70 protein-coding genes and 3 pseudogenes (2 of these 73 only partly in view) are annotated in these 51660 nt (G+C 64.0%); 38 read left to right on the top strand and 35 right to left on the bottom strand.

The window, feature by feature from the left end; genetic code table 11:
* The 4 genes from rpsT to N6L26_RS09180 all read left to right on the top strand — a co-directional run.
* Positions 1-186 carry the 3' portion of a 30S ribosomal protein S20 gene (gene rpsT / locus N6L26_RS09165; protein WP_263605287.1) on the top strand. The gene continues 75 nt to the left of window position 1, outside the view, so the window shows 186 of its 261 coding nt (coding positions 76-261); the start codon falls outside the window, past its left edge; it ends in the stop codon at positions 184-186.
* 445 nt (positions 187-631) lie between these two features.
* Complete coding sequence (dnaA, locus tag N6L26_RS09170; protein WP_253522099.1) at positions 632-2092, top strand: chromosomal replication initiator protein DnaA; 1461 nt, start codon at positions 632-634, stop codon at positions 2090-2092.
* A 111-nt stretch (positions 2093-2203) separates the two neighbouring features.
* Positions 2204-2638: a DUF983 domain-containing protein gene (locus N6L26_RS09175; protein ID WP_263605288.1), complete on the top strand. Its 435-nt coding sequence runs from the start codon at positions 2204-2206 to the stop codon at positions 2636-2638.
* Entirely contained in the window at positions 2635-3408 is a 774-nt protein-coding gene (locus tag N6L26_RS09180) for a HesA/MoeB/ThiF family protein (protein ID WP_263605289.1), read from the top strand. Before N6L26_RS09175 ends, N6L26_RS09180 begins: the two co-directional genes overlap by 4 nt.
* Here N6L26_RS09180 and N6L26_RS09185 read toward each other — a convergent pair.
* Complete coding sequence (locus N6L26_RS09185) at positions 3397-4098, bottom strand: NAD-dependent deacylase (RefSeq protein WP_263605290.1); 702 nt, start codon at positions 4096-4098, stop codon at positions 3397-3399. The genes N6L26_RS09180 and N6L26_RS09185 overlap by 12 nt on opposite strands.
* Before the next feature lie 70 nt (positions 4099-4168).
* Here N6L26_RS09185 and dapB point away from each other — a divergent pair, with 70 nt between their 5' ends.
* From dapB to N6L26_RS09210, 5 genes and pseudogenes are all read left to right on the top strand, one after another.
* Entirely contained in the window at positions 4169-4897 is a 729-nt protein-coding gene (gene dapB / locus N6L26_RS09190) for a 4-hydroxy-tetrahydrodipicolinate reductase (RefSeq protein WP_263605291.1), read from the top strand.
* Positions 4898-4901: 4 nt separating this feature from the next.
* A complete protein-coding gene (locus N6L26_RS09195) occupies positions 4902-5699 on the top strand; it encodes an ion transporter (RefSeq protein ID WP_318173596.1) in 798 nt (265 codons plus the stop codon).
* Between the two features lie 10 nt (positions 5700-5709).
* Positions 5710-6360, top strand: coding sequence for an endonuclease III (gene nth, locus N6L26_RS09200; RefSeq protein WP_263605292.1), 651 nt, complete (start codon positions 5710-5712; stop codon positions 6358-6360).
* A 74-nt stretch (positions 6361-6434) separates the two neighbouring features.
* Positions 6435-7313, top strand: a complete 879-nt coding sequence (locus N6L26_RS09205) for an ATP-grasp fold amidoligase family protein (protein WP_263605293.1) — start codon at positions 6435-6437, stop codon at positions 7311-7313.
* A gap of 51 nt (positions 7314-7364) precedes the next feature.
* Positions 7365-7550 (top strand): annotated as a pseudogene (locus tag N6L26_RS09210) (endonuclease III domain-containing protein); the annotation flags it as partial.
* 312 nt (positions 7551-7862) lie between these two features.
* Here N6L26_RS09210 and N6L26_RS09215 read toward each other — a convergent pair.
* Together N6L26_RS09215 and dapE are read right to left on the bottom strand one after the other, a co-directional pair.
* Entirely contained in the window at positions 7863-9101 is a 1239-nt protein-coding gene (locus N6L26_RS09215; RefSeq protein WP_263605294.1) for a dicarboxylate/amino acid:cation symporter, read from the bottom strand.
* Between the two features lie 102 nt (positions 9102-9203).
* Positions 9204-10340 carry a succinyl-diaminopimelate desuccinylase gene (gene dapE, locus N6L26_RS09220; RefSeq protein ID WP_263605295.1) on the bottom strand — a complete coding sequence of 379 codons (1137 nt, stop codon included), beginning with the start codon at positions 10338-10340 and terminating at the stop codon, positions 9204-9206.
* A 29-nt stretch (positions 10341-10369) separates the two neighbouring features.
* Between dapE and N6L26_RS09225 the strand changes: the two genes are divergently transcribed.
* Positions 10370-10837, top strand: a complete 468-nt coding sequence (locus N6L26_RS09225) for a cupin domain-containing protein (protein ID WP_263605296.1) — start codon at positions 10370-10372, stop codon at positions 10835-10837.
* Here the strand turns inward: N6L26_RS09225 and N6L26_RS09230 are convergent.
* Together N6L26_RS09230 and N6L26_RS09235 are read right to left on the bottom strand one after the other, a co-directional pair.
* On the bottom strand, positions 10834-11724 hold the full coding sequence (locus N6L26_RS09230; RefSeq protein ID WP_263605297.1) for a S1/P1 nuclease: 891 nt from the start codon (positions 11722-11724) through the stop codon (positions 10834-10836). The genes N6L26_RS09225 and N6L26_RS09230 overlap by 4 nt on opposite strands.
* Complete coding sequence (locus N6L26_RS09235; RefSeq protein WP_263605298.1) at positions 11691-12353, bottom strand: glutathione S-transferase family protein; 663 nt, start codon at positions 12351-12353, stop codon at positions 11691-11693. The genes N6L26_RS09230 and N6L26_RS09235 overlap by 34 nt, the downstream gene beginning before the upstream one ends.
* Positions 12354-12567: 214 nt before the next feature.
* Here N6L26_RS09235 and N6L26_RS09240 point away from each other — a divergent pair, with 214 nt between their 5' ends.
* The 3 genes from N6L26_RS09240 to N6L26_RS09250 are packed head-to-tail and all read left to right on the top strand — an operon-like array spanning position 12568 to position 14128.
* Positions 12568-12987, top strand: coding sequence for a VOC family protein (locus N6L26_RS09240; RefSeq protein ID WP_263605299.1), 420 nt, complete (start codon positions 12568-12570; stop codon positions 12985-12987).
* Between the two features lie 11 nt (positions 12988-12998).
* Complete coding sequence (locus N6L26_RS09245) at positions 12999-13418, top strand: hypothetical protein (protein ID WP_263605300.1); 420 nt, start codon at positions 12999-13001, stop codon at positions 13416-13418.
* Complete coding sequence (locus N6L26_RS09250; protein ID WP_263605301.1) at positions 13415-14128, top strand: hypothetical protein; 714 nt, start codon at positions 13415-13417, stop codon at positions 14126-14128. Before N6L26_RS09245 ends, N6L26_RS09250 begins: the two co-directional genes overlap by 4 nt.
* A 1-nt stretch (position 14129) precedes the next feature.
* Here N6L26_RS09250 and yihA read toward each other — a convergent pair whose 3' ends face one another.
* The 6 genes from yihA to N6L26_RS09280 all read right to left on the bottom strand — a co-directional run bounded on the left by yihA (position 14130) and on the right by N6L26_RS09280 (position 18457).
* A complete protein-coding gene (yihA, locus tag N6L26_RS09255; RefSeq protein WP_263605302.1) occupies positions 14130-14783 on the bottom strand; it encodes a ribosome biogenesis GTP-binding protein YihA/YsxC in 654 nt (217 codons plus the stop codon).
* On the bottom strand, positions 14780-16570 hold the full coding sequence (yidC, locus tag N6L26_RS09260) for a membrane protein insertase YidC (RefSeq protein ID WP_263605303.1): 1791 nt from the start codon (positions 16568-16570) through the stop codon (positions 14780-14782). The genes yihA and yidC overlap by 4 nt, the downstream gene beginning before the upstream one ends.
* A 68-nt stretch (positions 16571-16638) precedes the next feature.
* Complete coding sequence (gene yidD / locus N6L26_RS09265) at positions 16639-16848, bottom strand: membrane protein insertion efficiency factor YidD (RefSeq protein ID WP_263605304.1); 210 nt, start codon at positions 16846-16848, stop codon at positions 16639-16641.
* Positions 16845-17228: a ribonuclease P protein component gene (gene rnpA, locus N6L26_RS09270; RefSeq protein WP_263605305.1), complete on the bottom strand. Its 384-nt coding sequence runs from the start codon at positions 17226-17228 to the stop codon at positions 16845-16847. The genes yidD and rnpA overlap by 4 nt, the downstream gene beginning before the upstream one ends.
* Before the next feature lie 86 nt (positions 17229-17314).
* Positions 17315-17449, bottom strand: a complete 135-nt coding sequence (gene rpmH / locus N6L26_RS09275) for a 50S ribosomal protein L34 (protein WP_006833929.1) — start codon at positions 17447-17449, stop codon at positions 17315-17317.
* A 123-nt stretch (positions 17450-17572) separates the two neighbouring features.
* Positions 17573-18457: a hypothetical protein gene (locus tag N6L26_RS09280; protein WP_263605306.1), complete on the bottom strand. Its 885-nt coding sequence runs from the start codon at positions 18455-18457 to the stop codon at positions 17573-17575.
* 160 nt (positions 18458-18617) lie between these two features.
* Here N6L26_RS09280 and N6L26_RS09285 point away from each other — a divergent pair.
* Together N6L26_RS09285 and N6L26_RS09290 are read left to right on the top strand one after the other, a co-directional pair.
* Positions 18618-19532, top strand: a pseudogene (locus tag N6L26_RS09285) (YifB family Mg chelatase-like AAA ATPase); the annotation flags it as partial.
* A 71-nt stretch (positions 19533-19603) separates the two neighbouring features.
* Complete coding sequence (locus N6L26_RS09290) at positions 19604-20041, top strand: hypothetical protein (protein WP_263605307.1); 438 nt, start codon at positions 19604-19606, stop codon at positions 20039-20041.
* A gap of 80 nt (positions 20042-20121) precedes the next feature.
* Here N6L26_RS09290 and N6L26_RS09295 read toward each other — a convergent pair whose 3' ends face one another.
* From N6L26_RS09295 to N6L26_RS09305, 3 genes are read right to left on the bottom strand one after another with little or no spacing between them, the layout of a single operon-like run.
* Positions 20122-20283, bottom strand: coding sequence for a hypothetical protein (locus tag N6L26_RS09295; RefSeq protein WP_263605308.1), 162 nt, complete (start codon positions 20281-20283; stop codon positions 20122-20124).
* Positions 20283-20759, bottom strand: a complete 477-nt coding sequence (locus N6L26_RS09300) for a hypothetical protein (protein WP_263605309.1) — start codon at positions 20757-20759, stop codon at positions 20283-20285. Before N6L26_RS09300 ends, N6L26_RS09295 begins: the two co-directional genes overlap by 1 nt.
* Entirely contained in the window at positions 20759-21712 is a 954-nt protein-coding gene (locus tag N6L26_RS09305) for an IS1595 family transposase (RefSeq protein WP_263605310.1), read from the bottom strand. Before N6L26_RS09305 ends, N6L26_RS09300 begins: the two co-directional genes overlap by 1 nt.
* Before the next feature lie 103 nt (positions 21713-21815).
* Between N6L26_RS09305 and N6L26_RS09310 the strand changes: the two genes are divergently transcribed.
* From N6L26_RS09310 to N6L26_RS09320, 3 genes and pseudogenes are all read left to right on the top strand, one after another.
* Positions 21816-22046: a DUF6471 domain-containing protein gene (locus N6L26_RS09310; protein ID WP_263605311.1), complete on the top strand. Its 231-nt coding sequence runs from the start codon at positions 21816-21818 to the stop codon at positions 22044-22046.
* Positions 22004-22975 carry a hypothetical protein gene (locus tag N6L26_RS09315; protein WP_263605312.1) on the top strand — a complete coding sequence of 324 codons (972 nt, stop codon included), beginning with the start codon at positions 22004-22006 and terminating at the stop codon, positions 22973-22975. The genes N6L26_RS09310 and N6L26_RS09315 overlap by 43 nt, the downstream gene beginning before the upstream one ends.
* Before the next feature lie 72 nt (positions 22976-23047).
* A pseudogene (locus N6L26_RS09320) lies at positions 23048-23653 on the top strand (ATP-binding protein); the annotation flags it as partial.
* Positions 23654-23656: 3 nt separating this feature from the next.
* Here N6L26_RS09320 and N6L26_RS09325 read toward each other — a convergent pair.
* Positions 23657-24007 carry a hypothetical protein gene (locus N6L26_RS09325; protein WP_263605313.1) on the bottom strand — a complete coding sequence of 117 codons (351 nt, stop codon included), beginning with the start codon at positions 24005-24007 and terminating at the stop codon, positions 23657-23659.
* A 256-nt stretch (positions 24008-24263) separates the two neighbouring features.
* On the opposite strand from N6L26_RS09325, the gene N6L26_RS09330 reads away from it, so the two are divergent.
* Positions 24264-25070 (top strand): hypothetical protein, encoded by an 807-nt coding sequence (locus N6L26_RS09330; RefSeq protein WP_263605314.1) that lies wholly within the window; start codon positions 24264-24266, stop codon positions 25068-25070.
* Here N6L26_RS09330 and N6L26_RS09335 read toward each other — a convergent pair.
* Together N6L26_RS09335 and N6L26_RS09340 are read right to left on the bottom strand one after the other, a co-directional pair.
* Complete coding sequence (locus N6L26_RS09335) at positions 25067-25306, bottom strand: hypothetical protein (protein ID WP_318173597.1); 240 nt, start codon at positions 25304-25306, stop codon at positions 25067-25069. The genes N6L26_RS09330 and N6L26_RS09335 overlap by 4 nt on opposite strands.
* Before the next feature lie 77 nt (positions 25307-25383).
* Positions 25384-25938 carry a winged helix-turn-helix transcriptional regulator gene (locus N6L26_RS09340; protein WP_253522057.1) on the bottom strand — a complete coding sequence of 185 codons (555 nt, stop codon included), beginning with the start codon at positions 25936-25938 and terminating at the stop codon, positions 25384-25386.
* A gap of 185 nt (positions 25939-26123) precedes the next feature.
* Between N6L26_RS09340 and N6L26_RS09345 the strand changes: the two genes are divergently transcribed.
* The gene (locus N6L26_RS09345; RefSeq protein ID WP_263605315.1) at positions 26124-26468 is read left to right on the top strand and encodes a CC_3452 family protein; all 345 of its coding nucleotides are present in this window, start codon (positions 26124-26126) and stop codon (positions 26466-26468) included.
* Between the two features lie 75 nt (positions 26469-26543).
* Here N6L26_RS09345 and N6L26_RS09350 read toward each other — a convergent pair whose 3' ends face one another.
* The 9 genes from N6L26_RS09350 to hisB all read right to left on the bottom strand — a co-directional run bounded on the left by N6L26_RS09350 (position 26544) and on the right by hisB (position 31236).
* Positions 26544-27149, bottom strand: a complete 606-nt coding sequence (locus N6L26_RS09350; protein ID WP_263605316.1) for an HAD family hydrolase — start codon at positions 27147-27149, stop codon at positions 26544-26546.
* Positions 27150-27234: 85 nt separating this feature from the next.
* A complete protein-coding gene (gene ykgO / locus N6L26_RS09355; RefSeq protein ID WP_118857849.1) occupies positions 27235-27360 on the bottom strand; it encodes a type B 50S ribosomal protein L36 in 126 nt (41 codons plus the stop codon).
* A 149-nt stretch (positions 27361-27509) separates the two neighbouring features.
* Entirely contained in the window at positions 27510-27890 is a 381-nt protein-coding gene (locus tag N6L26_RS09360; RefSeq protein WP_263605317.1) for a histidine triad nucleotide-binding protein, read from the bottom strand.
* Complete coding sequence (locus tag N6L26_RS09365; protein WP_253522052.1) at positions 27890-28204, bottom strand: phosphoribosyl-ATP diphosphatase; 315 nt, start codon at positions 28202-28204, stop codon at positions 27890-27892. The genes N6L26_RS09360 and N6L26_RS09365 overlap by 1 nt, the downstream gene beginning before the upstream one ends.
* A 39-nt stretch (positions 28205-28243) precedes the next feature.
* Positions 28244-28399: a hypothetical protein gene (locus N6L26_RS09370; RefSeq protein ID WP_263605318.1), complete on the bottom strand. Its 156-nt coding sequence runs from the start codon at positions 28397-28399 to the stop codon at positions 28244-28246.
* A 73-nt stretch (positions 28400-28472) separates the two neighbouring features.
* Entirely contained in the window at positions 28473-29243 is a 771-nt protein-coding gene (gene hisF / locus N6L26_RS09375) for an imidazole glycerol phosphate synthase subunit HisF (RefSeq protein WP_263605319.1), read from the bottom strand.
* Positions 29240-29968, bottom strand: a complete 729-nt coding sequence (gene hisA, locus N6L26_RS09380; RefSeq protein WP_263605320.1) for a 1-(5-phosphoribosyl)-5-[(5-phosphoribosylamino)methylideneamino]imidazole-4-carboxamide isomerase — start codon at positions 29966-29968, stop codon at positions 29240-29242. Before hisA ends, hisF begins: the two co-directional genes overlap by 4 nt.
* A 55-nt stretch (positions 29969-30023) precedes the next feature.
* Complete coding sequence (hisH, locus tag N6L26_RS09385) at positions 30024-30650, bottom strand: imidazole glycerol phosphate synthase subunit HisH (protein WP_263605321.1); 627 nt, start codon at positions 30648-30650, stop codon at positions 30024-30026.
* The gene (hisB, locus tag N6L26_RS09390; protein WP_263605322.1) at positions 30643-31236 is read right to left on the bottom strand and encodes an imidazoleglycerol-phosphate dehydratase HisB; all 594 of its coding nucleotides are present in this window, start codon (positions 31234-31236) and stop codon (positions 30643-30645) included. Before hisB ends, hisH begins: the two co-directional genes overlap by 8 nt.
* 112 nt (positions 31237-31348) lie before the next feature.
* Between hisB and N6L26_RS09395 the strand changes: the two genes are divergently transcribed.
* The 4 genes from N6L26_RS09395 (at position 31349) to N6L26_RS09410 (ending at position 34131) form a co-directional block, all read left to right on the top strand.
* Positions 31349-31852, top strand: a complete 504-nt coding sequence (locus N6L26_RS09395; RefSeq protein WP_263605323.1) for an SspB family protein — start codon at positions 31349-31351, stop codon at positions 31850-31852.
* A gap of 33 nt (positions 31853-31885) precedes the next feature.
* Positions 31886-32335, top strand: a complete 450-nt coding sequence (locus N6L26_RS09400; RefSeq protein ID WP_263605324.1) for a hypothetical protein — start codon at positions 31886-31888, stop codon at positions 32333-32335.
* Positions 32336-32390: 55 nt separating this feature from the next.
* The gene (gene gmk, locus N6L26_RS09405; protein ID WP_263605325.1) at positions 32391-33038 is read left to right on the top strand and encodes a guanylate kinase; all 648 of its coding nucleotides are present in this window, start codon (positions 32391-32393) and stop codon (positions 33036-33038) included.
* Positions 33039-33162: 124 nt separating this feature from the next.
* The gene (locus N6L26_RS09410) at positions 33163-34131 is read left to right on the top strand and encodes a GGDEF domain-containing protein (protein WP_263605326.1); all 969 of its coding nucleotides are present in this window, start codon (positions 33163-33165) and stop codon (positions 34129-34131) included.
* 24 nt (positions 34132-34155) lie between these two features.
* Here the strand turns inward: N6L26_RS09410 and N6L26_RS09415 are convergent, their stop codons facing one another.
* The 3 genes from N6L26_RS09415 to N6L26_RS09425 all read right to left on the bottom strand — a co-directional run bounded on the left by N6L26_RS09415 (position 34156) and on the right by N6L26_RS09425 (position 37400).
* Positions 34156-34953 (bottom strand): SDR family oxidoreductase, encoded by a 798-nt coding sequence (locus N6L26_RS09415; RefSeq protein ID WP_263605327.1) that lies wholly within the window; start codon positions 34951-34953, stop codon positions 34156-34158.
* A 119-nt stretch (positions 34954-35072) separates the two neighbouring features.
* The gene (locus tag N6L26_RS09420; protein ID WP_263605328.1) at positions 35073-36212 is read right to left on the bottom strand and encodes an acyl-CoA dehydrogenase family protein; all 1140 of its coding nucleotides are present in this window, start codon (positions 36210-36212) and stop codon (positions 35073-35075) included.
* A gap of 3 nt (positions 36213-36215) precedes the next feature.
* A complete protein-coding gene (locus tag N6L26_RS09425) occupies positions 36216-37400 on the bottom strand; it encodes an acyl-CoA dehydrogenase family protein (protein ID WP_263605329.1) in 1185 nt (394 codons plus the stop codon).
* A 178-nt stretch (positions 37401-37578) separates the two neighbouring features.
* On the opposite strand from N6L26_RS09425, the gene N6L26_RS09430 reads away from it, so the two are divergent.
* From N6L26_RS09430 to N6L26_RS09475, 10 genes are all read left to right on the top strand, one after another.
* Positions 37579-38442, top strand: coding sequence for an SDR family NAD(P)-dependent oxidoreductase (locus N6L26_RS09430; protein WP_263605330.1), 864 nt, complete (start codon positions 37579-37581; stop codon positions 38440-38442).
* The gene (locus N6L26_RS09435) at positions 38442-39917 is read left to right on the top strand and encodes an MFS transporter (RefSeq protein WP_263605331.1); all 1476 of its coding nucleotides are present in this window, start codon (positions 38442-38444) and stop codon (positions 39915-39917) included. The genes N6L26_RS09430 and N6L26_RS09435 overlap by 1 nt, the downstream gene beginning before the upstream one ends.
* Before the next feature lie 83 nt (positions 39918-40000).
* Positions 40001-41335: an acyl-CoA dehydrogenase family protein gene (locus tag N6L26_RS09440; protein ID WP_263605332.1), complete on the top strand. Its 1335-nt coding sequence runs from the start codon at positions 40001-40003 to the stop codon at positions 41333-41335.
* Positions 41335-42420, top strand: a complete 1086-nt coding sequence (locus tag N6L26_RS09445; RefSeq protein WP_263605333.1) for a Zn-dependent alcohol dehydrogenase — start codon at positions 41335-41337, stop codon at positions 42418-42420. Before N6L26_RS09440 ends, N6L26_RS09445 begins: the two co-directional genes overlap by 1 nt.
* Positions 42420-43499, top strand: a complete 1080-nt coding sequence (locus tag N6L26_RS09450; RefSeq protein WP_263605334.1) for a phosphotransferase family protein — start codon at positions 42420-42422, stop codon at positions 43497-43499. The genes N6L26_RS09445 and N6L26_RS09450 overlap by 1 nt, the downstream gene beginning before the upstream one ends.
* Before the next feature lie 49 nt (positions 43500-43548).
* The gene (dapD, locus tag N6L26_RS09455; RefSeq protein ID WP_263605335.1) at positions 43549-44373 is read left to right on the top strand and encodes a 2,3,4,5-tetrahydropyridine-2,6-dicarboxylate N-succinyltransferase; all 825 of its coding nucleotides are present in this window, start codon (positions 43549-43551) and stop codon (positions 44371-44373) included.
* An 80-nt stretch (positions 44374-44453) separates the two neighbouring features.
* Positions 44454-44765: a hypothetical protein gene (locus N6L26_RS09460; protein ID WP_263605336.1), complete on the top strand. Its 312-nt coding sequence runs from the start codon at positions 44454-44456 to the stop codon at positions 44763-44765.
* Between the two features lie 22 nt (positions 44766-44787).
* Positions 44788-45015, top strand: a complete 228-nt coding sequence (locus tag N6L26_RS09465; protein WP_263605337.1) for a DUF2945 domain-containing protein — start codon at positions 44788-44790, stop codon at positions 45013-45015.
* Positions 45015-45209, top strand: coding sequence for a DUF3008 family protein (locus N6L26_RS09470; RefSeq protein ID WP_263605338.1), 195 nt, complete (start codon positions 45015-45017; stop codon positions 45207-45209). Before N6L26_RS09465 ends, N6L26_RS09470 begins: the two co-directional genes overlap by 1 nt.
* Positions 45187-45633 (top strand): DUF1810 domain-containing protein, encoded by a 447-nt coding sequence (locus N6L26_RS09475; RefSeq protein ID WP_263605339.1) that lies wholly within the window; start codon positions 45187-45189, stop codon positions 45631-45633. Before N6L26_RS09470 ends, N6L26_RS09475 begins: the two co-directional genes overlap by 23 nt.
* Positions 45634-45652: 19 nt before the next feature.
* Here N6L26_RS09475 and N6L26_RS09480 read toward each other — a convergent pair whose 3' ends face one another.
* Positions 45653-46927, bottom strand: a complete 1275-nt coding sequence (locus N6L26_RS09480; protein ID WP_263605340.1) for a dipeptidase — start codon at positions 46925-46927, stop codon at positions 45653-45655.
* Between the two features lie 68 nt (positions 46928-46995).
* Here N6L26_RS09480 and N6L26_RS09485 point away from each other — a divergent pair, with 68 nt between their 5' ends.
* Both N6L26_RS09485 and N6L26_RS09490 read left to right on the top strand, forming a co-directional pair.
* Complete coding sequence (locus tag N6L26_RS09485) at positions 46996-47286, top strand: DUF427 domain-containing protein (RefSeq protein ID WP_263605341.1); 291 nt, start codon at positions 46996-46998, stop codon at positions 47284-47286.
* Positions 47287-47320: 34 nt separating this feature from the next.
* Entirely contained in the window at positions 47321-47719 is a 399-nt protein-coding gene (locus N6L26_RS09490) for a DoxX family protein (protein WP_263605342.1), read from the top strand.
* A gap of 4 nt (positions 47720-47723) precedes the next feature.
* Here the strand turns inward: N6L26_RS09490 and N6L26_RS09495 are convergent, their stop codons facing one another.
* Entirely contained in the window at positions 47724-47975 is a 252-nt protein-coding gene (locus tag N6L26_RS09495) for an SWIB/MDM2 domain-containing protein (protein ID WP_253521981.1), read from the bottom strand.
* 25 nt (positions 47976-48000) lie between these two features.
* A complete protein-coding gene (locus N6L26_RS09500) occupies positions 48001-48585 on the bottom strand; it encodes a YbhB/YbcL family Raf kinase inhibitor-like protein (RefSeq protein WP_263605343.1) in 585 nt (194 codons plus the stop codon).
* Between the two features lie 220 nt (positions 48586-48805).
* On the opposite strand from N6L26_RS09500, the gene N6L26_RS09505 reads away from it, so the two are divergent.
* Both N6L26_RS09505 and N6L26_RS09510 read left to right on the top strand, forming a co-directional pair.
* Complete coding sequence (locus N6L26_RS09505; protein ID WP_263605344.1) at positions 48806-50233, top strand: S41 family peptidase; 1428 nt, start codon at positions 48806-48808, stop codon at positions 50231-50233.
* Positions 50230-50568 carry a DUF962 domain-containing protein gene (locus N6L26_RS09510; protein ID WP_263605345.1) on the top strand — a complete coding sequence of 113 codons (339 nt, stop codon included), beginning with the start codon at positions 50230-50232 and terminating at the stop codon, positions 50566-50568. The genes N6L26_RS09505 and N6L26_RS09510 overlap by 4 nt, the downstream gene beginning before the upstream one ends.
* On the opposite strand, the gene N6L26_RS09515 is transcribed toward N6L26_RS09510, so the two are convergent.
* The 3 genes in view from N6L26_RS09515 to N6L26_RS09525 are tightly spaced (each overlapping or abutting the next) and all read right to left on the bottom strand, a layout consistent with a single transcriptional unit that may run on beyond the window.
* Positions 50565-51017, bottom strand: a complete 453-nt coding sequence (locus tag N6L26_RS09515; protein ID WP_263605346.1) for a DUF3429 domain-containing protein — start codon at positions 51015-51017, stop codon at positions 50565-50567. The two genes, N6L26_RS09510 and N6L26_RS09515, sit on opposite strands and share 4 nt — an antisense overlap.
* On the bottom strand, positions 51017-51451 hold the full coding sequence (locus N6L26_RS09520; RefSeq protein WP_263605347.1) for a COG3650 family protein: 435 nt from the start codon (positions 51449-51451) through the stop codon (positions 51017-51019). The genes N6L26_RS09515 and N6L26_RS09520 overlap by 1 nt, the downstream gene beginning before the upstream one ends.
* A protein-coding gene (locus N6L26_RS09525) for an alpha/beta hydrolase (protein WP_263605348.1) crosses the window boundary here: on the bottom strand, positions 51448-51660 show its 3' portion. 705 nt of this gene lie beyond the right edge of the window; 213 of the gene's 918 nt are visible here — the last part of the coding sequence; its start codon lies off the right edge, out of view — the gene reads right to left on this strand; the stop codon is at positions 51448-51450. The genes N6L26_RS09520 and N6L26_RS09525 overlap by 4 nt, the downstream gene beginning before the upstream one ends.

Genomic DNA, 51660 nt, shown 5'->3' on the forward strand with positions numbered 1-51660 from the left:
AGCCGCATCCGCAACTTCCTCAAGAAGGTGGAAGTCGCGATCGAAGGCGGCGACAAGGATACCGCACAGACGGCGCTCAAGAGCGCGCAGCCGGAACTGGCGCGCGGTGTTGCCCGCGGCGTGCTTCACAAGAACACTGCGGCGCGCAAGATGAGCCGCCTGACGAAGCGGGTCGCTTCGCTCTAAGAGATTCGCCGGTCCCGGGACCGGCTGCGACAGTATTCGTGGGGCCGTCGGGTTAACCGGCGGCCCTTTTGTCGTGTTTCAGTTGCGTTCCGATACTGGCCTGAAATGATCCCGTAACAAAACCCACGCGAAACTCACGATTCGCAGCGTATATTTGAGCGAACTCAAGTAATATCCGTCACTTGAACGGGGGCCTGCGGCTTACACGTGAGTCAACAAGTATATTTCAGATTTTTTGCAGTTATCCCCCTTGCGACTCATCCGGCGAGCGACCTACACAATGGCTCTCGGTTCGGGGCGGGACAGCCCGGACCTTTAGATTATCGACGAGCGAGGGCGACCTTCGGATACACCGATTCCGGAGTGAGGCGATGCTGTGCCCGGCCTTGCCAATGTTAGAAGCAAACGAGTGGCGCCGCGGCGTTCACCGGGGGATGATACAAGAATGCGTAAGGCATCAGACATTGGTTCGCGCAAGGCACAGGACGATTTCATGGAAGATCAAGAGGCGGTGAACCTGGCGGCGGACTGGGCCGATATCAGCCAGGGCCTGCGCAAGGATCTTGGTCACCAGCTGCACAGCCAGTGGATCAAGCCGATCCAGGTCGGCGGGATCGACAAGGACAGCGGTACACTCGACCTGTTCCTGCCCACCGAATTCAGCGCCAATTGGGTCAAGGACCGCTTTGCCGACCGGCTCAGCCTGGCGTGGAAGATCGCGCGCAGCGAAGTGCGCGACGTGCGTATCCAGGTCCATCCCGGCCGCCGCCAGGTCGCCGATTTGCGCCTCCATTCGGACGGGCGCCGCCCGGCCAATGACGGGGCGGATACCTCGATGATGGCGATCGGTGCCGACACGCTTGGCGATACCGGATTCACCAGCTCGGTCGGACTCGACCCCAGCCTCACCTTCGCCGCCTTCATCACCGGCGAAGCCAATGTGCTGGCGTTCAACGCCGCGCAGCGCATGGGCGCCACCGAGAAACCGCAGTTCAGCCCGCTCTATCTCAAGGCCGCTACCGGCCAGGGCAAGACGCACCTGCTGCACGCCACGGGTCACGCCTTCCTCCAGGCGCATCCGCGCAGCCGCATCTTCTACTGCAGCGCCGAGCGCTTCATGGTCGAGTTCGTCCAGGCGTTGAAAGCCAACCAGATGCTGGAATTCAAGGCCCGGCTGCGCAGCTTCGACCTGCTGCTGGTGGACGATATCCAGTTCATCATCGGCAAGGCCAGCGCGCAGGAAGAACTGCTCTACACGATCGATGCGCTGCTCGCCGAAGGCAAGCGGCTGGTGTTCGCCGCCGACCGCGCACCGCAAGCGCTCGACGGGGTCGAACCGCGCCTGCTCAGCCGGCTGTCGATGGGCCTCGTCGCCGATATCCAGGCGGCGGACATCGAACTGCGCAAGAAGATCCTCACCTCCAAGCTGACGCGTTTCGCACCGCTCGATGTGCCCGCGGACGTGCTCGACTTCCTCGCCCGCACCATCACGCGCAATATCCGCGAACTGGTCGGCGGGCTCAACAAGCTGATCGCCTATGCGCAGCTGACCGGGCAGGAAGTCTCGCTCCAGCTGGCCGAGGAACAGCTGACCGACATCCTGTCGGCCAACCGCCGCCGGATCACCATCGACGAGATCCAGCGCACCGTGTGCCAGTTCTACCGGATCGACCGCAGCGAGATGAGCTCCAAGCGCCGCGCGCGCGCCGTGGTTCGCCCGCGGCAGGTGGCGATGTATCTGTCGAAAGTGCTCACCCCGCGCAGCTATCCCGAAATCGGGCGCAAGTTCGGCGGGCGCGACCATTCGACCGTGATCCACGCAGTGCGGCTGATCGAGGATTTGCGCCAGCGCGATGCCGATATGGACGGCGATGTGCGCAGCCTGCTCCGGCAGCTCGAAAGCTGACGGGATAAGCGCGCCCCCGCGCGCATTTCCTCCCCACCCCATTCACACTGCTTCGACAGCTCTGTGAACAGAGCTGTCGACAGGCGCCATCCCGCGCGCCAAAGAGCCTGCATGCCGCAGACACCTCCCGCCGCCCCGCGCGCCGATATCGCCCTGCCCGCCTCCTTCGGTGCTGCGCTGTGGCGCGGCGCGCGATGCCGGTGCCCGCGGTGCGGCGAAGCGCGGATGTTCCGCCGGTGGCTCAAACCGCATGACCACTGTCCCGCCTGCGGCCTCGATATCTCGGGCCAGCGCGCGGACGATTTTCCGGCCTATGTCTCGATCTTCGTCACCGGCCATCTGCTCGCGCCGGTCCTGATCATTCTGGCGAGCGATTTCGCGCTGTCTAGCATGGCAATCCTCGCCATCATCCTGCCGCTGGCAGTGATTTTCATGCTGGCTACGCTGCAGCCCGCCAAGGGCGCGGTGATCGCGCTGCAATGGTGGCACGGCATGCACGGCTTTCGCCGCGAGCGGCTGCCCGAGCCCGAGGATCAAGTGGAATGAGCCTGCCGCCCGGCCGCCTCGACCGGTTCGCGCGGCATATCGTGCTGCCCGAAGTGGGCGGCGCGGGGCAGGTCGCACTGGCGGGCAAGCATCTGGTGCTGGTAGGCCTCGGCGGGATCGGTTCGCCCGCGCTGCAATATCTCGCCGGCGCGGGGATCGGGAAACTGACGCTGGTCGATGACGACCGGGTCGATGCCAGCAACCTCCAGCGCCAGACGCTGTATAACGAACGCGATGTCGGCCATGGCAAGGCAGTGATCGCCAAGCGCTGGGTGACCGGCTTCGATGCCGCGCTCGATGTCTCCATCAGCGACCGCCGGATCACGCGCGACAATGCGCACGAACTGGTGGTCGATGCCGATCTGATTCTCGACGGGACCGACAATTTCGCCACCCGGCTGGCGGTGGCCGATGCCTGCGTGGCCGAGCGCGTTCCACTGCTCTCGGCGGCGGTCGGTCGCTTTCAGGGGCAGGTCGGTGCCTTTGCCGGACACCTTCCCAACCAGCCCTGCTACCGCTGCTTCGTCGGCGATGCCTTCGATGCGGAGGATTGCGACACCTGCGCCGAAGACGGGATGCTTGGCGCGATGGCCGGCTGGGTGGCGACCTTCGCGGCGCTGCAGGCAGTGCGCATCCTGCTCGACGGGGTCAGCGCGCTGGGCGAGGCCGATTGGGGCCGGGTCCATCTGCTCGACGGGCTGAAGCCCGGCATGCGCAGCTTCACCATCACCAAGGACCCGGCGTGTAGCGCCTGCGGGTCAGCCGCCTAGGACTTCCGCGACCCATTCGGGGACCACCTGCGTCGCCGGGCCATGGCGCGACTGGTGAAACCAGCGCGATCCCATGCTTGCCTCGAGATTGAGCTCGAGCGTGCGCACGCGCATCTCGCGGGCGTCCTGGACGAAGCCCGCCGCGGGGTAGACTGCCCCTGAAGTGCCGATCGAGACGAACAGATCCGCCTGCCACAGCGCGGCATGGATACGCTCCATTTCGTAAGGCATCTCGCCGAACCACACGACATCGGGCCGCAGCGCGGGCTTGCCGCAAGCGGGACATGGCGGGCGGTCGATCATTGGGCCGGTCCAGCGCGAACGGGTGTCGCAGGCAGTGCACCAGGCGTTGAGATGCGTGCCATGCATATGGAGCACGCGCCGCGCGCCGGCGCGTTCGTGCAGATCGTCGACATTCTGCGTCACCACCAGCAGCTCGCCGTCCCATTCCGCATCGAGCCGCGCGATCGCCTCATGCGCGGCATTGGGCTGCTTGGCCTGGATCGCCTCGCGCCGCTGGTCGTAGAAGCGCAGCACGAGGTCGGGATCGCGCACAAACGCCTCGGGCGTGGCGACGTCCTCGACCCGGTGCTGTTCCCACAGGCCGCCGCCATCGCGGAAGGTATCGATCCCGCTTTCGGCGGAGATGCCGGCCCCGGTGAGGATCACGATGTTGCGCATATCGGTCATTTGCCCTCAAGTAGCGATGCGGTAGGGCAAGTCAAAGACCGGCCATGAACCGTGGCCGATAGGGGAAACAATGGCGCAGATCGGGATTATCGGGTGCGAAGGCGCCATGGGCCATGCGCTTGCCGCCGTGATCGGTGCAAGCGGGCATGAACTGGCGGGCGGGATCGACAAGGGCGGCGACGCGGCGGGGCTGGCCGATGCGAGCGAGGTGTTGGTCGATTTCTCGACCCCCGGCGCGCTGTGCATCAACCTCCATGCCGCGATCGGTGCGGGCGTGCCGCTGGTGATCGGCACGACCGGGCTGGAGGAGCGGCATCACGCCGCGATCGACGACGCTGCACGCGCAGTGCCGGTGCTGCAGACGGGCAATACCTCTCTCGGCGTGACGCTGCTTGCGCATCTGGTCCGCGAGGCCGCCGCACGGCTCGGGCCCGATTGGGATATAGAAATCCTCGAGATGCATCATCGGCGCAAGGTCGATGCCCCCAGCGGAACCGCGCTGCTGCTCGGTGAAGCTGCGGCCAGCGGGCGCGGGATCGACCTCGCCGGCCATTCCGAACGCGGACGTGACGGACACACCGGCGCGCGCGAGGAAGGCGCGATCGGTTTCGCCAGCCTGCGCGGCGGCACCGTGGCGGGCGAGCACAGCGCGATCCTGGCGGGCGAGGAAGAACGCATCACCCTGTCGCACAGCGCCGAGAACCGCTCGATCTTCGCCCGCGGCGCGGTGCGCGCGGCCGAATGGATGATCGGGCGCGATCCGGGCCGCTATTCGATGGACCAGGTGCTGGGGATTTGAGCCTGTGACCCTGCGCGCCCGCCTGCACCGGCAATTGCATATCGGCTCGTGGCCGAACGGCCGGCTGACGGGGCTCAACATCTTCGTGGTGTGGACGATCCTGCTGGCATTGCTGGTGGGGATCGTGGCGACCGAGCCGCAGATCCGCATCCCCTACCAGCGCGAAATCCTGATCGCCGAGTTTGTCTTCGGCACGATCTTCCTCGTCGAATATCTCGGGCGCATCTATGCCGCGCCCGAACGAGAGGGGCCGGGTTCCGCCTGGGCCAAGCGCTGGCGCTTCATCCTGTCGCCGATCGGGATCATCGACCTGATCGTGGTCGCAGTGAGCATGGCGCCCTTCTTCATTGCGAATGCTGCGGTGCTGCGCGTCATCCGGCTGCTGCGGATCGTCTCGATCCTCAAGTTCAGCCGCTTCTCCGCCGCGATGCGCGAAATCGGCGCCGCGCTGCGCGAACGCAGCTACGATCTGATCGTCTGCGCCACGCTGGCGCTGGTGCTGGTGCTGCTGGGCGCGGCGGGGCTCTATTGGATCGAGGGCAGCCTGCAGCCCAAGCAGTTCGGTTCGATCCCGCGTGCGCTGTGGTGGGCGGTGATCACGCTGACCACGGTCGGTTATGGCGATGTCTATCCGGTAACCACCGCAGGGCGGCTGATCGGTTCGATAGTGGCCATCGGCGGGGTGCTGCTGGTGGCGCTGCCGACGGGCATCGTCGCCGCCGCCTTCAGCGATGCGATGCAGCGCCGCCGCGAAGCGATGGCCCGCGCGCTGGAAGACATCGAAGGCTCGATCCCCGAATGACCGCCAGATTATGACCAAGGACCAGATATTCGAGTTTTTCCGCCGGCTCGCCGAGGACAACCCCGCGCCCGAGACCGAGCTGGAATATGGCAATGCCTATCAGCTGGTGGTGGCGGTCGCGCTCTCCGCGCAGGCAACCGACGTGGGGGTGAACAAGGCGACGCGGGCGCTGTTTCGCGAAGTCGAGACACCGCAGGGCATGCTCGAACTGGGCGAAGACGGGCTCAAGGAGCACATCAAGACCATCGGCCTCTTCAACTCCAAGGCCAAGAACGTCATCGCGCTCAGCCAGCTGCTGGTCGACGAATATGGCGGCGAAGTGCCCGATACGCGCGAGGACCTCGTCCGGCTGCCCGGCGTCGGACGCAAGACTGCCAATGTCGTGCTCAATTGCTGGTTCGGGCAGGAGACCTTCGCGGTCGACACGCATATCCTGCGCGTCGGCAACCGTACGGGTTTGGCCAAGGGCAAGACGCCCGAACAGGTCGAAGCGAAGCTGGAGAAGCGCGTGCCGCAGCCCTTCCGGCTGGGTGCGCATCACTGGCTGATCCTGCACGGCCGCTATATCTGCAAGGCGCGCACGCCCGAATGCTGGCGCTGCCCGGTGGTCGATCTGTGCAGCTATCGCAAGAAAGTGCTGGAGAAGCCCAGGGGGCGCTAGGTGCAACGGCTCCCGCCCCCTTTTCCGGTTCACGCCGTGCGGAACGCAAACCTGCGACCGGCGTATCACTGACGATGGACCTGCGGAAGCTGCCCTCCCTCCCGCATTGGCTCCTGCCCGTGCCCAAGGTCCGGATCGGGCTCACCTATCTGTGGCGTCACCGCCGCTGGCCCGACCTGCGCCAGCCGCGCCGCTTCACCGAGCTGGTGCAGCAGCGCAAGCTGGAGGACCGCAATCCCCTGCTGCCAGTGTGGGTCGACAAGATCTCTGCCAAGCACCAGGCGGCCAAAATGCTGGGCGAACGATGGATCATCCCCACGCGCTGGACCGGGAGCGTGCTGCCGCAGCACCCGCCCGCGCCCTTCCCCTTCATCCTCAAGGCCAGCCATGGCTGCAACCAGAACGTGGTCTGCCATCACGCTGCGGATTGGCGGGCGGCGCGGCGCCGGGCTGCACGCTGGACGCGCAGGCCCTATGGCCTGTGGCTCGACGAATGGGCCTATCGCGACCTCCCGCGCGGCTACATCGTCGAACCCTTCCTCGGGAGCGGCGACCGGCTGCCGGTCGATTACAAGATCTATGTCTTCGGCGGCCGGGCCAGCCTCGTGCAGGTGCATCTCGACCGTGGGCGCAATCACCGCTGGACGCTGTATGACCGGGCATGGGCGCAGGTCTCGATGCCGGACGAACTTCCCTCGCCTCCCCCGGCCAATCTCGACCGGATGCTGGCTGCGGCCGAAACGCTGGCGCGGTCCTTCGACTTTGCGCGGATCGATTTCTACGAGATCGATGGCGAGCCGAAATTCGGCGAGGTCACCTTCTATCCGGGCTCGGGGCTGGATCCGTTCGATCCGCCCGAGCTCGACCGGCACATCGGCGCGCTTTGGCTGGCTGCAATCGCGGGTGACCGAGCCGAACCGGAGCAAGAGGAGCTGCAACCGGTCGCGGCGTGAACCGCAATTGGTGGATTACTGACGGAGATCGCAACGCCAATCCCGACGAGACCCGAGCCGGTCGAAGCCGAGCTGGAAAAGCGTGTGCCGCAGCCCTTCCGGCTGGGCACGCATCACTGGCTGATCCTGCACGGCCGCTACATCTGCAAGGCGCGCACGCACGAATGCTGGCGCTGGCCGGTGGCCGATCTGTGCAGCTATCGCAAGAAGGCGCTGGAGAAGCCCAAGGGGCCTTAATCAACTGCCCTTGTCTGATCAGTTCCGCACTTCGAACAAACTTTCGCAGGCACAGGACCGGGCAATGTGACAACTCCCCAAAGGTAGTCGTTCACGAAGAGTGATCGTCCGCAGTTTCGGCATCGGATCAGCAGAGAAGCGAGGCTTGCCATTCCAAATATGATGAGAAACGCAAAGAGCACAGGCTCGCGATTCCGAGCTTCGACGCCCAAACTATCCAAAATTGTGGGAAGCCCAAACCATAGCGGAGCCAGCGCTATCAAACCTAGGGATAAGCGCAGCGCACGGGAATAGGGACTGAGTTCCGCCCAGCTAGACATCGTCCGCGGAGATCATCTCACGCTTGTCGATCTCGCCCGTCATCACCGCCACCGTGGTCGCTACCGCGGCATCGCCGCTGACATTGGTGGTGGTGCGCATCATGTCCATGATCCGGTCCACGCCGGCAACGAAGGCGATCGTTTCGAGCGGCACGCCGACCGCGCCGAACACCAGCGCCATCATGATCAGCCCCGCGCCGGGAATACCCGCCGCGCCGACCGCGCCCAGCGTGGCGAGGATCGAGATGAGGAAGTAATCGCCCATCGACAGGTCGACCCCGAAGATCTGCGCGCCGAACAGCGTGGCGAGACCGAGATACATCGCGGTCCCGTTCATGTTGATCGTCGCGCCGAGGCTGATGACGAAGCTCGCCACCGAGTTCGAGACGCCGAGATTGCGCTCCGCACACCGCAGCGTCACGGGCAGCGTCGCATTGGAACTGGCGGTCGAATAGCTGACCGCCATCGCGTCGAGGATACCGCGGAAGAAGTCGCGCACGGGCAGCTTGGCGAGGAACTTGATCATGCTGCCGTAGATCAGCGTGATGATCAGCAGGCAGCCGAGGTAGTTGAGCCCGACCAGCTTGGCGAGGCTGACCAGCGCATCGAGGCCCAGCGTGCCCGCCACCCACGCCATCAGCGCGAACACGCCGAAGGGGGTCAGCTCCATCACGATCATGGTGACCTTCTGCATGATCACCGCGCCGCTATCGAACACCTTCTGCACCGGCACGCCGTCTTCGCGCGCCATCAGGATGCCGATGCCGATCAGCATGCTGAACACGATCAGCGGCAGCACCGCGACATCGGCCATCACCTGAACCGGACTTTCGGGCACGATCGAGAGGATCATGTCCACCGCGGAGGTCTCGTTGGGTTCGGGCGTTGCGCCCTTCTGGATCGCATCGGTATCCAGCCCCGCGCCCGGCTGGACCAGCGTGCCGAGGCCCAGCCCCAGCCAGACCGCGATTTGCCCGGTCACCACGAACAGCAGCATCGCCCGTCCACCGACCGCGCCGAGCTTGCGCAAGTCCCCGATCGCGGCGACACCCGAAACGAGGCTGAAGAAGATCAGCGGGACGACCAGCATCTTGATCGACTTGATGAAGAAATCGCCGATCCACTTGATGCTTTCTGCCTCCGGACCCCAGGCCCAGCCGGTGAGCACGCCGAGAATGAGCGCAGTGATCACGCGCTGCCACAGCGGAATCTCGAACCAGGTCTTCAGCAAATCCCCAACCCCTTATCTTGTCGTCTTTGCGAGCGGCACTGCCGCGCGCGGATTCATGCCGCAGTTATTGCGGCTTGCAAAGCCTTGTGAGGGGCCGCCCGTTCACCCGGCGAGCACGTCGCGGGCGATCCGCGCGTAAATCCGGCTCAGCGCCGCGAGGTCGGCGACCGCCACCGCTTCGTCGGTCTTGTGCATGGTCGCGTTGACCAGTCCGAATTCGATCACCGGGCACACTGCGCGAAGGAACCGCGCATCCGAGGTGCCGCCCGTGGTCGAGGGTTCGGGATCGACCCCGGTTTCCGCCTTCACCGCTGCGGCGATGGTGTCGCTGAATGTGCCCGGCGGGGTCAGGAACGGTTCGCCGCTGATGATCGGCAGCGCGGTGCCGCCGTGCTTTTCCGCGATTCCGCCGACCTTCTCCGACAGCGACGCGCCCGAATGCGTATCGTTGAAACGGATCGAGACGCGTGCCTTGGCCAGTGCCGGGATGACATTGTGCGCATCGTTGGGCACGTCGATCTCGGTCACTTCGAGATTGCTCGGCTGGAACCAGTCGGTGCCTTCGTCGAGCACCAGCGCGTCCAGTTCGGCGAGCATCGCGACCAGCCTGGGGATCGGGTTGTCGGCCAGGTGCGGGTAGGCGACATGCCCCTGCGTGCCGCGCACTTCGAGCCAGATATTGACCGAACCGCGCCGCCCGATCTTCATCATGTCGCCCAGCCGGTTGACGCTGGTGGGTTCGCCGACAAGGCACAGGTCGGGCTGGTGGCCGTGCTCGCGCATGAAATCGATCAGCGCGCGCGTGCCATGCAGCGCGGGGCCCTCCTCGTCACCGGTGATGATGAAGCTGATCGTCCCCGCTTCGGCAGGCACATTGGCCGCCGCGTCGACCATGCAGGCGATCGAACCCTTCATGTCCACCGCGCCGCGCCCATAGAGCAGTTCGCCGCGCACTTCGGGATCGAAGGCCTCGCTGGTCCAGCCGCCACCGGCGGGGACGACGTCGAGATGCCCGGCAAAGGCGAAGTGCTTCGAGCCTGCGGGCCCGCGGCGGATCGCGAAGAGGTTCTCCACCGGCGCCTCGGGGCTGCCCACATCCCCGGCGCCGCGGGTGAACCGCGTCACTGCGAAGCCGAGCGGGGCGAGCATCGCCTCCATCGCATCGAACACCGCGCCGGTAGCCGGGGTGACGCTGGGGGCAGCCATTAGCCGCTTGGCGAGATCCAGAACATCAGTCATGCTGTGTCCGCTAGCAGGAGTGCGCAGCGATGCCCAAGCTCGATCTCGACGCGATCCCCCAGACCAAAGCGACCGGTTACCCCGCCCCCTACGATGCCGAAGTGCAGGGGCGCTGGTACCGCCGGCTGGGACCTGTGGCGGGGCTGACCCATCTGGGGGCCAGCCATGTCGTGCTGAAGCCCGATGCCTTCTCCTCGCAGCGACACTGGCACCGGCAGAAGGACGAGTTGCTGGTCATGCTCGCAGGCGAGGCCGTGCTGATCGAGGATACGGGCGAGGTCGTGATCCGCCCCGGCGATGTCGTTGCATGGGCCGCAGGGGTCGAGAATGGCCACCGGCTGCACAACCGCTCCGCTGCCGATTGCGTCTTCGTGGTCGTCAGCGGTGGCAGCAATGAAGTGGATTCGGGCGAATATCCCGATATCGACATGGTCTTCGATGCCGAGGGCTATGCCCACAAGGACGGCACCCGCTATCCGACCGAGCGCCTGCCCTAGTCGCGCGCCTCTTCGGGCAGCGGCCCCGGCTCGAAAGCGCGGTCGAGATATTCCGCCATGCGCAGCCCCGCCTGCAGCACGCGGCGCCGCGCGATCGGGGCCGAACGTTCGATCAGCTCCTGCGACAGTGCGGTCTCGCTGGGCAGTTCGCCCTCGCACGGGTCGCAGCCGAAGGTCTCGGGATAGATGAAATCGCGCGAGATCTGCCAGCTCTCGCGGCCCCAGTCGGCCGCATTGCCGCCCGTCAGTTCGGCGCGCTCGGCGGCCGAATAGCGGCGCGCGATCGGCGGATTGCCGCTGATCGCGCGTTCGGCCAGCGGGCCGTCCCACACCCGGTGCAAATTGAGCCCCGGGACGATGCCATAGGCAGCCTCGCGGTCGTTGCCGCCGCGGTCGTCATGATCACCCGAATGCAGCGGCATGTGAATGTCGCCGATGAAATGGACGAGGAAGGCGAGCGCTTCGACCCGGACATTGTCGGGCAGGCTCTCGTCGGCAAGGATACGCTGGTTACGCTCGACCTGCGCGCTGACGCAGCCCAAGCCCGAGCAGTTCTTGCGCGCGTTGTATTCCTCGGTCACCGGCTCGGTCTGGTAATGCCACGCGAAGGTGTAGCCCCAGCGCCAGTACTGGCCGCGCAGGCAATCGGGCCACACGCTCGCATCCTGCAGGCTCGCCAGATCGCACTGGGGCGTGCCCAGCAGCGGCGAGGCCTTGAGCAGCCGCGCGATTCGCTCGCGCGTTTCGGGGCGCACGTTCTCGATCGCGATATCGGCGGTGACCGTGTGCGCATAGAAGCCCCAGGCCTGCGCCTGCGCGGGCAGCACCAGCGCCGCCAGCGCGGCGCATGCGCTCAGCCAACCGTTTCGTATTGCTCGATGACCCATTCTTCGCTTTCCGATGCTTCGATCCATGCCTGCAACCACTCATGCTCCCACAAGGCCTGCATATAAGCGGCGGCGAAGCCGGGCACGGCGATCTGGTAGCTGATGAACCGTGACACGACGGGGGCAAAGAACACATCTGCCGCACCAAACGTGCCGAACAGGAAGGGTCCGCCACTGCCAAAGCGGCTCCGCGCCTCCGCCCACAGCCCGAGAATGCGCAGGATGTCCTGCCGGCAAGCCTCGCTCGGCGTGAAGCCTTCGAATTGCTTGCGCACATTCATCGGGCATTCGCCGCGCAGCGCATGGTAGGAGGAATGCATTTCCGCGACCATCGAGCGCGCCATGCCGCGCGCCACCGCGTCCTTGGGCCAGAAGCGGTCGCGCCCGACCTTGTCGGCGAGATATTCGAGGATCGCGAGGCTGTCCCACACCACCGCTTCCTCGTCCCACAGGATCGGTACCTTGCCGTGCGAGGGCTGCGTGCCGCCATCCTCGCTCTTGAGCGTATCCCACTGCTTGCCGAACATCGGGACGGTGATTTCCTCGAACGATAGACCCGACTGCTTGGCCGCGAGCCAGCCGCGCAGGCTCCAGCTCGAATAGTTCTTATTGCCGATGATCAGCTTCATGTGTGCACCCACCTTGCGTGGGGCGGCGGTAGAGGCCCGGCCCGGCACTGTCGAGACTGAACGGACAAGGCCGCCCGGCCCCGGTTCGTCATTCCCGCAGAGGCGGGAATCCAGATAAGCTGTCCGCCCCGCAGCGCGCTTTGCAATCCGCATCCGATGTGCCAGCAAGCGAGCTTGTCTAGGCCCCTGCCTCCGCAGGGGCGACGGAGTAGATATGTCGCTCAGACCCTTCCACCTCGCCTTCCCCGTCCACGATCTTGCCGAAGCGCGCCGCTTCTATGGCGCGATCATGGGCTGCACCGAGGGGCGGTCGAGCGAGGAATGGGTGGATTTCGATTTCTACGGCCACCAGATCGTCGCGCATCGCGCCCCCGGCCAGGCGGGCGACCGCGCGAGCAACCATGTCGACGGTCACGGCGTGCCGGTGCCGCACTTCGGGATCGTACTGGCGATGGGTGACTGGCAGGACCTGGCCGAGCGCCTGACCACGGCGGGCGTGGAGTTCGCCATCGAACCCACCATCCGCTTCAAGGGCCAGCCCGGCGAACAAGCGACGATGTTCTTCCGCGATCCCAGCGGCAACGCGCTGGAGATGAAAGCCTTCGCCGACGACGCGATGCTGTTTGCGAGTTAGGCGATTATTATGTGCGCAACCTGAAAGAAAAGTCGTTCCCAGCGCGGCAGTCAAAATCTCCCGAAATCACCCGCTCTTTCAATTTGCCCCATATTATGCATTATTGCCTTCTTTGGGGAGGCATTGTTGTGTCGAACAGCAACGACTTGGTAAACCGTACGTTGGACGCGCTCGAACGTCTGATGCGAATGTTCGCGATCGAGCGCTATCTCTATCTGGTCAGCGCCTTGATTTCATTCATCCTATTGGTCATCGCCATCGTTCGGCTCATCAACGACGACGGGGTCGGCGCGCTTGATCTTTCGCTGATTTTTGGAGCCACTGGCTTGATCGCCGCATCCGCCGCACGGGTTTCCTATTTCCTCAACAAGTCATTCGACCTGATTTCGTCGATCATCCAACGGCTCGCAGAAGTTGAGTCCGGGAAATGACCAGCCGCTTTTCCGAAGACGATCTGGAATCCTTACATAATCTAACCGAGAAACTCGGCCAATCGAGCAAGGCTGTGCTGCCGATGTTCGCGCTTGGCATCCTTGCCACACTGGTCGGCGCGGGCATTGCCATCTTCTACATATTCAGCCTTTCCGAGCGCCTCGAAAAGGCCAATGTCGAACTCAAGCGGACCGAGGCAGTACTCGGTGACACCAACCGCAGCCTGGAAACCGCGAACCGAGCTCTTACACAGGCCAGCGAGCAGTCTCAGGCGCCAACGCAAGTCCTTGAAACCGCGATACGGGAAGTGTCGAAGAGCCAAGAAGACTTGACGCAGGCCACTCGCACCGTGTCGCGCGCAGCGACCAGCCTACCAGTGCAAACTACGCAGCAGACTGCAAAACGCGTGTCCAACAGCGACCTTACGGGTGAATGGGTCGATGGCTATGGTACGATCCTGCGGATCACGCAAAACGGGAATGCCTTTAGTTTCGTGACCCAAGGCACCCCTATCCCGGGCTTCAAGGAACCCATCCACGGCCGAGCCGAGGGTCGGATCGAAGGAACCGTGGTTCGCTACAGCTACAGCGACAACATCGGTCGGCACGGCCGGTGTGTCGCGCGGATTGAGGCAGACTACCGTAAACTGCAAGAGACCTGCACGATGAATGACGGTAGCCGATCGACGACGACGATCGTCCGAACCTGATCTAAACCCCCGCGTCCCCCAGCACAGCCGCACGCAGTTCGCCGATGCCCATGCCTTTTTCCGCGCTGGTGACGAGCACTTCGGGATAGGCGGCGACGTGTTTGCGGGCTTCGACTTCGGTCGCCTCGATCACCTTGGCGAGTTCGCTGGCCTTCATTTTGTCGGCCTTGGTCAGCACGACGCGGTAGCCCACCGCGGCTTCGTCGAGCATGGTCATCATCTCGCGGTCGACATCCTTGGGGCCGTGGCGGCCGTCGACCAGCACCAGCGTGCGGGCCAGTACGGGCCGGCCGCGCAGATAGGTCTTCACGAGGCTCTTCCACTTCTCGACCACTTTGACCGGTGCCTTGGCGAAGCCGTAGCCGGGCATGTCGACGAGACGGAACAGCGTCGGTTCGCCCACTTCGAAGAAGTTGAGTTCCTGCGTGCGGCCCGGCGTGACCGAGGCGCGTGCGATCGACTTGCGCCCGGTCAGCGCATTGAGCAGCGAGCTCTTGCCGACGTTCGAGCGCCCGCAGAAGGCGATCTCCGGCACGGTCGGTTCGGGCAGGAACTTGAGCTGCGGCGCCGAGAGGAGGAAATCCACCCGGCCCGAGAACAGCTTGCCCGCGCGCCGTTCGAGCGCGGCCTGTTCGGCAGCTTCGGCTTCGGTCACGAGCCCGCCTTGGCCGCTTCGGCGGCCTTCTTCGCCTTGTCCTCTTCGATCGAGGCGCGCAGCTGCGGATGCTTCGAATAGAGGTATTTCTGCTGCGCCAGCGTAAGGATGTTCGAGGTCACCCAGTAGAGCAGCAAGCCCGCGGCGAACGGGGCCATCACGAACATCAGGATCCACGGCATGATGTCGAAGATCTTCTGCTGCATCGGATCGAGCGTGCTCGGGTTGAGCTTGAAGGTCAGCCACATGGTGAAGCCGAGCAGGACACCGAGCACCCCGAGCCCGAAGATGATCATCAGGAACTGCGGCACCTCGATCCCGACATAGGACAGCGCATTGGCCAGATTGGCCGGATCGGGCGCGGACAGATCCGTGATCCACAGGAAGTCGCGGTGACGCATCTCGATCGCGAGATAGAGCACCTTGTACAGCGCGAAGAATACCGGGATCTGGAGCAGCATTGGCAGACAGCCCGCGACCGGGTTGACCTTCTCCTTCTTGTAGAGCGCCATGATCTCCTGTTGCTGCTTGGGCTTGTCGTCCTTGTACTGCTCCTGGAGCGCCTTCATCTTTGGCTGGATCGCCTTCATCGAGGCCATGCTGGCGAAGCCCTTCTGGGCGATCGGGAACATGGCCCCGCGCACGATGATCGTCAGACAGATGATGGCGATGCCGAAATTGCCCACCGCGTCGTAGATAGTGCGCAGCAGCCACAGGAACGGCTTTTCGAACCAGCGGAACCAGCCCCAGTCGATCGCGAGACCGAATTTCTGCAGGCCGGCATCCTCATAGCTGTCGAGGATCACGCTTTCCTTGGCCCCGGCATAGAGCTGCGAGGTGACGGTGTATGCCTGTCCCGCAGCCAGATTGCTCGGTTCGTAGATCATGTCGGCGCGATAGGTTTCGTCGCCCAGCGCGCGGAAGGTGGTTTCGGGCGCGGTATCGTCCTGCGGGACGAGCGCGGCGAGCCAGTAGATATCGGTGAAACCGACCCAGCTGGTGCGGCCTTCGGGCGAGATCCGCTGGTCATCGTCGAGATCGTCGTAATCGACATCGTAATCGGCGCTGTCGCCGAACACGCCGATCGGGCCCGAATGCGCGATCCACAGATCCTCGCTCGCGGTGCGGCTGGTGCGATTGACGAGGCCGAATGGCTGGATGACGACGGGGGAGCCGCCGCTATTGGCAACCGACTGTTCGGCGGTGACCATGAACTTGTCGTCGATCGAATAGCGGATGGCGAAGGTCAGCCCTTCGCCATTGTCATGTGTCAGCGTGACGGGCGTGTCGGCGGTCAGGACATCGCCATCGGCTTCCCACAAGGTCTGCGGGCCGGGAACCGTGAGGTTCGAACCGACCCAGCCGAATTGCGCGAATTGCTGCGCGGGCGTGCCGCTCGGCGAGAAGATGCGAACCGGCTCGCTATCCTTGCTGGTGGTCTCGTTATAGCCCTTGAGCACGATGTCATCGATCACCCCGCCGCGCAGGTTGATCGACCCCGCCACGCGCGGTGCGTCGATAGGCAGCCGGTCGGGGCTGGCCAGCGCGGTCTTCAGATCGGCCACTTCCTGCGCGCGCATCGCCGGATCGACGAGGCCGCCGGTGCGCGAATGCCGCGTTGCCGCCCCGTCTGCCGCCTGGCTCGCCCGTTCGCTCGGCGTATCCGCCCGGTCCTCCACCAGCGCCTGTTCGGGCTGCGGGTAAAGGTAGTCCATCGCCGAGGTCCATCCCAGCAACAGCAGGAAGGAAAGCACTATGGCGAGGATCAGATTGCGATGGTTGTCCAAGGTCGGTCCCGTCTTTGTCCGGTCGAAAGTCAGAATGTGGGGTGGTGTCTTAGCCTGTCAAGACAGTACTAGGGCACCGGGTCGTGGCCGTGGCCGCCCCAGGGGTTGCAGCGCAATATACGCTTGAAGGCCATCCATCCACCCTTGATCGCGCCGTATTTTCCCAGCGCCTCGATCGCATACTGGCTGCATGAGGGATGGTAACGGCAGGTCGACGGCAGCAGCAGGCTCGGCCCCAATTGCCACGCCCGCGCGATCCAGATCAGCGGATATTTCATGCGCGGCGGCTGCGATTGTGGCGCGGCTTGCGCGGACGGTCGCCCTTGCCCTCAGCGGCGCGCGCGAGCGCGGCGGCAAGTTCCGCGCGCAGGGCGTCGAAATGGCGTTCAATCCCGCCCTCGCGGCCGATCAATATGTGATCGTGATCCACGAGGCCGGCTTCGGGCAGCGCGGCCCACAGCAATTCGCGAAAGCGGCGCTTCATTCGGTTGCGCACCACCGCATTGCCGATCTTCTTGGTGACGGTAATGCCATAGCGCTTGCCCTGCCCGTCATTGGGCCGCGCGAGCAGCACGAAGCCGGGGCGCGCGACCCGCAGCCCGCGATTCGCCGCGAGGAAGTCCGCGCGCTTGCGGATGACGGAGAGGCTCGGATGCATGGATGGCAGATACGCGAACGGGCCCCCGAATGGGAGCCCGCCAGTGTGCTGTGATTGTCGCCGCGCCTGAAGCGCGACGCGTCACATCACGCGCAGAGGTTCTTGCGGCCACGGGCGCGACGGGCGCGCAGGACCTTGCGGCCACCCGGGGTAGCCTTGCGGGCGAAGAAACCATGACGGCGTGCACGCACGAGGTTCGAGGGCTGGAATGTCCGCTTCATCGGATCGTCCTTACAAAAGATTTCGGTTGGCTGCCGGCTCGAGTGATTCGGACCAGCAAAAAGGGCCGCCCCTGCGAGCGACCACCTACAGGGCCGCGCGCCTAGGCGAACCGCCCCCTCGCGTCAAGAAAAAGTGACGTCGGCATAGGCCAGCGTCGGGGCGGGCCGAGCGGCCTTGCTCCGCGCGGGCGTCTTGGCCTGCTGCGGGCGACCCGACCAGCGACGCATGTCGCTCGCACCAAGCCACAGGGCACGCGCATGCGGAACCGAATTGGTGAAATCGTAAAACGCGCGGGCCTGGTCGGTGCTCATACCCATCTCGCGGTAATAGTCGAGATACTGGCGGTTCTCCGGAGCGTGGAGCGCGAAATCGTCGGCTTCGCGGCCATAAGCGTCCATCCAGCTGTGCACGGCAAATTCGGCGCCATGCGCGATGTCGCGGTCGACACCGGCGAGGAACAGTTCAACCGCGCCCGAACGGACCGAGCCGATGGCGGGAACGTGGGTGACGAGGCCCGCGGCACGGATCATCCGGCCGACCTTGAGGTTGGCGCGGTCGTCACGGGTGCCCGGGCATTCGACCATGTCGAGCTGCTCGATGCCGGGAAAGTCGCGCATCATCGCGCGGAAATAGCCGGGGGTGGTGGCATCGGTTTCGCCCACCAGCGCCACGCGGCGCGCGTCGATAACGCGGAACGGGCCGTACTGCGCAAGACCGCGGTTATAGTCGCGGAAGCGGCGGTCGATGAAAGCGGGGGCCTTCCACACCGGCAGCGCGGCGGGCGTGTAGGTCTGCGGACGGACCGCGGCAAGGCTCTGCCGCTCGGGCTGGGCCTTGGAGCTGACCACCGCGGTCGGCGCGACGGCGCGGCCCTGGTGCGTCTGCTGGACGACCGGGCTGGCGACATAGACGACCGGCAGGCTGACGAGTGTCAGCGATTGTGCGGCCACCGGAGCGGCGATCAGGGTACCAAGGGCGGAAAGAAGGATTGCTGCAATTCTGAACATGGCAATCTTTTGCCGCCCGGGCGCTTTCCAGTGACTCAAGAGGTATGGCTAACTCGCTGTTAACCATGCTGCTTCACCTCCACTGTGAACCCGTTAACCCTCGACAAACCGGGGCTTTCGCGCCATCAGATACGGGTGATTGCGGGGGTGGGGATTAATCCTGGTCGCTTTGGTCAAAACCGTGGCCTATCTCGGGCTCGAGGCGCGCAGCGTCGAAGTGCAGTGCTCGGTCGCGCCCGGTCTGCCCAAGTTCAATATCGTCGGATTGGCCGACAAAGCGGTCGGCGAAAGCAAGGAACGCGTGCGCGCCGCGCTGTCCAGCATGGGCCTGGCGCTGCCGCCCAAGCGGATTACCATCAACCTCTCGCCCGCCGACCTGCCCAAGGAAGGCTCACACTACGACCTGCCGATTGCGCTGGCGCTGCTGGCGGCGATGGGCGTGACCGATGCCGAGCAATTGGGCGACTGGGTCGCGGTGGGCGAACTGGCGCTCGACGCGCGGATCGTGCCCTCGCCCGGCGTGCTGCTGGCGGCGATCCACGCGAGCGAGGCCGAGGTCGGCCTGATCTGTCCACGCGCGCAAGGCTCCGAAGCGCGCTGGGCGAGCGAGGTGCCGGTCTGCGCCGCTCCAGATCTTGCAAGCCTGCTCAACCACCTCAAGGGCACACAGCAATTGCCCGATCCCGAACCGGGCGTGGTCGAAAACGAGGTCGGCGGCGGCGATCTCAAACAGGTCAAGGGACAGGAGACCGCCAAGCGCGCGCTCGAGATCGCGGCGGCCGGCGGGCACAATCTGTTGATGATCGGCCCGCCCGGCGCGGGCAAATCGCTGCTGGCGAGCTGCCTGCCGGGCATCCTGCCACCGCTCGCCCCGGCCGAGGCGCTCGAAGTGTCGATGGTGCAATCGGTCGCCGGGACGCTGGCCGAGGGCCGCATCAGCCGCGCGCGCCCGTTCCGCGCCCCGCACCATTCGGCGAGCATGGCGGCACTCACCGGCGGCGGCCTCCGGGTAAAGCCGGGCGAGGTCAGCCTCGCGCATTTGGGGGTGTTGTTCCTCGACGAACTGCCCGAGTTTCACGGCATTATGTAGCAGACGCACCAAATACCCGACTTACGCCATCACTGCAAGTGTCGTAGGTATCGCGCATGGTTACAACGCACGCAATCACCGCCCTCCGCGATAAGCGCGGGGAACTCGCCGGGCAGATCGACGCATTGCAGGATCAGCTACGCCAAGCGTTCATCAACATGGACCACATAGACGCGGCCCTGCGCATGTTCGTGCCAGACATAGAGCTAGACGAGATCAAGCCTAAGCCGCTCCCTCCCCGTCACAGGGCGTTCAAGGGGCAGGTAACGCGCTCAATCCTCGCCATGCTGCGCAAGGAAGGGCCTATGGATGCACGGGCCATCACGCTGCGCCTCATGGCCGAGCGCGAGCTAAACGTGAACGACAGCGGCCTACAGAAGGCCATGCACAAGCGGATAGGGGCGGCGCTGCGCAATTTGCGGGAGCGGGCGCTGGTGTCGTCTCGGAGCGGGCCTCGTGGGCTTCTGGTGTGGAGCCTAGCTAAAAAGCCATAGCGCCAAGCCTAGTAGCGACAGGGCCAAGAGGGCGGTAAATTCAAGGTGAAGGCGCGTTGTGATCACATTATCACAACGCGCTAAGCCGCTATCGGCGCCTTTTCGGGATGCATTACGACCACCGTGTATTCGCCCGTTTTCTGATCATAGATGGCCGAAACCTTCGAGCCGGTTTCAGCATACATGTTGCGAATGCCTTCGAGCGCCTTCTCAGAGACGTTCGTGAAAAACGTTTTAGCCATCATGCGCCTCCTTCAATCAGTTGTTGATATGCGTGCTGCCGCAAATCGGCATACTCGGTGAGAGTTATGAACTCTCTAAGATCTAACGCATCACGTCCTTGTTGGTTCAACCATGCTGCGACAATCGGAACGTTAGCGCTGTCGCTAATATATTCAAGTAGCCTTTCGGTGACGGATGCATCGCTTGATGCGTCGTCGCTATCCGCCTGCAGCGGCACCAGCGTCGAATTGCGCGTAACCTTCAATACGTTGCCAATGTCGATGTCGTCCCTTTTGAAGCGAATAATCAAAATTTCGATTATGCGCCGCAATGACTGGCGGAACCTCACAACCAACCACGCAATCATAATCGGCCACGCTACATCACCGATGATGGTCGCCCAGTGCTCAGTTGGTGCGGGTATGATGCGCAGAATGCCAGAGAGCCATTGAACTGCGCCTGAATACGCAGCGAATAGAAACGCTACGAACAGCACTATCGCTGCCAATATCCTGCCCACTGACGGCTAACCCCCACAGCCATAGTATTGCTTGCCAATGTCATGGCTTGCGAGCCATTGTCAACGCGGCGCATGTCCTCGCGCCATGCGCATTCGTTGGCATAGGCATTGAGATACGGCCCCGCGATGTGGTGGTGCGTTCCGGTTTCCATGCGGCGGAGGCGGCTAAAAAAGCTCTCGGCCTGATTGGTGCAAACGCCCTTGTCCTTAAACGCAATCGAGTGATTGACGCGGCGGGTGTCCCATCCAGCGTGCAGCGCATCCCAACCCGTGCCTTCGTCGGCGTGGATGGTGGCGAGGGTGCCGACATGATCGCGGACAAACGGAACGGCATCGCCTTCATTGGCGACCACGAAGGGAAGCGAACGGCCTTTGCGCTCGCGCATGATGACAACGCACTGGCGCTTACCCGAGCGGTTGAATGACAGGCGACGGTCCTTGCGGTCGGCCTTGTAGTTTTCCTGCTTCACATAGCCGCCGAAATAGCCACCATCGATCTCGACCACGCCGTTAAGCTTGGTATCGCCGAACTCGCGGGCCATCGCTTCACGCAGCTTATGGAACAGCACGAAGGCGGTCTTGTATTGAACGTCCAGATCGCGGCTCGCCTGTAGGGCGCTCATGCCCTTCGCCCCATTCACGAACAGGACGATCGCTGCGAGCAAATCCGTGAAAGACAGCTTGCGCGAGGCAAAGATGGTGCCACTGGTGACGCTGTATTGGTGATAGCAGGCCGTGCACTTGTATTTGCGGCGGCTCTTAAGGAAGTAGCTGTCAGCACAGCCGCAGCGCGGGCACACCGCCTCACCCTCGGTTTCGGGCCAACGCATCTCACAGAACAGGCCGTAAGCCGCGTCCTCGCCCATGCGATAAACCTTCGCCAGCGAGAGCGTGCGAGCTTTTGCAGAGAGGAGAAAATGCTGTGCCATGTAACCGTTTCCAATGCCTATGCATCGTTTATAGTTACATCATGCATCCTTGTCAATGGCAAACGTATCGCCTATAGTGATATTCGCAATCACAGGAGGCGGTATGTCCGCAGTGCAGGATAAAGAATGGGAGGATCGCGTGAAGGGCCTCCTGAAAGCTGAATTGAAGCGCAAGGGCATTACCTATGCGCAGCTGGTCGGATTGCTCGCAGATCAAGGCGTGATGGACTCTGAACCGAATATTCGTAACAAGATCAGCCGAGGCAAATTTACAGCGGTGTTTCTTGTTCAATGTCTGAGCGCGATTGGAGTCGATACACTGCGGTTGGATTAAGCGCGTTTGGACTAGTCGCAGCTCTGATTATTTTTGCAGCTTTTACCTTCAATCTCGGCTCTCTGTTAGGCTTTAAGGAGGCTGAAACACAGCGATATACTACCGAATATGCAGACCGCACCGACGAGCGTATAGCCGATTGTGATCGCTTCGTTAGTGCGGCGCGGATCAGAGAGTGCGCGGAAAAGGCTATAAAGGCCAATCACGAAAACCAACGGGATGAGCGCGACCTTCAGGCCCAAAGGCAGATGGCCGAATGGGCCTTTTGGCTCCTTGTAGTCACTACCTTCGGAACCCTCATCACCATCGGTGGCACGGTGCTTATCTGGAAGCAAGTTGCCCTCACCCGCGAGGCGGTCAAAGACACCGGAGACGCCACCAAGGCTATGGTTCGACAAAATGACATTGCTGAGAGTGCGCAAAGGCCCTGGATCAAGGCTTCGTGCACCAATGTGCAGTTCCAAAAACTCGATAAAGCGGCGAGCGCATTTTACGAGATCGTCCTTGAGAATGTAGGCCATATGGTTGCTCATCAGGTCGCCTACAGTTTGAGGTGTTTTATCACCCGCACGAGCGAACGCGACGATGTGCGGGATTGGTTTAGAGAAGCCGAGCCCTCCGATAGGGTTGAGACATTTTCCATGATACCCGGCGACACCGCAAGCTTCTCTGGGAAAAACCTTCAGGCCTTGATTCTGCCCAATCGCCCGCCCCCGGAGCCGCTCATATTCTTTATAAGGATTGGGGTGGTTGTGCGCTACAAGATCGATCCCGAAGGGGCTTGGCATTACAGCGAGTATAGCTTCGCCTTGAAGCGAAACGATGCCGACCCTTTTGTCGAGCAAATGTTTCCCGACAGCATGGAATCTCGCGTCTATGCGCCCGAAGAAATCTCCGTCCGAAGATTCATCACAGGACGCGTGACCTAACACCCCACAAACGATGACAACCACCACCACCAAGGCGGACAACCGCCTACGCATTGGTGCGCTTGCTACATAATGCCGCAGTTTCAGCGCGCGGTGCTCGATTCGCTGCGCCAACCGCTCGAAACGGGCAAGGTCGATGTCGCGCGTGCCAATGCGCACGTGACATTTCCCGCCAATGTCCAGTTGATCGCGGCGATGAACCCGTGCCGCTGCGGCCATCTGGGCGATCCCGCGCTGGCCTGCAGCCGCGCCCCGCGGTGCGCCGCCGATTACCAAGGCAAGGTTTCGGGCCCCATGCTCGACCGCATCGATTTGCATGTCGAGGTCGATCCGGTCAGCGCCGCCGATCTGGCGTTGCCCCCGCCTGCGGAGGGCAGCGAACAGGTCGCCGCGCGAGTCGCGGCAGCACGCCGGCTCCAGTCCAATCGTGCAGAGGCAACCGGCGTGCGGACCAATGCCGAGCTCGATGGCAGCGCGCTGGAGGAATTCGCCGAACCCGACGAGGCCGGGCGGAAGCTGTTGTTGCAGGCCGCCACCGCAATGCGGCTATCGGCGCGCAGCTATACGCGGATGCTGCGAGTTGCGCGGACGATCGCGGATCTGGCGGGGACCGAGCAGGTCGGGCGCATCCATGTCGCCGAAGCGCTCAGCTATCGGCGGCAACCGCCACGCGCCTGAACCTCAGACGTCCTCGCTCATGTCGAGGTTGAGCTTGACGGTTTCGTGCTCGTGGTCGCCTTCGAACTTCTTGAGAAAATCCTCGATCGGCACCTGCTGTCCCTTGTCGACCAAGGGGTTCACGCGCGCCATTTCGGCGGTTTTCATCTCGTCAGGCGTCATTCGCACGTGGATATAGGGCACCCAGACTTCGCCATATTCGGCCTGCTGGTACCACACGTCGAGAATATCGTAGGATGCCCACTGGCCGGTGGGCTCGCGCAGGCGAATGCCTTCGCCAATGCGCGGCACGGCCATCGCCTTGATGCGGTGCACATCCTGGTGCGTCTCGTTTTGAACTTCGATTTCGATCACAAGGCAGGTCCGGCTCTGCTGGGTGGATTCGTTACAATGGTGCTTTGTGACAGCGACTTGTTGAGATCGTTTTAACAATGACGTCACGGTGCCACTGCGGCGTTCGGCGGGGCCGGCGCGGCAAACGTTACCAGCCGCAGTCTTTGCTTGAAGGCGCGCGCGCAATCGCCCATGCGCGCAGATGTGGGGCGTAGATGTGCGACCGGCGCGTGCTGGTAACCGGCGAGACACCGCGATTTCGAGAAACCCTGTTCCCGTGACCGAACCCGCCTCTCCGATCGCCGGATTGCGGCAGCGATACGACGACCTGCCGCCCGAATGGCGCCAGCGGATCCCTGCGCTCGGTCTCGCGCTGGCAGTCGAGATCCTGCTGGTACTGGTGCTGCTATCGCTTGGCAGCGTGAAGCGCGAAGTGGTCGCCATGACCGATACGCTGGTCGCTTTCACCACCTCGTCGGAGGACGAGGCGGAAGCGGTCGCCGATGCACCCACCCCCGCCGAGATTCCCGAGGTGGCACAGCCGCAGGTCTCGCAGACGCAGCCCGAAGACGCCGCAGAGCAGCCTCGCCCGCAGGTCACCCCGCCGCTGCCCGTACCGCGCCCGGTCCTGCGCAATGATTTCTCGCTCGAAAGCATCCCGCAGCAAGCGCCGCCCGCCCCACCCGAAAAGCCGCAGGCCTATGGTCCGCCGGTCACATCCTCACCCGGCGATTCGCAGCGGATCGCTGGCAGCGGGCCGAACGGCGAACCGCTCTATGCCGCGCGGTGGTATCGGCGGCCTTATGACGATGAGCTGGCCGGATATCTGTCGACCGCGCAGGGGCCCGGCTGGGGGCTGATCGACTGCCGCACCGTGGACAATTTCCGCGTCGAGGATTGCGTGGTCGTGGGCGAATCGCCGCAAGGGTCGGGTATTGGCCAGGCGGTGCTGGCGGCATCGTGGCAATTCAAGGTTCGCCCGCCACAGCGCGGGGGACGCCCGATGGTCGGCGAATGGGTGCGAATCAGGATCTCCTACGAGATCGATCCGGGTGAAGCGGCGCGGCGACGGCTGCGCAATTAATCCGTTTCGGGCACTGCCTCCGCATAGGGCGTGTTCTTGAGCAGATGGCGGTTGTAATCGGGCGCGCCGTCGTCCCACCACACCGGCCCGCGCTCACCCAGCGCGATTTTTGCAGCGTCTACTTGGGCGCGGGCTGCGCTTTCGGCAGCGGCATCCTGCGCGCGTTTGGCCGCCGCCACCGCGCGGCGGGCATCCATCAGCCGATCGACCAGACGCTGGCGTTCGGCCTCGGGCAAGGCGGGATTGCTGGCGCGCCACAGGCGGCCGCGAACGATAATATAGCGTCCGTCGGCGGTACGCTCGACCGAGTCGTTCAGGCCGCGCTCTTGGCCTTGCGGGCGCTGGCGATGTCGACCACGCCGCCACGCTTCAGCGCCGCGCCGGCTTCGGCCTTGCTGCCATCGGCGCGGATGCCGAGATTGGCGCGCTCGACCAAATGGAGATCGGCCGGGCCGAGGATGCGGCCGTCATGGCTGAGAATCGCGGTCGGGCCGATCGGCAGGCGATCACGCTCGTCGACCAGCACCGGGTTCTCGACCACTTCGGCGCCGTATTTCTGGCCCCACTGGCGCAATGCGACCATGGCCGGGAGCAGGTCGAGTCCCTTGTCGGTCAGGCGATATTCGATCTTGCGCTTGTCATCGGCGCAGGGATCGCGTTTGAGGATGCCGTGCTCGACCAGCTTGGCCAGCCGATTGGACAGGATGTTGCGCGCAATCCCCAGTTCGCTGAGGAATTCCTCGAAATGGTGAAGGCCGTTGAAGCTGGCGCGCAGGATCATGAATGACCATCGCTCGCCCATGACTTCGAGTGCTTGCGGCAGGCCGCATTCGGTCAGTTCACGGAGCGGTTCGCGGATGTCACCCATAAATTCAGTCCTTTTCCAGCAACCTATCTAGCGAATAATCGGCTTTTGCCAAATTTTTAGATATGTGGGTTGCATTACGCAACCTATAGCACTAGACCGCCCTCCCGCAACAGGTTGCTAAATGAAACTCAATTGTGTCGATCGCAAGCCCTGTTGATATAATTGCAATCAGGAAGGACTTCCCCATGACCTCCCCCCTCCCCCGGTCAATCAATATCGGCGTTATCGCTGCCGCTTTTGCCTACACTTCGCTCACTTTTGGCGCGCTGCTCACGCCGACCGCTGCCGAAGCCCGTTCGAACGGCATCTTCTACACCGTCGAACTGGCGCAGCCGGTTGCCGAACGGACCACCACCGTGGCCGGCGGCGTCGCCTGGATCTGCCAGGGCACGACCTGCGTCGCCCAGAAGGGCCGCTCGCGCCCGCTGCGCATGTGCCGCGAACTCCAGCGCGAACATGGCGAAATCGCCGCGTTCACTGCGGACGACAAGGTCCTCGAGGCCGACAAGCTGGCGCAGTGCAACGGCTGATCCGTACCCGATTCCACCCCTCTCCTTCGGGTGGCTACCTTGCGGGCCCTGGCGATTCGATCGCCGGGGCCTTTTTCATATCAGCCCACGACTCGCGAGATCCGCCTCGAGCGCAGGAGCATGGGTGAAATGATGGACCTGCCAGCCGCAAGCCGCGGCGGCATCCACATTGGCGCGATTGTCGTCGATGAACAGCATGGCTTCGGCGGGCTTACCGAAGCGGTCCTGTGCCAGCGCGAAGATCGCCGGGTCGGGCTTGGCCAGCTTTTCCTCGCCCGAGACGACGATATGCCCGAAGCGGTCGAAGATCGGCGCGGTGGGGCGAAAGCCCGCCCAGAACTCGGCCCCGAAATTGGTGATGGCGAATAGCGGCATGCCGCGCGCGTCGAGTCGCTCGACCAGCGCATGGCTGCCCGGCACAGGACCTGGAATGGTCTCGTTGAAGCGCGCCGCATAGGCGCGGATCTCGGTTTCGAAGTCGGGGTAAAGCGCGATCCGTTCGGGGACCATGTCGGCCAGCGATCGCCCGGCATCGGCTTCGAAGTGCCATTCCTCGGTCACCACTTCGCCGAGAAGCTTGGCAAGGCGGTCGGGGTCAGCGACGATCTTTTCGAACAGATGCGCCAATTGCCATTGGTAAAGCACGCGGCCCACATCGAATACGACGGCTTCAACCTGCATCACATCACCTCAAACGCGAACGGCCCGTACTCCTCTCGGAGCCGGGCCGATCTGCTAGACTGCCGCCCAGCGGGCGACGCGCTAGTTAGCCCTGGCGGGCCTTGAAGCGGCGGTTGGTCTTGTTGATGACATAGGTGCGCCCGCGGCGACGGATGACGCGGCAATCGCGATGACGGGCCTTGAGCGACTTGAGGCTGTTGCGGATCTTCATGATGTCTCTCTGGAAATAAATGCGCGCCGGAAATGGTGTCCCGACGCGTCGAAATCAAGCGGCCCGATAACCGGCGACAGGGATTCGGTCAACCTTATTCGGGTGCGCAAACCGTATCGAACCGACCGCGCCTGTCGCCCCCGTGGGCCCTATCGCCGGGCGATCATCGGCCCCAGCGGCTCACCGCCAAAGATATGGACATGCAGGTGCGGCACTTCCTGTCCGCCATGCGCGCCGATATTGGCCATCATACGGTAGCCGGGTTCGACCAGCCCCTTGTCGCGTGCGACCTGGCCGACCGCGCGGACGAAGCCGGCGATCTCTTCCGCGCTCGCGGTGGCGCTGAAATCGTCCCAGCTGACATAGCGGCCCTTGGGAATCACCAGTGTGTGTACTTCGGCCTGCGGGTTGATATCCTCGAAGGCATAGGCCCAATCGTCTTCATAGACCTTGGACGAGGGGATTTCCCCGCGCAGGATCTTGGCGAAGATATTGTCGTCGTCGAAAGGCAGCGTCGGGTCGATCGGCATCATGCGCTCCTGTTGGCTTTCTCGTCGATTCCCGACACGCCCTCGCGCCGGTCGAGTTCGGCCAGGACCTCGGCAAAATCGATGTCGCGCGCATCCAGCGCGACGAGCAGGTGAAAGAGGATGTCCGCCGCCTCTCCGACCAGTTCTCCGTCATCGCCCGACAGCGTCGCAATGGCGGCCTCGACCCCTTCCTCACCCAGCTTGCGCGCGATTTGCGGCAGGCCCTTGGCATGGAGGCTGGCGACATAGCTGTGCGACGGATCGGCCGCGCGGCGTTGCGCGATGGTCTGGGCGAGACGGGAGAGCGTATCCATGCCGCGTGCTATGCACGGCGCGTGCGCGCAGCGTCAATCTCAGTCGCGGCCGATCATGAAGCGGCCGACCAGCAAGCCGGCAATCCCGACCGCGACCAGCGTCAGCGTGCTCGGTTCGACCAGCCGCGCGGCGAGACCGGCAGGGCCGCCCAGATCCGCGAATTGCGCGGCCAGCGAAATGAACTGGCTGGTCATGGGCGGTGTATATCACGTGCCACGCTATGAAGGACGAACCGCGCTTGCCCTGTCCCGTGGAGGGACGGGCGGGTCAGCCCCTCGCGGGCAACCCCGCAGCGCGCAGCGCGGCATGCGCTTCGGCCACGGTGTGTTCGCCGAAATGGAAGATCGAGGCGGCAAGGACCGCGCTGGCATGGCCGCGCGTCACGCCTTCGACGAGGTGGTCGAGCTGGCCGACACCCCCGCTGGCAATGACCGGCACCGACACCGCATCGGCAATCGCGCGGGTCAGGTCGACGTCATATCCGCTCTTCGTCCCGTCACCATCCATCGAGGTGACGAGCAACTCGCCCGCCCCCAGTTCGGCCAGCCGAATCGCGTGACCGACTGCATCGATCCCGGTCGGTTCGCGCCCGCCGTGGGTGTAGATCTCCCAGCCGCGGACATCGCCGCGGGTCGAGGCGCGCGCATCGACCGAGGCGACCACGCACTGGCTGCCGAACTTCTCCGCGATCTCGCGCACCAGCTCGGGCCGCGCGACGGCCGCGGAATTGACCGCCACCTTGTCCGCCCCGGCGAGCAGCAGCGCGCGCGCATCCTCGACACTGCGCACCCCGCCACCCACGGTCAGCGGCATGAAGCACACTTCCGCGGTCCGCCGGACCATGTCGAGCAGCGTGCCGCGCCCTTCGTGGCTGGCGGAAATGTCGAGGAAGCACAATTCGTCGGCGCCCGCCGCATCATAGGCCTGCGCCTGTTCGACCGGGTCGCCCGCATCGCGCAGATCGACGAAGTTCACGCCCTTGACCACGCGCCCGTCGCGCACGTCGAGACAGGGTATGACACGGATGCGGACGGTCATGCGCGCTTCGCCACGCGCAGCGCCGCGGCCAGATCCAGCCGCCCGTCATACAGCGCCCGGCCCGTGATAACGCCCTCGATCCCGTCCTTCGCAAATTGCCTCAGCGTATCGATATCGGTGAGGCCCTTGACCCCGCCGCTGGCAATGACCGGGATATCCACCTGTCGGGCCAGCCCCACGGTGGCATCGATATTGACGCCCTTGAGCATGCCGTCGCGCCCGATGTCGGTAAACAGCAGGCTAGCGACGCCCGCATCCTCGAACCGGCGCGCCATGTCGACGATCGGGACATCGGATACTTCGGCCCAGCCATCGGTCGCGACCATGCCGTCGCGCGCATCGACCGCGACCACGATCGCCTCGGGATAGTCGCGCGCCATGTCCTTGACGAATTGCGGGTGCTTGAGCGCTGCGGTGCCGATCACGATCCGCGCAATGCCTGCGGCAAACCAGCCTTCGACATCGGCGGGCGTGCGGATGCCGCCGCCCAGCTGGACGCGTCCGGGGAAGGCGGCGACCACCGCCTCGACCGCGCCGCGATTCTGCGCCGAGCCTGCGAACGAGCCGTCGAGGTCGACCACATGCAAATGGTCCGCACCCGCTTCGGCAAAGAGGGCGGCCTGCGCCGCTGGATCGTCGCCATAGACGGTCGCGCGGTCCATATCGCCTTCGGCGAGACGGACGACCTGGCCGTTCTTGAGGTCGATAGCGGGAAATACGATCATGGTCTGGTGTCCAGTGCGGCTTCGGCCCCGGGGCAGCGAGGCAAGGTCAGCGAAATCACGGCTTCCATTCGAGGAATTTGCTCAACAGGTCGAGCCCGTAGGCCTGGCTCTTCTCGGGATGGAATTGCACCCCCACGACATTGTCGCGCCCGACCGCAGCAACCAGCCCGCCGCCATGATCGGTCATCGCCAGCACATCTTCGTGGTGGCGCACCTTGAAATGGTAGGAGTGCAGGAAATAGGCCTCGCCGCCGGCCAACACATCGTGCTCGCGCGCATGCGGCATCGGGGCGACATCGTTCCAGCCCATATGCGGGACCTTCACGCTGATATCGCTCGGTTCGATCTTGCGCACCGCGCCGTCGATCCAGCCCAAACCCGGTGTCTCGCCATGTTCGAGGCCGCGCGTGGCGAGCAATTGCATGCCCACGCAAATACCGAGGAACGGCGCCCCGCCGACGAACACTCGCTCGCGCATGGCTTCGACCACGCCCTGCTCGGCGCGAAGGCCTTCGGCGCAGGCCTTGAACGAGCCGACGCCAGGAAGCACGATCCGGTCGGCCGCGCGCAGCACATCGGGATCGGCGGTCACCTTGACGGTCGCCCCGACCCGGCGGAGCGCGTTTTCGACCGAATGCAGATTGCCCGCGCCGTAATCGACAAGCGCGACGATTTCACCCACCGAGCTGCCCCTTGGTGCTCGGGATTGCGCCGCCCTTGCGCGGATCGACTTCGACTGCCGCGCGCATCGCGCGGGCAAAGCCCTTGTAGATCGCTTCGCAGATATGGTGGTTGTTGCTGCCGTAGAGCAGTTCGACATGCAGCGTCAGCCCGCAGGTCTGGGCGACCGAATGGAACCAGTGCTCGATCAGTTCGGTGTCCCATTCGCCCAGCTTTTCCTGGCTGAACCCGGCCTTCCACACGAGATAAGGACGACCCGAAATATCCAGCGCGACCCGCGCCAGTGTTTCGTCCATCGGCGAATAGGCGCTGCCGTAACGCGCGATCCCGCCCTTGTCGCCAAGCGCGGCGGCCAGCGCCTGGCCCAGCGCCAGCGCGCTGTCTTCGGTCGTGTGATGCTGGTCGATATGCAGGTCGCCATCGACCTTCATCGTGACATCGATCAACGAATGCTTGGCGAACTGTTCGACCATGTGATCGAGGAAGCCGATCCCGGTCTCGATCTGATATGATCCCGTCCCGTCGAGATCGATCTCGACGAGGATCCTGGTTTCCGCAGTGTTTCGCTCGATCCGGCCTGTACGCATGCCGCCGCGCTAGAGCCGCGCGCGGCGAGGCGCAAGATAATGCACCACTTACACGGTAAAGGCGTTCTTAAACCGCTTGACCCCGCCCGCATGCCACTCCACCTAGCGCGGCATGAGCGACGATACGCCCGACAGCCTGATCCCTTACGATTCCATCGTGCAGGAAGCCCTGCGCGCCGTGGTCGGTCGGGTGTTGGGAGAAATCGAGCAGGGCGGCAGCGAACTGCCCGGCGCGCATCACTTCTACATTACCTTCAAGACCCATGCCCCAGGCGTCTCGATCCCGGCCAATCTGCGCGAGCGGTTCCCCGACGAGATGACCATCGTGCTACAGAACAAGTTCTGGAATTTGAACGTGCGCGAAGATGGCTTTGCCGTCGGCCTGTCGTTCAACCAAGTCCCGTCCGAACTCGACATCCCCTATGCCGCGATCACGCAATTCGTCGATCCGGCGGTGGATTTCGGGCTGCAGTTCCAGGCGACCGTCGCCGACATGGCACCCGCGCCGACCGAACATCCCGATAATGACGGGACGGAACAGGCGGTTGGCGAAGCCGTTGATGGGGCAGATGACGGCTCGAATGTCGTCACGGTCGATTTCGGCCGCAAGAAGTAAGCGCCGGGTCTTCCCGGTAAAGCGGGGCATGACATGGCGAAACTCGGACTGACCGACGAAGACAAACCGAACCATCTGACCGATGTGGTTGGCGATGGGCTCGAACGCGTGACCGACCGGTCGCCGTCGCACGACGACCCGGTGCCGGGTCCGAGCAGCAATCCGGCAACCAATCTAATCATTCACGACATCCTGCTGCGCAGCGCCGGGCGGCTGTCGCGCATGGCGGTCGAAAAGGCAGTGCTTGGCCGGCAATATGGCAAGCAGTTCGCCAAGGATGCGGTCGAAAGCCGCAGCCTGGTGCATACGCTGGCGGCTTACGGCGTGACCAAGGTCGCGACCAAATCGGTGCCCGGCGCACTGGTGGTGACCACCGGATTGGCGCTTAAGGTGCTGTTCGATCGCAGCCAGTCGAAGCGTCAGGCGCGCCGCAAGGGTGACCGCAGCCTGCGCAAACAGGCATCTTCCGACAGCAAGATCTGACCCGATACTGCGCGCAGGGGTTGATTTGGCGGCGTCCCATGCGGCAACAGCGCGCATGGCCGAATCCACCCTGCAATCCGCTACGCTTGCCCGCCGCGGGCTGATGTTCATCCTGTCCTCGCCCAGCGGGGCCGGGAAAACCACCATTTCGCGCATGCTGCTCGGTAGCGATGACGAGATCAAGCTGTCGGTCAGCGTTACCACGCGTCCGCCGCGCGCCGGCGAAGTGGACGGGGTGCACTATTATTTCGTCGACGATGCCGAGTTCGATGCGATGGTCGAGGAAGATGATTTCTACGAATGGGCGCATGTCTTCGGCCATCGCTATGGCACGCCCAAGGGCCGTATCCGCAACGCGTTGAAGGAAGGACAGGATTTCCTGTTCGACATCGACTGGCAGGGCACGCAGCAGCTGTTCCAGAAGGACCAGCAGGACGTCGTCCGCGTGTTCATCCTGCCGCCGAGCATCGCCGAACTCGAACGCCGTTTGCGCAGCCGCAACACCGATCCCGAAGACGTGATCGCCGCGCGCATGGAACGCGCGCGCGCCGAGATCAGCCACTGGGACGCCTATGATTACGTAGTGATCAACGAGGATGTCGACAGCTGCTTCGACAAGGTCAGCGAAATCCTCGACGCCGAACGCATGAAACGCCAGCGCCAGACGGGGCTGATCCCCTTCGTGCGCGAATTGATGGCCTGACGCCGGACCGGGATACCCCGCAGCATATGCACACGTTCAATCCCTGGGCCCCTTTTGCCGCGCCAACCGTTGGCCGGGCAGGATTTTGGCAAGAGTTCGAGGCAGCCGGATAGATATGTCCCCGATGCAGTCCGACAGTGGGGCGAAAGTGATGGCGTTTCTCGAACGCCATCGGCTGCCGCCCTCCCCGCAGAATTACACGCTCGCCTACGTCGCGCTGAACGACGCAGGCTCGCCCATGGGCCGCGCGGTCGAGGCGATCATCGCCGAAGGGTACCGCATCAAGCAGGACGAGGCGGACGAGATTTTCGACCGCCACGGCGGGATCGCGATATTCGGTTCGCAGGAACGCAATGATGGCGAACTGGCCGCGCATCTGCGGCACCAGGCAATCAAGCTGGGTGAACTCGCGTCCTCGGCGGCCGATGCCACCGGCGCCTTCGCGCGCGAACTGAGCGAGGAGGCCGACACGTTTTCGGGCGACGGCAGCAATACGCTGTCGATCGTCGCGCGGATGATCGAGCAATCACTCGACACACAGACCCGGCTGACTGCAGCGATGGACGAGGTCAAGGCACTGCGCGAGGAGCTGGAGGCGGCACGTCATGATGCCCAGCGCGACGAGCTGACCGGCCTTGCCAATCGCCGGGCGATCGACGGCTATCTCGCCGAACTCGCCGAAAAAGGCGAACCGCGGATCATCGCGCTGTGCGATATCGACCGCTTCAAATCGGTCAACGATCGCTATGGCCACAATGTCGGCGACCGCGTGATCAAGCTGGTTGCAGATACGCTGGACGACGCCTGCGGCCCGCATTTCGTCGGCCGGTGGGGCGGCGAGGAATTCATCGTCGTCATCCCGTCCGGCGATGCGGCCGCGGCAGTCAAGCTGCTCGATTTCGCCCGTAGCGAATTGGCGGACAAGGACTTCAAGCTGCGCGAGACCGACGAGCCGATGGGGCTGATCTCGTTCTCGGGCGGTGTGGCATTGGCGACCGGCGGGGCGGAGGCCAATGCGGCATCGCTGCGGCAGGCCGACCAGGCGCTTTATCGCGCCAAGGCCTCGGGCCGCAATTGTATCCTCTGCGCCTGACCGGCCAACCCCGCCGATGCAGCCTTAGCTGGGCTCGGCGAAATGGCTCGGCAGCAGCGCGTTGACGATCCCGCCATCGACGGTGAGCGTCTCGCCGATCGTATAGTCGCCCGCCCGGCTGGCGAGATAGACCGCGGTGCCGCCCATATCGAACTTGTCGCCCACGCGCTTGGACGGGATACCTGCCGCACTGGCGTCCTCATGATCGCGCGCAGCGCGGTTCATGTTCGACGGGAAAGCCCCCGGCGCCAGGCTGGTGACATAAATGTGATCCTTGACCAGCCGCGCGGCCATCCGCCGAGTGAGGTGGATCAGCGCGGCCTTCGACGCCTGGTAGCTGTAGGTTTCCCACGGATTGACGCGCTGGCCGTCGATCGAGGTGATGTTGATGACCTTGCCCGGCTTGTCCGCGCTCGCCCCGGCAGCAAGCAGCTTGTGCAGCTTCTGCGTGAGGAAGAACGGCGTCTTGACGTTGAGGTCCATGACCTTGTCCCAGCCCGCTTCGGGGAAGTCGAGATAATCCACGCCCCAGGCAGCCCCGGCATTGTTGACGAGGATGTCGAGCTTGCTTTCGCGGCCCGACAGTTCCTCGACCAGTGCCTCGATTCCGTCGAGGGTCGACAGATCGCCCTGAATGCCGATCACCCGGTCGCCAAGCTCGGCGCAGGTTTCCTCGATCTCGTTGATCTTGCGCGCGCTGATATAAACGCGGTCGATGCCTGCGGCGAGGAAACCCTCGACGATCATCTTGCCGATGCCGCGGCTGCCGCCGGTGACGAGCGCAACGCGCCCCTTGAGGCTGAACAGGTCTTCGAGGTTCATTCAATTCTCTCCCACTTCAGTCATTGCGAGGAGCCGCAGGCGACGCGGCAATCCATCGTGCCGCTCCCTGGATTGCTTCGCTCCGCTCGCAATGACTGGGTTTGGTGCTGGTCCTGGTTCTAGTAGCCGCTGAGCTCCGCGACGCGGCCGGTATGGTAATACTGGTCGCCGAGGAATTCCTGCAGCGCGCGGTCGCGCTTCATATAGAGGCCGATGTCGTATTCGTCGGTCATGCCGATGCCGCCGTGCATCTGCACGCCTTCGCGCACCGCCAGACCGGCGACCTTGGCAACCTTGGCCTTGGCGACCGAAGCCATCAGATCGGCCTTCTCGCTGCCGCCATCGACCAGCTGCGCGGCTTTCACCGTGACGGCGCGCGCAATCTCGACTTCCGAATAGAGATGCGCGGCGCGGTGCTGCAGCGCTTGGAATTCACCAATCACCTTGCCGAACTGCTTGCGCTGCTTGAGGTAGTCGACAGTCATGTCCATTGCGCCGCGGGCCACGCCCACGCCTTCGGCTGCCGAGCCGACCCGGCCCGCCACCAGCATGGCATCGAGTACGGCGCGGCCGCCATCGACCTCGCCGATCACCGCATCGCCATCGAGTTCGACGCCGTCGAAGGTGACGTGGCTGGCCATCGAACTATCGACCAGCCGGACGCTGTCATGGCTCATCCCGGCAGCGTCCTGCGGCACCGCGAACAGCGTTACGCCGTCGGTATCGCGGTCGCTACCCGAAGTGCGCGCGGCGACAACGATCATCTCGCTGCTGGCGCCATAGACCACGAAGTCCTTCTTGCCCGACAGCTTGAAGCCATTGCCCGACTTTTCCGCCTTGCAGGCGATGCGTTCGGGACGGTGCTTGGCGCCTTCGTCGATTGCGACCGAATAGACTTTCTCGCCCGAGATGAGGTGCGGCAGCCAGCGGCCCTTCAGATCATTGCTGCCATGCTTCAGCGCAGTGGCCGCAAGCACGGAGGAGGCCATGAAGGGCGAAGGGGTCAGGTTGCGACCGATTTCCTCGAGCACGATATTGGCTTCGACCTGGCCCATGCCGAGCCCGCCATCATCTTCGTCCACCAGCATGCCGGTGAAACCCATTTCGGCGAATTGCTGCCACAGCGCGTGGCCGAAACCGTCCTTGCATTCGCGGTCGCGCCAATGGCGCAGCTGCTTCTTGGTCGATCCTTCCTCGGCCATGAACTGGCTTGCGGAATCGGCCAGCATCGCCTGGTCGTCGTCGTAATAAAGAGGCATCGATCAGGCTCCCGGCAGGTCGAGAATACGTTTGGAAATGACGTTGAGCATGACTTCGGACGTGCCGCCTTCGATGCTGTTCGCCTTGGTACGCAGCCAGTTGCGCGATGGCTTGCCGCCGCCGGTCTCCTCGCTGTCCCATTCGAGCGCGGTCGAGCCGCCCGCCGCCATAACCAGTTCGTGGCGGCGCTTGTTGAGCTCGGTCCCGGCGTATTTCATCATGTTCGGCTGCGCGGGATGCGCCTTGCCGACCTTGATCTCGTCGAGGAACTTCTCGCCCATCGCGCCATAGGCCAGCGCATCGACGTCGAACTGCGCCAGTTCCGCGCGCAGTACCGGATCGATGTCGCCATTGGCGCGCGCCAATGCGGCGCCGATCGTCCCGGTGTTGCCGCCATCGGCGCCCGAGATCATCTCGCGTTCGTGGCCGAGCAGATATTTCGCCACATCCCAGCCGCGATTGATTTCGCCGACATAGGCCGGGACGTCTTCGCCATAGCTCTTGGGCACGGTGACATCGTCGAAGAAGGTTTCGCAGAACGGGCTGTTGCCGCTGATCAGCAGGATCGGCTTGGTCGCCACGCCTTCGCTCGCCATGTCGTAGAGCATGAAGGTGATGCCCTGGTACTTGTTGTCCTTGTCGGTGCGGACGAGGCAGAAGATCCAGTCGGCCTTGTCGGCGTAGGAGGTCCACACCTTCTGGCCGTTGACCACCCAGTGATCGCCCTTGTCTTCGCCATAGGTCTGCAGCGACACGAGATCGGAGCCCGATCCCGGTTCCGAATAGCCCTGGCACCAACGGATTTCGCCGCGCGCGATTTCATTGAGGAAACGCTGTTTCTGGCCCTCGGTCCCGAAATGCAGCAGCGCGGGGCCGAGCATCCAGATGCCGAAGCTCGACAGCGGGGGACGCGCGCCGATGCGGGTCATTTCCTCGCGCAACACCTTGGCTTGCGCAGGCGACAGTCCGGCGCCGCCATAATCCTTCGGCCAGGCGGGGACAGTATAGCCCTTGTCGCGGCAGACCTCGAACCAGGCTTTTTGCGCATCGTTCTTGAAGGTCGCGTTGCGGCCGCCCCAATAGACATCGTCCTCGTCGCGGACGGGTTCGCGCATGGCGGGTGGGCAATTCGCTTCGAGCCATGCGCGCGTTTCCGTGCGGAAGGCTTCAAGGGCGCTGTCGGACATTGGCCGAATCCTCTCTTTTCAAAACAGCGGTATGTTGACGCTTACGTTAGGGTGATTCGCCCCGCCTATGCAAGGCCAGTCGCAGCCGCCTGCATTTCCGTAACGTCAGCCGGAATTCGTTGACGCGATGCGCCGCTGCCCTAAGCTGCACGCGGAGAAATTCGGGGAGAGAGTAGGGATGCGATTCTCAGGAAAGACCGTCGTTGTGACCGGCGCGGCATCGGGTATCGGCGCGGCAGCAACCGCGTTGTTTGCAGGCGAAGGCGCAGTGGTTTTCGCCAGCGACATCGATGTCGCGGGCGGCAAGCAGCTGGCCGCCGAGAGCGAGGGCGACGTGCGCTTCGTCGAATGCGATGTGTGCGATCCGGCGGCGATCAAGGCGCTGATGGACCGTGCGGCGGAAGAAACCGGCGGGATCGACACCCTGTTCAACAATGCCGGTGCGGGCGGTGCGCGCGAGGGGATCGACGAGGTCGAGCCCGACGCGTGGGACCGCACGATGGACCTGCTGCTGCGTTCGGTGGCAATGGGCATCCGCTATGCCGTGCCGCATATGAAACACCGCAAGGGCGCCAGCATCGTCAATGTTTCCAGCGTGGCCGCAGTCGGCCCCGGCTATTCGCCGACCACCTATGCGGTGGCCAAGGCGGGCGTGCTGCACCTGACCAAATGCGCCGCCACCGATCTGGCCCAGCACGGTATCCGCGTGAACGCGGTCCAACCGGGCTTCATCAACACCAATATCTTCACCTCGAGCCTCGAGATGACCGGCGAGATGAAGACCATGGCCAAGGCGGCGATCGCGCAGATGTCGTCGAATGCGCAGCCGGTGGCGCGCGGCGGCGAGGCGATCGATATCGCCAATGCGGTGGCCTTCCTCGCCAGCGAGGAAGCCGGTTTCATGACCGGGACCTCGCTGATCGTCGACGGCGGGATCACGATCGGCCCCCGGCACAGCTGGGATCCCGAGGAACCCCGGCTGTTCGCGGCGCTGGAAGCCATGGAAGAGCAGGCGAAGAAGGCGGCGCAGCCCGCCGTCTGATGCCTTTCGTTACCGGCCCCCTCCCCCAGCGCCTCAAGCTGGTCCACGGCTTCGGTGCGGTGGCCTTCGGCGTCAAGGACAGCGGTTTCAGCTTCTTCCTGCTGCCGTTCTACAATCTCGTGCTGGGAGTCGACGCGAGCACGGTCGGCGCAGCGCTGGCAGCCGCGCTGCTGATCGACGCGATCGTCGATCCGTTGATCGGGAATTTATCCGACCGCACCTATACCCGCTGGGGCAGGCGGCTGCCGTGGCTCTATCTGGCACCATGGCCGCTCGCGCTGTTGTGGACGGTGCTGTGGTCGCCGCCCTTTACCGGGACCCCGGGGTTCTGGGAGATCGTGGCGCTGGCGGTCGGGGTGCGGCTGCTCCTGTCGGCCTGCGAAGTCCCCTCGGTCAGCCTCGTCCCCGAGATAACCGACGATTACGACGATCGCACCACGCTGTTCCGCTATCGCTTCCTGTCGGGCTGGCTTGGCGGATTGCTGATGATGGTGCTGGCCTTCACGTTTTTCCTGCCGACGCCCGCCTCGCAGCTCCAACCCGAAGGCTATGCCAGCTACGGCATGTTCGGCGCGGCGCTGATGGCGCTGGCGGTGATCGGATCGGCAGCGGCGCAGCACCGTATCGTGGCACAGCTCCCGGCGCGCCGCCCGCCGCCCTTTTCGATCCGGGGTGCCTTTGCCGAGATTTTCGATGCCTTCCGCGAAAAGGCCTTCGTCATCTTCGCGTTGGGCGGGCTCGCGGCCTATGTGCTGCAGGGCATGACCTTCTCGATCACGCAATATGTGAACCTCTACGTGTGGCAGTTTTCCGAGCTTGCTTTCCAGCTTTACCCGGTCGCCCTGTTCCTTTCGGTGGTGCTGATGTTCGTCATCGTCGGGCCGCTGCATCGGAAGTGGGGCAAGCCCAAATCGGCAGCGATCGGCGCGCTGGTCGGGCTGGTATTCTATTGCGGCCCCTATGCGCTTTACCTCGCCGGGGCCTGGCCGACACCGGGCACCACCGCATCGACCGCGCTGCTTTATGGCTTCCTGGTCTGCGCCAACACGGCCAGCGTGGTGTCGATCATCTCGGCCACCTCGATGGTCGCGGAAATCGTCGAGGCGTTCGAGGAACGCACCGGACAGCGCGCCGAAGGCACGTTCTACGCCGGCAACTGGCTGGTGCAGAAATGCGCCACCGGCGGCGGGATCCTGCTGACCAGCCTGATCGTCCAATCGATCGATCTGGCGCCCGGCACGCCGCAGGCAGAGGTCGCGCCCGAAACCGTAACCCGGCTCGTATGGCTGTTCATGCTTGTGGCCACTGCGCTGGCGCTGATTGCGGCGTTCTGGCTGGCGCGATTCCCGATTTCGCGCGAACAACACGAAGCGCGTGTGGCAGCGCGCCGGTCCCGCGATCCCGATGCGGCAGAGCGTGACCCGCTGGACCAGGCAGTCCGCGCCGACCCCGATGGACATACGATAACCCCCTGACCGCCGAACCGGGACTTGGCTTGGCCGCAACCTTCTGCCAGTTTCATGGCGCAACCGACTTGAGAGAGAAGAGGACAGACACGATGGATTTCCAACCGACAGAACGGCAAGCATACTGGCGCGACCGGGTGAAGAACTTCATCGAGGAGCACGTCCGCCCCGCCGTGCCGACCTACAAGCAGCAGGACGCCGAAGGCGATCGCTGGAAGGTCATTCCCGTGGTCGAGGAACTCAAGGCCAAGGCCAAGAAGGAAGGCATCTGGAACCTCTTCATGCCGCCGCGTAATGACGGCCACCACCATGTCGAGGAAAGCTTCGAGTTCGAAGGCCCCGGCCTGACCAATCTCGAATATGCGCTGTGCGCCGAGGAAATGGGCCGTGTCGGGTTCGCGTCGGAAGTGTTCAACTGCTCCGCGCCCGACACCGGCAATATGGAAGTGTTCCACCGCTACGGCACGCGCGAGCAGAAGGACAAATGGCTCACCCCGATCATGAATGGCGAAATCCGTTCCGCCTTCCTCATGACCGAGCCCTTCACCGCTTCGTCGGATGCGACCAATATCGAGACCCGGATCGAGCGTGATGGTGACGAATACGTCATCAACGGCCGCAAGTGGTGGTCGTCGGGCCTCGGCGATCCGCGCTGCAAGGTCGCGATCGTGATGGGCAAGACCGATTTCTCGGCCGGCCGTCATGCCGCGCAGTCGATGCTGCTGATGCCGACCGATGCCGAGGGCGTCACCGTGCTGCGTCACCTGCCCGTGTTCGGGTATGACGATGCCCCGCACGGACATATGGAAGTCGAACTCAAGGACGTCCGCGTACCCGCCAGCAACATGCTGCTCGGCGAAGGCCGCGGCTTCGAGATCGCGCAGGGCCGCCTCGGCCCGGGCCGCATCCATCACTGCATGCGCACCATTGGCGTGGCCGAGGAAGCGCTGCACAAGATGTGCAAGCGGCTTCAGGAACGCGAAGCCTTCGGCAAGCCGATCTACAAGCACTCGGTCTGGGAAGAGCGCGTGGCGCAGGCGCGTATCGATATCGACATGACCCGCCTACTCTGCCTCAAGGCCGCGGACATGATGGATACTGTCGGCAACAAGGCCGCCAAGCAGGAAATCGCCATGATCAAGGTGCAGGCGCCGAACATGGCGCTGCGGATCATCGACAATGCGATCCAGGCGCATGGCGGCGGCGGCGTGAGCGACGATTACGGTCTCGCCAATGCCTATGCGCATCAGCGTACGCTGCGACTGGCCGATGGCCCCGACGAAGTCCACGCCCGCTCGATCGCACGGATGGAGTTCGCCAAGCACCTGCCCGAAGAAGGTCCCAGCGCCAATGCGCTGCGTGACGGCAAGATCCCCAATGCGGGCAATGCCAATCTCAGCTCGGGCGACATGGGGGCAACGCGCTGATGGCCAAGGCAGCAATCCTCGAACAGGTCGGCGGCCTCACCATCGGTGAGGTCGAGCTGGCCGATCCCGCCCCGCACGAAGTGCTGATCGACACCAAGGCCTGCGGCCTGTGTCATTCGGACCTGCACTTCATCGATGGCGCCTATCCGCACCCGCTGCCGGCCATTCCGGGCCATGAGGCAGCGGGCGTGGTCCGCGCGGTGGGCAGTGAAGTGAAGACGGTCAAGCCGGGGGACCACGTGGTCTCCTGCCTGTCCGCCTTCTGCGGTCACTGCGAATTCTGCGTAACCGGGCGGATGGCCCTGTGCCTCGGCGGCGATACCCGCCGGGCGCAGACCGCCACGCCGCGCATCACGCGCAATGGCGGCGAAGCGGTGGGGCAGATGCTCAACCTGTCCGCCTTTGCCGAGCAGATGCTGATCCACGAACATGCCTGTGTCGCCATCGACAAGGACATGCCGCTCGATCGCGCAGCCATCATCGGCTGTGCAGTGACCACCGGGGCTGGCGCGATCTTCAACGCCTGCTCGGTAGTGCCGGGCGAAACCGTAGCGGTAGTCGGCTGCGGCGGCGTGGGGCTGGCCACGATCAATGCCGCCAAGATCGCCGGTGCGGGCCAGGTCATCGCGATCGACCCGCTGGCCGAAAAGCGCCAGCTGGCCGAGGTGCTTGGCGCAACCCATACGGTCGACGCGATGGCCAGTGATGCGGTCGAGCAGGTGATGAAGATCACCGGCGGCGGCGTGCACCACGCGATCGAGGCGGTCGGGCGGCAGGCTTCGGCTGATCTCGCAGTCAAGATCCTGCGCCGCGGCGGCACTGCCACCATTCTCGGCATGATGCCGCTCGACTGCAAGGTCGGACTGGGCGCGATGGATTTGCTGTCGGGCAAGAAGCTGCAGGGCGCGATCATGGGGATGAACCACTTCCCCGTCGACCTGCCGCGGTTGGTCGATTTCTACATGCGCGGCCTGCTCGATCTCGACACGATCATTGCCGAGCGCATTCCGCTCGAACAGATCAACGAAGGCTTCGAGAAGATGAAACAGGGCACATCGGCGCGCAGCGTGGTGGTGTTCGACTGATGGCTGAAGACCAGCCCATCGATTTCGACAAGGAGATGGTCGGTACGGTCGCAGTGCCCGAAGCCGACCAGCTCGACCTCCCCACGCTGACCGCGTGGTTCGAGGCGCATGTCGAAGGGTTCGCCGGACCGATCAGCTACAGCAAGTTCAAGGGCGGCCAGTCGAACCCGACCTATCGCATCGACACGCCGGGGCGCAGCTACGTGCTGCGCCGCCAGCCGTTCGGCAAATTGCTGCCCAGCGCGCATGCGGTGGACCGCGAATACAAGGCGATGCACGCGCTGGGCCCCACCGGCTTTCCCGTGCCCAAGACCTATGGCCTGTGCGAAGACCCCGAGGTCATCGGCAGCAAGTTCTTCGTCATGGGTCTCGCGGACGGGCGGTCCTTGTGGAACGGCTCGCTGCCCAACAACACGCCCGAGGAACGCCGCGAAATCTACAATGCGATGATCGACACCTTTGCCGATCTGCACCTGAAGGATCCCGAGGCAATCGGACTGGGCGATTACGGCAAGCCGACCGATTACTGCGCACGGCAGATCAGCCGCTGGTCGAAACAGTACAAGCTGTCCGAGACCGAGCACATGCCGCAGATGGAGCGGCTGATCGAATGGCTTCCGCAGACGATTCCGCCGCAGCACGAATCTTCGGTGGTCCATGGCGACTACCGGCTCGACAACATGATCTTCCACAAGACCGAGAACCGCGTCCTCGCTGTGCTCGACTGGGAACTGTCGACGCTGGGCGATCCGATCGCCGATTTCAGCTACCTCATGCTCAACTGGCACAATCCGCATGACGGGCGTGCCGGGCTTGAGGGCCTCGACCTCGAGGCACTGGGCATCCCCACCAAGGACGAGGCGGTTGAGCGCTATGTGGCGCGCACCGGCTATCCCGTTCCGCCGATGGACTGGTATTTCGCCTACAATCTCTTCCGACTGGCGGGGATCATGCAGGGCATCAAGAAGCGCGTAATCGATGGCACCGCATCGAGCGCGCATGCAAAATCGATGTCCGAACGTGTCGCGCCGCTGGTCGAACGAGCCTATCACTTCGCCAAAGAAGCGGGGATGGACTAGCGCGCCGACGCTGCTAACGACCGCTCCGGAATTGCAAACGGAGACCAGCATGAGCGCCGACCTCGAAAGCCGCATCGAAGCTGCGTGGGAAGACCGCGCCAATGTCACGCCGCAATCGAGCGACGTGCGCGAGGCGGTGGAAGCGGCGCTGGGTATGCTCGACAGCGGCAGCGGCCGCGTGGCCGAGCCTGACGGCAAGGGTGGCTGGACGGTCAACCAGTGGCTCAAGAAGGCGGTGCTGCTCAGCTTCCGGCTCAATGAGAACCGGGTGATGGACGGCGGCAGCGCGGGCCAGCCCGCATTCGACAAGGTGCCCAGCAAGTTCACCGGCTGGGACGATGCCCGGTTTCGTGAAGCAGGCTTCCGCGTCGTGCCCGGCGCGGTGGCGCGCGAAGGCGCCTATATTGCACCCGGCTGTGTGCTGATGCCCAGCTTCGTCAATATCGGCGCCTATGTAGGCAAGGGCACCATGGTCGATACCTGGGCCAGCATCGGCAGCTGCGCGCAGATCGGCGAGAACTGCCACATTTCGGCCGGAGCGGGGATCGGCGGCGTGCTCGAACCGATGCAGGCCAACCCGACGATCATCGGCGACAATTGCTTCATCGGCGCGCGTAGCGAGATCGTCGAGGGGGTGATCGTCGGCGAAGGCAGCGTCGTGGCCATGGGGGTCTTCATCACCCAGTCGACCAAGATCGTCTACCGGGATACCGGCGAGGTTATCCGCGGGCATATCCCGCCCTATTCGGTGGTGGTCCCCGGCTCGATGCCCGGCAAAGACGGCGGCCCCGGCCTGGCCTGCGCGGTTATCGTCAAGACGGTGGATGCGCAGACCCGCGAAAAGACCGGGATCAACGAGCTGCTGCGCGACTGAGCAGACGGAACATTCGCCGCGCAGAAACGTAAATCTTCCTGATACACGCGGGATCGCGTCCATTGAGGGAGTACAGTTTCATGCACAAGCAAGGCGAAGAAATCCACGTCACCGACACCGAAGCAAGCGGTGGTTCGAAAGAAGGCGTTGTGCGCTGGGTGCTGGCTGGCGGATTGCTGCTGGCGATCCTGCTGCTCTCGATCACCTGGATCGTACCTGCGCTGAGCACCGGCGATGTCGAGGAAGAAGGCACGGTTAGCGGCCAGATCTCCTCGATGGAAGATGACGGCGACAGCACCGATAGCATCATCACCGATCTGGGCGACGACCAGATCGCCACACCCGATGACCAGGCCACCACCGAAGACGGCCTCGAAGTCGTCGAGAATTGAGCGCCGGCGAAAGAGTGGTCGCATGAGCAATCCGAACAGCTTTCAGACCGACCAGTATGTCCAATGGAACTGGGGTAACGGCAAGGGTAAGGGCCAGGTGAAGGAGCGTTTCGAACGCGAGGTCACCCGCACCTTGCAGGGGACCGAAGTCACCAAGGACGGCGACGGGGACAACCCCGCCTATCTCATCAAACAGGAAGACGGCGACGAAGTGCTGAAACGCGGTTCCGAACTGTCGGAGCAAGACTAATGCCTGCACAATCCAAAGCCCAGCAGCGTGCCGCCGGAGCGGCGCTTTCCGCCAAGCGCGGCGACACCAAGGTCGGCGACCTTCAGGGTGCCTCGAAGGACATGTACGATTCCATGACCGAAGAGGAACTGGAGGATTACGCCTCGACCGATCTCGACGGCCTACCCGAGCATGTCGACGACGACGACGATTGAGCCTGCAGGTTTCGCGCATTTCGTGACCGCACAGGACGGCGGGGTGTACGAGCGGGCGCTCGATGAAATCCGTGCCGGGGCTAAGACCAGCCACTGGATGTGGTTCGTCTTCCCGCAGATTGCCGGGCTCGGCCAAAGCGCTACGACGCGCAAGTTCGCGCTTGCCGATCGCCACGCAGTACGCGCCTATTGCCGCCACGAGGATCTGGGTCCGCGCCTGTTCGAAGCGACCGAAGCGATGCTCGACTGGGCCGGCACGATGGCTGCCGAAGATATTCTCGGCCCGATCGATGCAATGAAGTTTCGCAGCTCCATGACGCTATTCGAAGCCGCCTGTGGCGACGAAGACGCCCAGGTTTTTGCCGATGCGCTCGACCGGTTTTTCGGCGGCGAACGCGATCCACTGACGCTCGAGAAACTGTAACCCGCCCGCTGGCGGGGGCCTATTCGGCCCCGTCGCGCGGTTCGCCCGCCGGATATTCATACGGCGGCATGTCAGCCGCGCTCGCCGCATAGGCTTCCGCCGCGCGCATGACGCGCATCATATTGCGCGAGGCGATCTTCTCGAGCTCGTCCTGCGTATAGCCGCGCCGCGCGAGTTCGACGAACAGCGCCGGATAGCCAGTGACGTCCTCCATCCCGATCGGTCCGGTCGGCATTCCGTCGTAATCGCCGCCAATACCGATATGATCGATTCCTGCCACCGCGCGGATATGGTCGATATGGTCGGCCATGTCCGAGATAGTCGAAACCGGCGCGCGGTTCTGCGCGTCCCATTTGGCCAGCTGCGCTTCGACCGTGTCGGGCAGCCCCGGGTAAAGCGCCTTCAGCCGCGCTTCTTCACCAGCGCGATCGGCGGCATGGGTGCGCAGATCCTCGGTGACATACCACGGCAGCGCCACCACCATCACGATCCCGCCATTTTCAGGCAGGCGGGCAAGCACGCCATCGGGCACATTGCGCGCGTGCCCATTGATTGCGCGCGCGCCCGAATGGCTGAAGATCACCGGCGCCTGCGCAGCGTCGAGCGCGTCGGTCATCACCGCATCGCTCACATGGCTGAGATCGACCAGCATGCCGATGCGGTTCATCTCGCGCACCACATCCATGCCGAAAGCGTTGAGCCCGCCGTGCTGCGGCGCATCGGTTGCGCTGTCGGCCCAGCTCAGCGTCTTGCCATGCGTCAACGTCATGTAGCGCGCGCCCATGTCGTACATCTGGCGCAGCACGGCGAGGCTCGAGCCGATCGAATGGCCGCCTTCCATGCCAAGCAGCGAAGCGATCCGCCCTGCAGCCATCGCTTCCTCGACATCGTCGGCGGTCAGCGCCAGTTGCAGCGCATCGGGATAGCGCGCAATCAGCCGCTTGGTCACGTCGATCTGCTCGACCGTGGCCTGCACCGCTTCGGCTTCGGGCAGGTTGGCGCTGACATAGACCGACCACCACTGCGCCCCAACCTCCCCAAGACGCAGCCGCGCAAGGTCCGAATGCATCGCCTCGCGACCATCACGCGCGGTGTCGAGCGTATCGCGGAAATCGAAACTGTTGATCACATTGCCCAGCCGCGAACGCAGCTGGATCGGGACATCGTTATGCCCATCCCATACCGGCGCCGCTTCGAGCGCTGCGGCGGCGGTGCGTTCGGCTTCGTCCTGTGCCAACGCCGGGGTTCCGAAGGTGAGAGCGGCAGCGGCGGAAGCGAGCAGGAAATGGCGCATGAACAGGAACCCCTTGATATAGTATGCCCTGTCCTAGCAAACAGGCGCGGCAAGGAAAGGCCCCAATCATGACCATCACCGCCCGCTGGAACGGCGAAACGCTGGCCCGCAGCGACGACACGCTAATCGTCGAGGGGAATCACTATTTTCCCGCAGGCGATGTTGCCCCCGGCGTGCTCGTGCCGAACGAGACCACCAGCCATTGCGGGTGGAAGGGGACGGCCAACTATTATTCGGTCAATGCGGGCGGGGCGATCAATACCGACGCTGCCTTCTACTATCCCGAACCGCTGGGAGCCGCCGCCGCGATCACGGGCCGGATCGCCTTCTGGAAAGGTGTCGAGGTGGTCGAACTGTGACCGCTGTCCAGACAATTGCCGGGAGGTCGCGCGGATGATCCGGCACACTCTGCGCTGGGTGCTTGCGGCATTCTATGCCTTCGCCGGATATGTGCATCTCGCCAATCCGGCTCCATTTCTGTCGATCATGCCCGCGTGGGTGCCCGTGCCCGAGGCGGTGGTGTTATGGACCGGAATTGCCGAATTGCTGGGAGCGGCCGCGCTGGCGCAATGGGCCAGCCTGCCGCTGCGGCGCGCGGGCGGCATCGGACTGGCGCTTTACGCAGTGTGCGTGTTTCCTGCGAACATCCATCACTTCGCGCTCGATCTGGCGCGCCCGGATGGGGGGCTCGGGCTCGGCTATCATGTCCCGAGAATGATCGCGCAGCCGCTGGTCGTATGGCTGGCGTTGTGGACCGGCGGCGTAACGGACTGGCCGCTACGCCGCCGGTAACACCTTAGCTCATGTGCTTCGAGACGGCGCCCGTCATCTTGAACATGGAGATCTGTTCCTTGCCGATCACCGCGCCGAGCTTGTCGTCGGGGTTGATCATGCGGCGATCCTTGGAGTCCTGCAGGTCGTTCGCCTTGATGTGATCCCACACCTTGGAGGTGACCTGGGCGCGGGTCATCGGACCCTTGCCAACCACGGTTTCCAGTTCCGGCGAAAGATTCACCGGCTTCTGCAGTGCGTTGTTCTTGCCAGCCATGACAGTTCCTTTCCTTGGCTATGCTTCAATCGACGTCGCCAAGATCCTCAACATCCAGTTCCTCGACCTCATGGCCTTCGAACCGGGCTGTCAGGACCGCAGCGGCGGTTACATGTCCGTCAAGATTACGGACGAGTTCTTCGAGCGTCGCCCCCGGCATCAGCGTGAGCGGGAGGTCGACTGCAAAAAGCTGAAAGATATAGCGATGCTCTTCGCCCAGCGGCGGATCGGGCAACAGCCATTCCGAATTGCCGTGGGAGTTCTTGCCGGTGCGCGGCGGGGTCTCGCCTTCCATGAGCTTGCCCTTCTGCGGCGGCAGGCCCCAGACGGTCCAGTGGACGTGCCCCTTGTCGGCATCCTCGGCGACCAGCACCAGCTCGTGCGCGCCCGGCGGCGGCGCGGTCCATTCGAGCGGCGGCGCGACAGCGTCTTCCTCGACCGCAGTAAACGAGGGATCGAGTTCGCCCTCATGACCGAACGCTGCACTGGTCAGGGCGAAGCCGCCCCGTCCGAGCATGCGCTCGTCGGCGACCTTCTCCAAGGTGAGCGTATGCCCGATGGCACCTCCGCCGACCGCATTCTGAACCCAGGGCGCAACGCCGCTAGCCATGAAAACTCCTGTATTTGCGCCACTGCGGCGTATTCGGGTCAACCTTTAAGGCATAGCTAGGGGCGACAAACCATCCCGCGCCGCGAAATTTGCACCGTTTTTGAGGGAAACCGGGGCTTGTCAGGGACCATTCGCGCCCTTGCCCGCCCCCGATTTAGCCGTCATTGACCGTGAATGAGGCCTTCGGGGGACCGGGGGACGGGATCAGGAGAGGAAGCACATGGGGCTTGGTCGCACCATTTTCAGCGCCACACTGGCATTCTCGCTCGCCGCATGCGGCGGGGGCGGCGGCTCCAGCGGAGGCGGCGGGAATACCGGCGGCAGCCTGACCGGTGGGGGCGGTTCGCCGGACGATTGCACGCTTGCCAGCCGGCAGGACTGGACGCTGGGGCAGATGGAGGAATGGTATCTGTTCCCCAGCCTGCTCGACCGGACGGTGAACGCAGGGAATTTCAGCTCGGTCCAGGGCTATATCGATGCACTGGTCGCGCCTGCCCGGGCGCAGGACCGCGATCGCTACTTCACCTACATCACCTCGATCGCCGAAGAGAACGCGCTGATCAGCAGCGGGTCAAACGCCGGCTTCGGAGTGCGCCTGAGCTATGATGTCGCCGCACGGCGGGTGTTCGTGGTCGAGGCGTTCGAGAATGCCTCCGCGTTTGCGCAAGGCATCGACCGGGGCAGCGAGATCATGGCCATTGGCGGGCAGACCGTCGCGGCGCTGATGGCCAGCGGCGGTGCGCAGGCAGTGGTCAATGCGCTCGGCCCCAGCGATCCCGGCGTTACCCGCCAATTGCGCATCCGCCAGCCCAATGGCGGCGAAGTCACCGTGGGCGTGACCAAGACCGAATATGCGCTCGACCCGATCTCGGATCGCTATGGCGCGAAGATCCTCGACAATGGCGGGACCAAGGTTGGCTATATCAATCTGCGCACCTTCATCATCGACGATGCCAAGACCCAATTGCGCGATGCCTTCGCCGTCTTCCGCGCCGAGGGCGTGACGCAGGTCATCCTCGATTTCCGTTACAATGGCGGCGGGCTGGTATCGGTCGCGGAACTGCTTGGCGACCTGCTCGCGGCGGACCGGACCGGACAGGTTTTCAGCAAGACGACCTTTCGCGATTCCAAAAGCGACTTCAACGAAATCGCGCTCTTCGCCGCCGCGCCGCAGGCCATTGCGGCGACCAAGATCGCGGTGATCGGTACCGAAGGGACCGCGTCGGCCAGCGAGTTGGTGGCCAATGCCTTCATCCCCATCCTCGGCGACGACATCGCGCTGATCGGCACCGATACCTATGGCAAGCCGGTCGGGCAGATCGCCCGCGACCGGTCGGCCTGCGACGACCGGCTGCGTGTGGTCGCCTTCCGTTCGGTCAATGCCGATGACGGGGGCGATTACTATTCGGGCCTCGCCAGCGTGATGCCGCAAACCTGCCGCGCGAGCGACGATATCCTCACCCCGCTGGGCGACCCGGGCGAAGCCTCGATCGCCACCGCGCTCGATTTCCTTGCCGGGCGCAGCTGCACCGCGATCGGCGCGGCGGCGGAAGGTATCGCCGAAAGCCGGGCAGCACCCGCCAAGCGCGAACTGGTCATGCCGCAGGCGCCCTCGCCCGCGCAGATCGAAATCCCGGGGCTGCAATGACCAACCGGCGCTACACGACCTTCGCCGCATTCTGGCCGTTCTACCTGCGCGAACATGCGCGCCCCGGAACCCGCGCGCTGCATTACATCGGCACCTCGCTGGTCGTCGCGCTGGGCGTGGCGGCGCTGGCGACGGGCGAGTGGCTGCTGGTGTTCGGCATGCCGCTGGCCGGGTACTTCTTCGCCTGGATCGCGCATTTCGGGCATGAGAAGAACCGCCCGGCGACCTTCACTTATCCGCTGTGGAGCCTGCGCGCCGATTTCCGCATGTGGTGGATGTGGCTGACCGGCAGGCTCGGTCCCGAACTCGAGGATGCCGGCGTCACCAAACGCTAGGCGACCGCCGCGGCCATGGTCATCAGCCCGAGGCCCAAGGACAGCGGCACTCGCAGCGACATCCACCAGCGCGGGACCAATGGACCCAGCTTGGCATCGACACCCAGGCTGACCAGCAGTGCCCCGCTGAGCATGACCAGCGAAGGTTCGGGCCATTGCCAGCCCAGCGCCCATGGCACGAAACCGGCCAGCGCCACGAGGCTTGGCAGCACCGCCGCCACCCAGACCCAGCCGAGCGTGTTGCGCCGCTGCGCCGCAGGGGCGGCCGCCGCAATCCCCCACCACATCCCGCCGAGAAACGACAGGATCAGTGCAGCATAGGCGAAGGCCAGCGCCTGCGCGGGTTCGCGCCATTCCGTCGGGCCGGCATAAAGCACCCCGACGCAGGCCAGTTGTGGCAGCAGCCCGGCGCGGCCAAGCCAGCGCGGCATGGCCGGAACAGCGTCCATCAGGGCAGTTCCGGCCCGTCGAAGGGCTGGCTATCGGTCCAGGCACACCCCTGGCGCTGTTCGTCGCCCAGGAGCAAGGTCGCAGTGTAGGGATAGGTCCGGTCGCTCATCCCGTCCGAACATTCGCCCGGCGTGATCATCAGATCAAACGCCGCCCCGTCGAGCTGCCCGCTGATACCCAAGCCGTTATTGCCCGCGAACCGGTCGACCGCGAACTCGCTGCCGTCGGGGTTCTCGGGCGTGGCATAGAGCGCCAGGCCGCCCCCCGCCGCGCCGTCCCAGAACGGTTCGGTGCCGATATAATGGACCACTTCCCCCGCACCGATCCCCGCAAAGGTGCCGTTGTCCAGTCCCTCGGGTACGTCGCCCGAGCCGGTGTTGCAGGCGGTCAGGAGCAAGGCCGGCAAGGCGGCGAACAGGATGCGGGTGGTCATGCAGTCTTCCCATGCTGACGGATGAAATTCGCGGTTTCGGCGCGTGCGCGCTTTCCTTCGGGGACAGGCAGCAGCATCCAGACGTGAAACATATCCTCATACTCGCGATAGATGTGGTCGGGCATGCCCACCTGCGCCAGCTTCCCGGCAAGGCGGCGCCCATCGACCAGCAGGATATCGGCGCTACCCGAGAAGATTGCCATCGGGGG

This window comes from Qipengyuania sp. SS22, assembly GCF_025736935.1.
In the GTDB taxonomy this organism is placed as follows: Bacteria; Pseudomonadota; Alphaproteobacteria; order Sphingomonadales; family Sphingomonadaceae; genus Qipengyuania.

Coding starts and splice junctions, on each gene's coding strand:
- dnaA (WP_253522099.1), top strand. CDS start 632: ATGCGTAAGGCATCAGACATTGGTTCGCGCAAGGCACAGGACGATTTC.
- N6L26_RS09175 (WP_263605288.1), top strand. CDS start 2,204: ATGCCGCAGACACCTCCCGCCGCCCCGCGCGCCGATATCGCCCTGCCC.
- N6L26_RS09180 (WP_263605289.1), top strand. CDS start 2,635: ATGAGCCTGCCGCCCGGCCGCCTCGACCGGTTCGCGCGGCATATCGTG.
- N6L26_RS09185 (WP_263605290.1), bottom strand. CDS start 4,098: ATGACCGATATGCGCAACATCGTGATCCTCACCGGGGCCGGCATCTCC.
- dapB (WP_263605291.1), top strand. CDS start 4,169: ATGGCGCAGATCGGGATTATCGGGTGCGAAGGCGCCATGGGCCATGCG.
- nth (WP_263605292.1), top strand. CDS start 5,710: ATGACCAAGGACCAGATATTCGAGTTTTTCCGCCGGCTCGCCGAGGAC.
- N6L26_RS09205 (WP_263605293.1), top strand. CDS start 6,435: ATGGACCTGCGGAAGCTGCCCTCCCTCCCGCATTGGCTCCTGCCCGTG.
- dapE (WP_263605295.1), bottom strand. CDS start 10,340: ATGACTGATGTTCTGGATCTCGCCAAGCGGCTAATGGCTGCCCCCAGC.
- N6L26_RS09225 (WP_263605296.1), top strand. CDS start 10,370: ATGCCCAAGCTCGATCTCGACGCGATCCCCCAGACCAAAGCGACCGGT.
- N6L26_RS09230 (WP_263605297.1), bottom strand. CDS start 11,724: ATGGGTCATCGAGCAATACGAAACGGTTGGCTGAGCGCATGCGCCGCG.
- N6L26_RS09235 (WP_263605298.1), bottom strand. CDS start 12,353: ATGAAGCTGATCATCGGCAATAAGAACTATTCGAGCTGGAGCCTGCGC.
- N6L26_RS09240 (WP_263605299.1), top strand. CDS start 12,568: ATGTCGCTCAGACCCTTCCACCTCGCCTTCCCCGTCCACGATCTTGCC.
- N6L26_RS09250 (WP_263605301.1), top strand. CDS start 13,415: ATGACCAGCCGCTTTTCCGAAGACGATCTGGAATCCTTACATAATCTA.
- yidD (WP_263605304.1), bottom strand. CDS start 16,848: ATGAAATATCCGCTGATCTGGATCGCGCGGGCGTGGCAATTGGGGCCG.
- rnpA (WP_263605305.1), bottom strand. CDS start 17,228: ATGCATCCGAGCCTCTCCGTCATCCGCAAGCGCGCGGACTTCCTCGCG.
- rpmH (WP_006833929.1), bottom strand. CDS start 17,449: ATGAAGCGGACATTCCAGCCCTCGAACCTCGTGCGTGCACGCCGTCAT.
- N6L26_RS09280 (WP_263605306.1), bottom strand. CDS start 18,457: ATGTTCAGAATTGCAGCAATCCTTCTTTCCGCCCTTGGTACCCTGATC.
- N6L26_RS09290 (WP_263605307.1), top strand. CDS start 19,604: ATGGTTACAACGCACGCAATCACCGCCCTCCGCGATAAGCGCGGGGAA.
- N6L26_RS09295 (WP_263605308.1), bottom strand. CDS start 20,283: ATGGCTAAAACGTTTTTCACGAACGTCTCTGAGAAGGCGCTCGAAGGC.
- N6L26_RS09305 (WP_263605310.1), bottom strand. CDS start 21,712: ATGGCACAGCATTTTCTCCTCTCTGCAAAAGCTCGCACGCTCTCGCTG.
- N6L26_RS09310 (WP_263605311.1), top strand. CDS start 21,816: ATGTCCGCAGTGCAGGATAAAGAATGGGAGGATCGCGTGAAGGGCCTC.
- N6L26_RS09315 (WP_263605312.1), top strand. CDS start 22,004: ATGTCTGAGCGCGATTGGAGTCGATACACTGCGGTTGGATTAAGCGCG.
- N6L26_RS09340 (WP_253522057.1), bottom strand. CDS start 25,938: ATGGGTGACATCCGCGAACCGCTCCGTGAACTGACCGAATGCGGCCTG.
- N6L26_RS09345 (WP_263605315.1), top strand. CDS start 26,124: ATGACCTCCCCCCTCCCCCGGTCAATCAATATCGGCGTTATCGCTGCC.
- N6L26_RS09350 (WP_263605316.1), bottom strand. CDS start 27,149: ATGCAGGTTGAAGCCGTCGTATTCGATGTGGGCCGCGTGCTTTACCAA.
- ykgO (WP_118857849.1), bottom strand. CDS start 27,360: ATGAAGATCCGCAACAGCCTCAAGTCGCTCAAGGCCCGTCATCGCGAT.
- N6L26_RS09360 (WP_263605317.1), bottom strand. CDS start 27,890: ATGCCGATCGACCCGACGCTGCCTTTCGACGACGACAATATCTTCGCC.
- N6L26_RS09365 (WP_253522052.1), bottom strand. CDS start 28,204: ATGGATACGCTCTCCCGTCTCGCCCAGACCATCGCGCAACGCCGCGCG.
- N6L26_RS09370 (WP_263605318.1), bottom strand. CDS start 28,399: ATGACCAGCCAGTTCATTTCGCTGGCCGCGCAATTCGCGGATCTGGGC.
- hisF (WP_263605319.1), bottom strand. CDS start 29,243: ATGACCGTCCGCATCCGTGTCATACCCTGTCTCGACGTGCGCGACGGG.
- hisA (WP_263605320.1), bottom strand. CDS start 29,968: ATGATCGTATTTCCCGCTATCGACCTCAAGAACGGCCAGGTCGTCCGT.
- hisB (WP_263605322.1), bottom strand. CDS start 31,236: ATGCGTACAGGCCGGATCGAGCGAAACACTGCGGAAACCAGGATCCTC.
- N6L26_RS09395 (WP_263605323.1), top strand. CDS start 31,349: ATGAGCGACGATACGCCCGACAGCCTGATCCCTTACGATTCCATCGTG.
- N6L26_RS09400 (WP_263605324.1), top strand. CDS start 31,886: ATGGCGAAACTCGGACTGACCGACGAAGACAAACCGAACCATCTGACC.
- gmk (WP_263605325.1), top strand. CDS start 32,391: ATGGCCGAATCCACCCTGCAATCCGCTACGCTTGCCCGCCGCGGGCTG.
- N6L26_RS09410 (WP_263605326.1), top strand. CDS start 33,163: ATGCAGTCCGACAGTGGGGCGAAAGTGATGGCGTTTCTCGAACGCCAT.
- N6L26_RS09415 (WP_263605327.1), bottom strand. CDS start 34,953: ATGAACCTCGAAGACCTGTTCAGCCTCAAGGGGCGCGTTGCGCTCGTC.
- N6L26_RS09420 (WP_263605328.1), bottom strand. CDS start 36,212: ATGCCTCTTTATTACGACGACGACCAGGCGATGCTGGCCGATTCCGCA.
- N6L26_RS09425 (WP_263605329.1), bottom strand. CDS start 37,400: ATGTCCGACAGCGCCCTTGAAGCCTTCCGCACGGAAACGCGCGCATGG.
- N6L26_RS09430 (WP_263605330.1), top strand. CDS start 37,579: ATGCGATTCTCAGGAAAGACCGTCGTTGTGACCGGCGCGGCATCGGGT.
- N6L26_RS09435 (WP_263605331.1), top strand. CDS start 38,442: ATGCCTTTCGTTACCGGCCCCCTCCCCCAGCGCCTCAAGCTGGTCCAC.
- N6L26_RS09440 (WP_263605332.1), top strand. CDS start 40,001: ATGGATTTCCAACCGACAGAACGGCAAGCATACTGGCGCGACCGGGTG.
- N6L26_RS09445 (WP_263605333.1), top strand. CDS start 41,335: ATGGCCAAGGCAGCAATCCTCGAACAGGTCGGCGGCCTCACCATCGGT.
- N6L26_RS09450 (WP_263605334.1), top strand. CDS start 42,420: ATGGCTGAAGACCAGCCCATCGATTTCGACAAGGAGATGGTCGGTACG.
- dapD (WP_263605335.1), top strand. CDS start 43,549: ATGAGCGCCGACCTCGAAAGCCGCATCGAAGCTGCGTGGGAAGACCGC.
- N6L26_RS09460 (WP_263605336.1), top strand. CDS start 44,454: ATGCACAAGCAAGGCGAAGAAATCCACGTCACCGACACCGAAGCAAGC.
- N6L26_RS09465 (WP_263605337.1), top strand. CDS start 44,788: ATGAGCAATCCGAACAGCTTTCAGACCGACCAGTATGTCCAATGGAAC.
- N6L26_RS09470 (WP_263605338.1), top strand. CDS start 45,015: ATGCCTGCACAATCCAAAGCCCAGCAGCGTGCCGCCGGAGCGGCGCTT.
- N6L26_RS09475 (WP_263605339.1), top strand. CDS start 45,187: ATGTCGACGACGACGACGATTGAGCCTGCAGGTTTCGCGCATTTCGTG.
- N6L26_RS09480 (WP_263605340.1), bottom strand. CDS start 46,927: ATGCGCCATTTCCTGCTCGCTTCCGCCGCTGCCGCTCTCACCTTCGGA.
- N6L26_RS09485 (WP_263605341.1), top strand. CDS start 46,996: ATGACCATCACCGCCCGCTGGAACGGCGAAACGCTGGCCCGCAGCGAC.
- N6L26_RS09490 (WP_263605342.1), top strand. CDS start 47,321: ATGATCCGGCACACTCTGCGCTGGGTGCTTGCGGCATTCTATGCCTTC.
- N6L26_RS09495 (WP_253521981.1), bottom strand. CDS start 47,975: ATGGCTGGCAAGAACAACGCACTGCAGAAGCCGGTGAATCTTTCGCCG.
- N6L26_RS09500 (WP_263605343.1), bottom strand. CDS start 48,585: ATGGCTAGCGGCGTTGCGCCCTGGGTTCAGAATGCGGTCGGCGGAGGT.
- N6L26_RS09505 (WP_263605344.1), top strand. CDS start 48,806: ATGGGGCTTGGTCGCACCATTTTCAGCGCCACACTGGCATTCTCGCTC.
- N6L26_RS09510 (WP_263605345.1), top strand. CDS start 50,230: ATGACCAACCGGCGCTACACGACCTTCGCCGCATTCTGGCCGTTCTAC.
- N6L26_RS09515 (WP_263605346.1), bottom strand. CDS start 51,017: ATGGACGCTGTTCCGGCCATGCCGCGCTGGCTTGGCCGCGCCGGGCTG.
- N6L26_RS09520 (WP_263605347.1), bottom strand. CDS start 51,451: ATGACCACCCGCATCCTGTTCGCCGCCTTGCCGGCCTTGCTCCTGACC.